The sequence below is a fragment of the Sinorhizobium arboris LMG 14919 genome (assembly GCF_000427465.1).
GTDB classification, from domain to species: domain Bacteria; phylum Pseudomonadota; class Alphaproteobacteria; order Rhizobiales; family Rhizobiaceae; genus Sinorhizobium; species Sinorhizobium arboris.
Genome location: NZ_ATYB01000014.1, coordinates 2065059 through 2122612, shown reverse-complemented (window position 1 = coordinate 2122612; position 57554 = coordinate 2065059). Strand labels below are relative to the sequence as shown.

The following is a 57554-nucleotide window of genomic DNA, read 5'->3' as shown; positions in this document are numbered from 1 at the left end:
GTTGGGCATTCTGCACGACTCGGACAGCCGGCTCGCGGAGCGCATGCTTGCCGCCGCAGCGATCGGGGAGGCGGGATACGACGTGCGCCGCAACGAGCCTTACGGACCGGCTGACGGTGTGACGCACAGCCTGATCGAATACGGCATCCGCCTTGGCGTGCCCAACGTCATGATCGAGATCCGCAACGACCTCATCCGCGATAAAATCGGCCAAAGGGTCATGGCCGATTATCTGGCGGGGCTGCTCGCAAAGAGCGTGGCGGCCCTTCCAGCACAATAAAAGACCCGGGGAGCGGCAAGGCCGCGGTGATGACATTGAACAGGAGAAATGCAGCCCATGATCGGATCGGCAGCTATGGGAGAGGAGCTTCCTCGGCCTGACGGCGCGCGCGGGGCAGGACGCCGCGATGCCTGAATACTTGAAAACCTATGTGCGCGCGGTCGACGGATTCAACCGATGCGTCGGCCGAGCGACCATGTATCTGATCTTCGCGATGATGGGCATTCTGCTCTATTCGTCCGTATCGAAGGCCTGGCTGCTGCCGTCGCTCTGGACGCTCGAAATGGCCCAGTTCGTGATGGCGGCGTACTACCTGCTGGGCGGGGCCTATTCGCTCCAGCTGGACAGCCATGTGCGTATGGACCTGGTCTATGGACGCTGGACGGCGCGCACGCGTGCTGCGGTCGATGCGATTACCATCCTCATGCTCTTCGTCTATCTGGGCTTCCTGTTCTATGGGGGCGTTTCCAGCACCGCCTATGCGCTGAAATACGGCGAGACCAGCTATTCGAGCTGGTCGCCCTACATGGCGCCGATCAAGATCGTCATGACGATCGGCGTCGCGCTCACCTTCCTGCAGGCGACGTCCATCTTCATCAAGGACCTCGCCCGGGCGATGGGGAGGCCGATCGCATGAGCTACGAAATGATCGCCTTCATGATGTTCTCGTCCATGATGATGACGATGCTGACCGGGCAGAGGGTCTTCGCGGCGATCGGCGTCGTCGGCGCAGTCTCGGCTGCCTTCCTCTGGGGCAATGGCGGCTTCGAAATGGCCTTCGCCGCCTCGATGAAGCTGATGAAATGGTATCCGCTGCTCACTTTGCCGCTCTTCATTTTCATGGGCTACATGCTTTCGGAGTCCGGAATCGCCGAGGATCTCTACAAGATGTTCCACGTCTGGATGGGCGGCTTGCGCGGCGGGCTTGCGCTCGGCACCATCGGGCTGATGGTCATCATTTCCGCGATGAACGGGCTCAGCGTCGCGGGGATGGCGATCGGCGCGACCATTGCGCTCCCCGAGCTCCTGCGCCGCGGCTATGACAAGACGATGGTTACCGGTGTCATCCAGGCGGGCAGTTCGCTCGGCATCCTGGTGCCGCCGAGCGTGGTGCTGGTGCTCTACGGCATGATCGCGCGTCAGCCGGTAGGCCAGCTCTGGCTGGCAGGTGTGTTTCCGGGGTTGCTGCTGGCACTGCTGTTTTCGATCTATGTGATCGTCCGCTGCAAGATCCAGCCGCATCTGGGGCCGGCGCTTCCGAAGGAGGAGCGCGACATCCCGCTTGCCGAAAAGCTCAAGCTGCTGCGGGCCGGCATCCTGCCCTTCATGATCTTCTTCCTGATGATGGGTCTTTTCGTGATGGGCGTCACAAGCCTCGTCGAGAGCTCGGCCGTGGGGGCGCTTTCCGCGCTCGCTGCGGCCTGGTGGAAGGGACGCCTGACATGGACCGTCTTCGACAAGACGATCGAACAGACGCTCGGAATTTCCTGCATGTTCATGTGGATCATCCTGGCGGCGCTCTGCTTCGGCGCGGTATTCGACGGTCTCGGGGCGGTCAAGGCAATCGAGTACCTGTTCTTGGAGAAGTGGGGGCTTGGCCCTTGGGAAGTGCTGATCCTGATGCAGATTTCCTATCTGATCATGGGCACATTCCTCGACGATACGGCTATGCTGGTCATCGTCGCGCCGCTCTACATACCGCTCGTCGGCAGCCTCGGCTTCGATCTGATCTGGTACGGCGTGCTCTACACGATCACCTGCCAGATCGCCTACATGACCCCGCCCTTCGGCTACAATCTGTTCCTGATGCGTGCGATGGCTCCTCCGGAGATATCGCTGACGGATATCTACAAATCGGTGCTCCCCTTCGTCCTGGTGATGATCGTGGGGCTGGCGATCGTCACGGCGTTCCCGGAGATCGCACTGTGGCTGCCGCATCATGTCTATGTAAGGGGCTGACGGGAGCCGGCGCTTTCGCGCCGCAAGAGGGTACCCCTCCGATGGGGGGCTCCAGAGAAGAAGTACACGTTGAACGAAAACAGAGGGAAACGAACGATGACCAACAGACGCGACTTTCTGAAGAAGGCCGGGCTCGCCGCCGCGGCCGGAACCACTGCGCTTGCTGCCCCGGCAGTACGTGCGCAATCGGGCAAGATCACCTGGCGCCTGCAGACCTATGCCGGCCCGGCGCTCGCCGAGCATGTCATCAAGCCGGCGATCGACGCTTTCAACAAAGCCGCCAACGGCGAGATGCAGATCGACCTTTACACGGCCGACCAGCTCGTGCCGACCGGCGAACTGTTCCGCGCCATGCAGGCCGGCACGATCGACGCAGTCCAGAGCGATGACGACTCGATGGCATCGCCGGTCGACATCAAGGTGTTCGGCGGCTATTTCCCCTTCGCCTCACGCTATAGTCTCGACGTGCCGACGCTGTTCCATCAGTACGGCCTCAACGAGATCTGGGCCGAGGCCTATGGCGAAGTCGAAGGGGTCACGTGGCTCTCGGCCGGATCCTGGGATCCCTGCAACTTCGCAACGGTGAAGCCGATCAAGACGCTTGCGGACCTCAAGGGCCTGCGCATCTTCACCTTCCCGACCGCCGGCAAGTTCCTGACGCGTTTCGGCATCGTCCCGGTCACTCTGCCCTGGGAGGATGTGCAGGTCGCCATGCAGACGGGCGAACTCGACGGCCTCGCCTGGTCGGGGATCACAGAGGACTACACCGTAGGCTGGGCGGACGTCACCAAATACTTCCTGACGAACAATATCTCCGGCGCCTGGTGCGGGTCGTTTTTCGCGAACTCCGCACGGTGGAAGGAGGTGCCCGAGCATCTGCAGACGCTGTTCCGCCTCTGCATCGACTCCTCCCATTACTATCGTCAGCACTGGTATTGGGGAGGTGAGGCAAAGTTGCGCGCCGAGGGCACCAAGCTGGAACTGACGACCATTCCGGACGAGGAATGGAAGACGGTAGAAGCGGAGGCCCTGAAATTCTGGGACGAAATTGCCGCCACGAGCCCGCGCGCGGCGAAGGTCGTAGAGATTTTGAAGAAGTACCGCGAGACGATGGAGAAGGCCGGGCCGCCCTATCGTTACAGCTGATCATTGCCCTGCAACTCACATCCGGGGCTGCAATGCGGCCCCGGATGCGGACGGAACAATTTCTACCGGTACGAGACCGGAACCAGGACCTTCCCATGAGCGCGAACTATACATTCGATGATTTGAAGAGAGACGTGGCTGAGGGCCGGATCGACACGGTGCTCGCCTGCCAGGTCGACATGCAGGGCCGCCTGATGGGCAAGCGCTTTCATGCGGAGTACTTCGTCGAAAGCGCATGGAAGGAAACGCATAGCTGCAACTATCTGCTTGCGACAGACATGGAGATGGAGACCGTTCCCGGCTACAAGGCGACAGGCTGGGAGAAAGGCTACGGCGACTATACGATGAAGCCGGACCTTTCCACGCTCCGGCGCATCCCGTGGCTGGAAGGCACGGCGCTGGTTCTCTGCGACATGCTGGACCACCACACGCATGCGGAAGTGCCGCATTCGCCGCGCGCCATCCTGAAGAAGCAGGTGGCGCGCCTCGAAGCCATGGGCATCAAGGCCCTTATGGCCAGCGAGCTCGAATTCTTCCTCTTCGATCAGTCCTATGACGATGCGAGGCTTTCGGGATATCGCGACCTGCAGCTGGTCAGCGGCTACAACGAGGATTACCACATCTTCCAGACGACCAAGGAAGAGGACGTGATGCGGGCGATCCGCAACGGCCTGCAGGGCGCCGGGATCCCGGTCGAAAATTCCAAGGGGGAGGCGTCCGCCGGCCAGGAGGAGATCAACGTCCGTTATGCCGACGCCGTCACGATGGCGGACCGGCATGCGATCATCAAAAACGGCTGCAAGGAAATCGCCTGGCAGCGCGGCAAGGCGATCACCTTCCTTGCCAAGTGGAACTACTCGGCCGCCGGCTCCTCGTCGCACATCCACCAGTCGCTCTGGAGCAAGGACGGCGAAACGCCGCTGTTCTTCGACAAGAACGGGCAATATGGAATGTCCGATCTCATGCGCCACTATGTGGCGGGCCAGCTCGCCCATGCAAGCGAGGTCACCTATTTCCTGGCGCCCTATATCAACTCCTACAAACGCTTCATGGCCGGTACCTTTGCACCGACCAAGGCGATCTGGAGCAAGGACAACCGCACCGCCGGCTATCGGCTCTGCGGCGAAGGCAGCAAGGCGATCCGGATCGAATGCCGCGTCGGCGGCTCCGATTTGAACCCCTACCTCGCCTTTGCCGCCCTGATCGCGGCGGGCCTCTCGGGCATAGAGAACCAGATGGAACTCGAGGCGCCTTTCGTGGGCGATGCCTATCAGGGCAAGGAAGTGCGCGAGATTCCGCATACGCTGAGAGAGGCGACCCAGGCGCTGTCCGGTTCGAAGATGCTGCGCGCCGCCTTCGGCGAGGAGGTTGTCGATCACTATGTGCACGCCGCGGAATGGGAGCAGCAGGAATACGACCGGCGGGTGACCGACTGGGAGGTGGCGCGCGGTTTCGAACGGGCGTAAACACCCGTCCCCAACCCCTCCCCACAAGGGAAGGGGCTACGTTGCGGCACGCTCCTACCGAAAGCCGATGCCTCCACAAGTGGCATGGCCCAACTGGTGTGCGGAGCGGTGCCGCAGGTTAAGCCCTTCCCCATTTCGGGGAGGAGGTTGGGGAGGGGAATTCATTCTGAATTGAGAACAGGAAGACGATCATGACGATGATCAAATGTATATCGCCGGTCAATGGCGAGGTTTATGCCGAACGCCCGGCAATGCCGCTGGAGTTGGCCAGGCAGGCCGTGGCACATGCGCGCCTCGCGCAGAAGGCCTGGGCCAAGCGCCCGCTCGAGGAGCGCGTGAAGCTGGTGCTTGCCGGCGTCGCTCGCCTTAACGAGATGGTTGACGAGGTCGTGCCGGAACTTGCCTGGCAGATGGGTCGGCCGGTGCGCTATGGCGGCGAATTCAAGGGCTTCAACGAGCGCTCCAATTATGTCGCCTCGATCGCCGCCGATGCGCTGAAGCCGCTCGTCGTGGAGGAGAGTGACCGCTTCGAACGGCGCATCGAGCGCGAGCCGCATGGCGTCGTCTTCGTTATCGCTCCGTGGAACTATCCCTATATGACCGCGATCAACACGGTCGCGCCGGCGCTGATGGCCGGCAATACCGTGATCCTCAAACACGCCAGCCAGACGATCCTCGTCGGCGAGCGCATGGTGCGCGCCTTCATCGAGGCGGGCGTTCCGGCGGACGTTTTCCAGAATCTTTTTCTGGATCACGACACGACGGCGGCGCTGATTGCCGCCAAGAGCTTCGACTTCATCAACTTCACCGGATCGGTCGAAGGCGGCCGGTCGATCGAGCGGGCGGCGGCCGGGACTTTCACCGGCCACGGACTCGAACTCGGCGGCAAGGATCCGGGCTATGTGATGGAGGATGCCGATCTCGACGCGGCCGTCGACACCCTCATGGATGGCGCGACCTACAATTCCGGCCAGTGCTGCTGTGGCATCGAGCGCATCTATGTGCATGAGTCGCTCTATGACGCCTTTGTCGAGAAATCGGTCGCCTGGGTTTCGAATTACAGACTTGGCAACCCCCTCGATCCCGATACGACGCTCGGACCGATGGCAAACAAGCGCTTTGCGGCAACCGTGCGCAATCAGATCGCCGATGCGATCTCCAGGGGTGCCAAGGCGCTGATCGACCCGAAGCTCTTCCCGCAGGACGACGGCGGTGCCTACCTGGCGCCGCAGGTTCTTGTCGATGTCGATCATTCCATGGAGTTCATGCGCGAGGAAACTTTCGGGCCGGCCGTGGGCATCATGAAGGTGAAGAGCGACGCCGAGGCGATCGAGTTGATGAACGACAGCCAGTACGGTCTCACCGTGTCGCTCTGGACGAAGGATGCGGAGCGCGCCGCACAGATCGGTCGTGAGCTCGAAACCGGCACGGTTTTCATGAATCGTGCTGACTATCTCGACCCGGCGCTGTGCTGGACCGGAGTCAAGGAGACCGGCCGGGGCGGCTCGCTCTCGGTGCTCGGCTTCCACAACCTTACCCGCCCGAAATCCTACCACCTGAAGAAAGTGACCGCATGACCATCACCGCCAACTGGAGCTATCCGACCGCCGTCAAGTTCGGCGCCGGCCGGATCAAGGAGCTTGCCGACCACTGCAAGGCGCTCGGCATGAAGAAGCCGATGCTCATCACGGATCGCGGCCTTGCCCCGATGGCGATCACGCAGCAGGCGCTCGATATTCTTGAAGCGGGTGGCCTCGGACGCGCGATCTTCGCGGACGTCGATCCGAACCCGACCGACAGGAACCTCGAAGCCGGCGTGAAAGCGTTCCGTGACGGCGGCCATGACGGCGTCGTCGCCTTCGGTGGCGGCTCGGGCCTCGACCTGGGCAAGTGCGTCGCCTTCATGGCCGGCCAGACGCGGCCGGTCTGGGACTTCGAGGATATCGGCGACTGGTGGACCCGCGCGAGCGTCGACGGCATCGCGCCGATCGTCGCCGTTCCGACAACCGCCGGTACCGGATCCGAAGTGGGGCGCGCCAGCGTCATCACCAATTCGGCAAGCCATGTGAAGAAAGTGATCTTCCATCCGAAGTTTCTGCCTGGCGTCACCATCTGCGATCCGGAACTGACGGTAGGCATGCCTGACGTGATCACCGCCGGCACGGGCATGGATGCCTTTGCCCATTGCCTCGAAGCCTATTCGTCTCCCTTCTATCACCCGATGTCGGCGGGTATCGCGCTCGAAGGCATGCGGCTCGTCAAGGAATACCTGCCGCGTGCATACCGGGACGGAGCGGATCTCGAAGCCCGTGCCCATATGATGAGCGCGGCGGCCATGGGGGCGGTCGCTTTCCAAAAGGGCCTCGGCGCGATCCACTCGCTGTCGCATCCCGTCGGTGCGATCTACAACACCCATCACGGCATGACCAACGCCGTGGTGATGCCCCCGGTCCTGCGATTCAACCGCTCCGCGATCGAGGAGAAGATCGGTCGCGCCGCCGCCTATCTCGGCATTGCGGGCGGCTTCGACGGTTTCTATGACTATGTGCTGCAGCTCCGGGAGGAACTCGGGGTGCCGGACAAGCTTTCCGCACTCGGCGTCGGCACGGACCGTATCGGCGAGATGGCCGAGATGGCGATCGTCGATCCGACGGCCGGCGGCAATCCCGTCGAACTGACGCTCGATGCTGCTAAGAAGCTCTTCGCCGAATGCATTTGACGGGAGCCGTCGTTAATTTTTTCAAGCCCGGAAAACTCATGTTTTCCGGGCTTTTTTACTGCGCCTAAGCAATCAACAGCTAATCCGGTTAACTTTTGGGGGCCAAAAGTTTCCATTTCGTTAACCATGTTCTGCAAGGTTCTATTAAGAAAATCGCGCGCCGGGGATAGCCGGGCGGACCGGAAACGAGCAAGGACGAGGTGAGAGAAATGGCGGTCATCACATTCGCCAATGCAAAGGGCGGTGCGGGAAAGACGACCGCGGCGCTGATCCTGTCGACGGAGCTGGCCAGGCAAGGCAACCGCGTCGTGGTACTCGATGCCGATCCGCAACGCTGGATCACGAGCTGGTCCGAGGCATCGGGCCATGTCGCCAACCTCGAGGTGATATCGCACGTCACACCGGCTTCGCTCCCCTGTCAGATCCGCGAGCTCAAGGGTGAAGCCGATTTCATCGTCATCGATCTCGCCGGCGCCAAGGATGCGATCGTTGCACTGGCACTGGGCCTTTCCGATCACGTGCTGATACCGGTCCAGGGCTGCGCCATGGATGCGCGGGGCGCCGTACAGATACTGGAACTCATCCGCCAGATCGGAGAGAAGGCGAGGGTACGCATCAACCACTCGGTCGTGCTGACCCGCGTCAATTCGCTGGTGACGACGCGGGCGCTGCAGACGATCAAGGCGCTGCTCGCCTCTCGCGGCGTTTCGGTCCTCGATACGCCCATCGTCGAGCGCGTCGCCTATCGCGAAATCTTCGAATGCGGGGGCACCTTGCAGATGATGGACCCGAACCGGGTCAGCAATCTCGACAAGGCGCGCGAAAACGCATACGCGCTTGCCGCCGAGGTGCAAAACCTGCTCCCGGTGACCGCACGCCGCGCCCTGATGTCTCGCCTGCGCTCGGCTCTGCCGCGGGCGGCATGACGTTCGGCGGTTCCTGCGGGGGCCAAATTGGCCTATGCGCAATGTGTCGCAGGACTGCCTCTCGTAAAGCTTCCTTTACCATGGCCCGCTACGCCGAGCGCGGAAAGTAATCAGGCGTCAACCCGTATGTCGAGTTGACGCATGGCCACGATGAATGTGGCTCAAGCTCTCCGGGCAACTTTCATTGCACCGGCTGCGAAACTTCCATGATCCAATCGGGCATATTACGCAGGGAAGTTCGCGGATGAAAACCGAACACGCAGCTCTCGGTGACGAGGATATTGTCGGCCGCCTCAACTTCATGGGTCTGGATGAGCGCGCCAAGGCGAAGCTCCGGGCGCTGAAGCCGATCTTGCAGAGGGAACTCGGGCCGGCGCTTGACCAACTTTACTCCAAGATAAGGCAGACGCCGGAAACCAACGCCTTCTTTCCTTCCGAGGGACAAATGAGCCGGGCGAGGGCCGCCCAGCTCGGTCATTGGGAAAACATCGCTGACGCCGACTTCAACGCCGATTACGGAGCGAAGGTCAGGACGATAGGCCAGGTCCATGCGAAGATCGGCCTCGACCCCCGCTGGTATATCGGTGGTTACGCACTGATCGCCGAACACCTGATCGGCCGGATCGTGCAGGCGCATTGGCCGAAGAGCGCCCTCGCACGCCGGAAGACTTCGGCAGACGAGTTGAGCGCCATGCTTGCGAGCCTCGTCAAGGGCATCTTCCTCGACATGGACCTTTCGATCTCGGTTTATGTGAATGCCTCCGACGTGGCGAAGCAGCGCGCGGTGCAGGAGGAGGTGCTTGCCGGAGAACGCTCCTTGGTCGCCCGTACGTTCGGCGTCGCGCTGGAGAGGATTTCGGCGGGCGATCTCACCGCGCGCATCACCTGCGAACTGCCTGAAGCCTATAACGACCTAGCCGGGAACTTCAATCACGCGATCGCCGAACTCGCGCGTGTGATCGGCGGCATCGGTGCCGGGGCGAACCAGATTCACTTCAGCGCCAAGGAAATCGCCGCCGCCGTGGACGACCTTGCCAAACGCACCGAGCGTCAGGCCGCCAACCTCGAAGAGACGGCAGCTGCGGTGGAGCAAGTGACACGTACCGTGCGCCAGACGGCTGAAGGCGCCGATCAGGCGAATTCCACGGTGACTGCGGCGCGTGCCAACGCGGAACGGAGCGGCCACGTCGTCGAACATGCCATCTCTGTCATGCAGGAGATTCAAGCATCCTCGGCAAACATCGCCCGCATCGTCGACGTGATCGACGAGATCGCCTTTCAGACCAATCTTCTGGCGCTCAATGCCGGCATCGAGGCAGCGCGCGCCGGTGAGGCGGGCAGGGGCTTCGCGGTCGTCGCATCCGAGGTCCGCGCGCTTGCCCAGCGTTGCGCCGATGCGGCCAAGGACATCCAGGCACTGATCGCAAAATCGCGCGGTCAGGTCGATGACGGTGTTGCTTCGGTCAACCAGGTGGCGCAATCGTTGCAGCAGATCGTAGCGCAGGTGATCGAGGTGAGTTCCGTTTTCGGCGTGATACGATCGAGTACCGCCGAGCAAGCGACGGGCCTGAACGAGGTCAATAGGGCAATCAGCCAAATGGATACGATCACGCAGCAGAACGCTGCGATGGTGGAACAGGCCAATGCCTCCAGCCAGGCATTGAATGCGGAAGCTGAACAGATCGCACAGCGCCTCAGCGCTTTCGTAACGGCGGGTCGTGCGCAGGCAAATGCGGCCTCTGGCTATGAAGCCGCGGCTTGACCTGCGCAGCGACTGGAGCGGGATGGGAAACCGTGTGCGGTCTTCCGCCCGCATCCCACTCTAACACTTTGAAACCACGCACTTCCGCCCGGAAAACCGCGACACCCTTCCCGGAAGGGCCCTAGAATCGGTTGTCGATGAAGTGCTTCGCCTGGGCGCCGGCGTGGTAGAAGACGGATTTCAGAGTCCGCCACGGATCCGGAATGATCGGCGTCTCCGCAAGCGGGATCGCGGACGTGTCGCCGGTCACGTGACGGGCAAGAGCGCGGCCGAAGACGGTGCCCGGGGCGATGCCACGGCCGTTGTAGCCGCTTACAGAGACTACGTTGGGAGCGAGCACATGCATGGCCGGCAGGTTGTTGGTCGTCATGCCGATGCGGCCGTCCCACCAGTGTTCGAAGCGGAAGTCCCCGATATAAGGAAAGAGCTTACGCACCGACCGGACGGCGAAGGCCCGGTGTGTGCCTGCGGCGATCGCATCGAGCCTGCCGATCGATCCGAAAATCAGCCGGTTCTGCTTGTCCATGCGGAAGGAGGTCATCACCAGCCCCGTGTCCCAGGCGCCCTGGCGTTCGGGCAATATCCGCGCGGCCACGTTGTCGGGCAGCGGATTGGTCGCGAACTGGAAATAGGGAAGGATCGTGAGTTCCTGCCGGTACTCTTTCCATGGGACATCGCCGACAAGGCCGCCATAGGCATTGGTGGCGAGAATGACGTGACGGGCGGTGACCGTGCCCCGCCCGGTCTTCAGTTTCCAGAGATCGCCTTGGCGGCTGGCTGCAAGGAGGGGGGTGTCGGTGAAGATTTCGGCGCCGGCGGCAATCGCTGCGCCAGCCAGTCCTCGCGCATAGGCGAGCGGCTGTATCGTCCCGGCGCGGCGGTCGAGCAGCGCGCCGGTGAAGCCCTCGGCCCCCGAAAGCGCGTGCGCCTTTTCTGCCGAATGCACTTCAACAGGAGCACCGCGCCTTTTCCATTGCGCCTCGCGCTCTCGGATTTCCTTCAGGCCCCCCGCACCGACAGACATATGCAGCGTGCCGTTCCGCACGGCTTCGCACCGGATTCCATACTTGGCGACAAGATCGTAGACGAGCGACGGGCCGCTGCCGAGCTCGTCGAGGAGCCGGTTGCCCGCTTCTGCTCCAAGCGTTGCGATCAGGTCGTCCGGCTGTACCCACATGCCCGCATTGACGAGGCCGACATTGCGGCCCGAACCGCCGAAGCCGATCATCCGCGCTTCCATGACCGCTGTCCGGACTCCCGTTTCGGCCAGGTGAAGCGCAGCCGAAAGGCCCGTAAAGCCACCGCCGACAATCGCCACCTCGACCGTCAGGTCGCCTGCAAGCGGAGCGGTGTGCGGAGCGGCCGGTGCCGTCGCATGCCAGAGATTGGGGAGAGCACGCTCCGTTGCCATCGCGGACAGTTCCTTCGACCAGGGGTTATTCCGCCTGTGATAAGGCCAATGCAGAAGAGATTTTCATGACAATGTCTCATGACGTGATGAGGCGGCAGGGGCCGCCGCGTCCGGCCCCTGCCGCAGCGGGGGCCAGGCCTTTCAAAGCCTCGTCAGTCGACGAATTCGACCGTGACGCCGGTGCTCACCATCTTGCCGAGTTCGGTCGCATCCCAATTGGTCAGGCGGATACAGCCATGGCTCTGGGTCTTGCCGATCTTCGACGGCTCCGGTGTCCCGTGGATGCCGTAGGTCGGCTTCGACAGCGCGATCCAGACAGTGCCCACCGGACCGTTGGGACCCGGCTGCAACTGGAGGATCCTATCGTTCGCGCCCTGCTGGAAGTTGATCTTTGGGTTGTAGGTGTAACCCGGATCGAAGGCGATACGCTCGACCGTCACCGTACCGGAAGGTGACGGCGTGTCGGCCGACCCGATAGTGGACGGATAGGCGGCGATCAGTTTTCCAGCCTCGTCATAGGCGAGCACCTGCTTGCGGCCCTTGTCCGCGACGATGCGCGACACCTTGCCCTTCTTGTTCGGACCCGGATTGATGACCTTGATGGTGGTGCCGGGAATGGAAAAGTCGACGCCCGGATTGAGCTCCCGCAGATACGCCTCGTCCATGTGGAACTTTTCGCCGAGCATCTCCGTCACGGACGTGAAGGATAGATGCGGAAGCTGCGCCTTGTGGGCGTAATCTTCCGGGATGGAGGCGACGAAGGGGCCGGCGGCGTCCGCGGCGGTGATCGTGTAGGTCGTAATCGGCAAGCCGCCGTTGAAGCGCAGCCGCTCGAGGATGTCCTCGGTATTGTTCGGGTCGAGCGTTTCGCCCGTTGCCTGCTGCCAGGCTTCGATTGCCTTGGTGACGTTGGAGCCCATCTTGCCGTCGATCACGCCGGGCGAAAAGCCCTCGCGGTCGAGGAAGACCTGCAGGGCGGCGATCTCCGCGCTCGACTTTCCCTTCACCGTCATGGCCGGCGGCATCGGCTGCGCCAGCGGGTCGTCGTATTGCGGGTCGTAGGCAGCCTCCTCGCGGTTGGAGAGTGAGGGAAGGCTGTTCGGCAGTTCCTCGCGCTCGACCGGAGCGGGCGCAATATCGCGATAGTCGGGGACGGCGCCTGTGAACTCGCCGGGTTCGGAATAGCCGTAGCCGCGATCGCGGGGATCGGGATAGCCGTCGCGGCCGTATTCGCGGTACCGGTTCCGGCGCCCATAGCCGTCATTCGGCACGACGGTGGCGATGACATTGCCCCAAGGGTCCACGAGCACCGTGCGTCCGCGGCGATCACGCATGGCGTGCGCCTCGGCCTCTCCGGGAATATAGTCGAGAATATCGCCTTCGGGGGTGACGAGCATCACGTCGCCGCCGCCCCAATAGCCACCATAGGCGTCCTGTGCGTTGGCGGGCGCAAGCTCCACGGCAATGAGGGTGAGTGCTGCGAAGAGCGAAAGGCCGGTGCGGGTCGCGGGCGTCACGAGGGAACCTGTCTTCATGGCGGTTGCTTTGCGGCGGTACATACCGATTTGGACGTTAATGTGAAAAAAGTGAATTCATCATGAACAGCCGGTTAAATTAGTTAGGCCAACATACTGCCCATTGCAACGCTCGCCGAAATGGCCCGGTTCCGGGGCTTCGACTATCATCGATTCTCTGCCTGATTCCGGGCTTCTTCTCTGGAGGTGAAATGCGGACGACCTTGAACGCCGCCGGTGACGCGCCGGGCCACCTTCTGTTCGACCCGTCCTCGGCACTCGACGTCGCAGCCTTCGTCGTCGCCGGCGTCGATCTGTCGCCCGGCGCGGCGATCCCCTCGGACGGCGATCCGCGCATCGACCGCGCGCTCGCGGGCTTCCTGTTCACCTGCGGTCCCGAGCACATTCGTCATCCCGAGCCTCTGGAAGGCCGCGCGGGCGAATACTATCCCCTGCATGGTTCTCTCGCCGGCACGCCTGTCAGCAGGACCGAGATGTGCGGTGCAGGCGATCGTTGCGCTGCCGTCACCGAAGTCGATCTCGCCTGCGGCGGCCGGGCGGCTATCGAGCGGCTCTGGCAAGTCGATGCGACAGCGCGCGCCGTGACGCTTTCGGACCGGGTCGTCAACATCGGTTCGTCGGCGTTCGCGCCGATGATGATGTATCACATGAACATCGCGGGCCGGCTGCTCGGCGGGCAAACGCGGATCGAAAGCCCATCGGTCGACGGCGGATCGCTTGCCTGGCGCTTCGGCGAGGGGGAAAGTGCACATTTCTGCCGCCCGGCAGTCGGCCGCGACGGGTGGTCGGAGGTGGCGCTGACCGCGATGCCCTTTCTTCAGGGACGCGCACTTCGCGTGCGGTTCCGGACCGACACACTGCCGTTCCTGCAGATGTGGCGCTGCCAGCGCGGCGGCGCCGATGTCGTCAGCATCGAACCGGCCTCGCATCGCCTGGCGAAGCGGCCGCAGCTTGCCGCAAACGGGGAACTCCCTGCTCTTCAACCCGGCCAGTCGCGCGATTATCGGCTGGCTTTCGCGGTCTCTTGACGGCGCCTTCTCGATTGACGCCGCCCGGTGCCGGGCCTAAATCAAGGCAATGCTTTTCTTGAGGAACGCCACATGGACATTCGCCAGATCAACGATGAGTACTCGGTTTCGGGCCAGATCACCGTCGACGACCTCGACGAGATCAAGGCACTGGGCTTCAAGTCCATCGTCTGTCATCGCCCGGATTTCGAGGCGCCTGATCAGCCGACCTTCGATGCCATCGCCGCGCGTGCCCAGGAACTCGGGCTGGAGATCACCCATATTCCGATCGGTCCGATGGGCGTGACTGCGGATGCGGTGAAGAGCATGGTCGACGCTCTCGACGAATTCCGGCGCCCGATGCTCGGCTATTGCCGCTCCGGCGCGCGCTCCACTGCGGTCTATCAGCAGACATTGCACATTCGGGGCTGAGGCGGGGCCCGGCTGCAGCCGGGCCACCAAATGCACTTACCCCTTACCCCTTCCGGATTTCGCTGAGCGTCCGCGTCGGCGTGATCGCTTCGGGATCGAGCTTGATCTCGATGATGGCCGGCTTGCCGCTCTCACGCGCCCGCAGGAAGGCTTCTGCGAATTCTTCCGTCCGGGCTACTGTCTCACCGTGGCCGCCATAGGCGCGGGCGAGCGCTGCAAAATCCGGGTTCGTCAGATCCGTGGCGCTGACGCGACCGGGATATTCGCGCTCCTGATGCATGCGGATCGTGCCGTAGATACCGTTGTTGACGACGAGGACGATGATGGGAAGTTCGTGGCGGACGGCGGTTGCGAATTCCTGGCCGTGCATCAGGAAACAGCCGTCGCCGGCAAAGCAGATCACCTCGCGATCGGGATGAAGATGTTTGGCCGCGACCGCGGCCGGCAGGCCGTAGCCCATCGAGCCGGAAGCGGGAGCAGCCTGCGTTCCATAACGGCGGAAACGGTGGAAGCGATGGAGCCAGGTGGCGTAGTTTCCGGCGCCGTTGGTGAAGATCGTCTCCGGCCCCGTGTTCGCCTCCAGCCAGTTCACGATGGGGCCCATCTGCACATCGCCTGGCCCCTTTTCCGGCGGCGTCGACCATCTGAGATAGGCCGCATGCATTTCCCTCGTGCGGGCGGACCAGGTGGGCTCGGCCGCAGGCGCAAGGTTCGAGAGCGCCGCGACGAAGTCGCGCGGGCTTGCGGCAATTGCGAGGTCCGGACGGTAGACCCGGCCCAGCTCGCCCGGATCCGGATGGACATGTACCAGGGTCTGCCTGGGGTAGGGCACGTCGATCAGCGTGTAGCCGGAGGAAGGCATCTCCGAGAACCGTCCGCCGACGAGGAGGACGAGGTCAGCCTCCCTGATCTCGCCTGCCAGCGCCGGATTGATGCCGATGCCGACATCGCCCGCGTAGCTCGGATGCAGGTGATCGAAAAGCATCTGACGGCGGAAGGAGCAGCCGACCGGGAGCTGCCAGCGCTCGGCGAAGCCCTGGAACGTGGCCACGGATTCGGCGGACCAGCGCGTACCGCCGAGAATGGCGACCGGCCTTTTTGCGCCAGAGAGAAGCTCTGCGAGGTGAGCGATCTGCCCTGGGCCCGGGTGGCTCTCGACCGGCCGATAGGCGCGGGCGGCCGGGGCCTCGGTGCTCTGCGTCAGCATGTCTTCCGGTAAGGTCAGGACCACCGGGCCGGGGCGGCCGGACGTCGCGACGGCAAAGGCACGCGTGACGAATTCCGGGATGCGTGCAGGGTCGTCTATTTCGCCGACCCATTTTGCCATTTCCGTGAAGGCCCGGCGATACTCGATCTCCTGGAAAGCCTCCCGCTCCCGGGCGTCGCGCTGCACCTGGCCGATGAAGAGGATCATCGGGACAGAATCCTGCCGGGCCACGTGGAGGCCGGCGGAGGCATTGGTTGCGCCGGGGCCGCGGGTGACCATGCAGATGCCGGGTTCGCCCGTCAGCCGGCCCCAGGCATCCGCCATCATTGCCGCCCCGCCCTCCTGCCGGCAGACGACGACCTCGATGTCGGCATCGCAAAGCGCATCGAGCACCGCCAGATAGCTTTCGCCCGGAACGCACGAGATGCGCTTCACTCCGTTTGCGACAAGCGCCTCCACCACCAGTTGTCCGCCCGTTTTCATATATGCACCTCCCAATGCTGTCCTGTTTCGCCGATGTCAGATAGCCGGCGACACCGGCGCGATACCCGCTGTCTTCTGCATCTGCCGCTCGCGCCAGATGATATAGAGTCCTGAACCGATGATAATCGCGATGCCCAGCCATTTCAGCGCGTCGGGCAGGTCGCCGAAGACGAGCCAGCCGAAAATCGTCGCCGACACGATCTCGAGATATTGCAGCGGCGCGAGCACCGATGCGGGCGCCGCCCGATACGCATAGACGCCAAGCACGCCGGAGATCGTCGCGGTGACGCCGACCCCGGCCAGATAATACCAGGCGCGTCCTTCCGGCCAGACCGGATCGAAGACGCTCGATCCGCTGCCCTCGCCGAACCAAAGCAGCGCGAGACAGAAGAGACCGCCCCAGATGCCGGCATGGAATTGCATCGACCAGGGATCCTCGTTCTGCGCGACCATCCGTGTCACGAGCAGGAAAAAGGCGAGGCCGAAGGCGGCGACGATCGGCAGAAGCGCAATCGGGCCGACCTGCTGCATGCTCGGCTGGATGACGAGCAGCGCACCGAGGAAGCCGACGGCGCAGGCCGTATAGCGGCGCCAGCCGATCGTCTCCTTCAGGAATATGCTGCCGAGAATGGTGAGGATGATCGGTTCCACGAAGAAAATGGCGATCGCATCGGCCACCTCCATGACCTTCAGCGTGGTGATGAAGGAAAGCATGGTCACCACGAGAAGGCCGCCGCGCAGCGCATGCAGCGCACTCTTGCGCCATGTGAGATCGAAAAGCGTGCCGCGCAGAAGGACGATCGGCAGGATGAAGACGATCTGCAGGAGGAAGCGGGCCGCCGTGATCTCGGCCGAGGGCACCGTCGCGATGGCGAGCTTCGAGAAGATGTCGATCAGCGGCGAAAGCAACACCGAAAGGACCATCAGCGTCAGACCGTAGGAGATACGGTTGTGGTCGATCGCCGCCTTGGAAAGGGAGAATTCGCTCATGAAGCCTGACGCTTCCCCCGGACTGCCTTGAGGCACCAGGCGGCGAATTCCTCTGTCGCCTTTTCCCGGCCGATCTCGTTGAGCGTTTCGTGGCGCATGCCCTCTTGAATCGCGATCGTGACATCCGTCATGCCCCGCGCTTTCAGGCGGTTCCCCAGCCAGCGAACGGCTTCGCCGTTGAAGGTGGATGGGTCGGCGCTGCCGCCGACGAGGTGGACCGGCAGGCCCGGCGGCAGCCGCGACAGCCGGTCGCGGCGGGCGCCCGCAAAGGCGAAGGCAAAGACGTCGAGCCACAGCGATACGGTCGGGTCGAAGCCGCAGAGCGGATCGGAGATATATCTGGCGACCTCGCCTTCATCGCGCGACAGCCAGTCGAAATCGGTCTTCCGGTCGGTGACACTCGTGCTCCAGGCGCCGAAGGTGAGTCTGGTTACGAGCGGGCTCGGCACGTCCGATCCCTTCAGCATCTTCTCGACCGCCAGCAGCAGCTGGCCCCCCCGTCCGGCAAGACCCGGCCGGAAATTGGAGTTCCAGACAGCAAGCGCGTCGTAGAGTTCCGGATCGGTCTCGGCGGCGTTCAGCGCGATCAGGCCGCCCATCGAATGGCCGAACAGTACGACCGGCAGGCCGGGATGGCCGGCGACCGCCATATGACGGAGCGCGCGGAGGTCCGCGACGACCTTCGCCGCACCTTCGCGCTGCGCAAACGTGGCGAGAGGCGCGTCGGGAGCGCGGCTCGTGCCATGGCCGCGGTGGTCATGAGCGTACACATGGAAACCGTGGGCGGCCATGCTTTCGGCAAAGCGGGCATAGCGGCCGGAATGCTCGGCAAGGCCGTGGCTGATGACGAGAATGCCTTGCGGTTCGCCGGCGGCGCCGACATGGCGCCAGCCGAGCGTCGCGCCGGTCGGGCTTTGATGCGTCCTCACCTGCCCGAACATGCCATGCGCTCTCCCCACTTGCGGATGCCGTGCGGATATCAAATCGATTTGGGTGGGAAAGGCAATCGCAGCTTGTTGCTCGTTGCGCATGAGATCACAACGAATCTGCGGATGCCGATTCAGGGTTGCAGTTTTCCCGTATATGGTGTTATTTGTTCCTGTTTTGTTTCCTTTGGAGGGTTTGGGGCAATGCAGACAAGCGCGATAGTACATCTGATGAGGTTGGCGGCGCTGGCGTTGGGCTTGGCCAGCGCGCCCCTCGCCGTGGCTCAGGAGAGCTCGGCGGGCGAGGCCGAGACGGGCGCGGGAAAGACGGAATATGTCCTCGCTGTCAGCTGGCAGCCGGGATTCTGCGAGACGCGGCCTGATCGCAAGGAGTGTGTCGACCAGACGGCGGAGCGCTTCGACGCGACCAATTTCTCGCTTCACGGCCTGTGGCCGCTCAAGAAAAGCTATTGCGGCGTGGAAGCGGATCTCAAGGCGCGCGACCGCAAGGGCGAATGGCTGGAACTGCCGGAGGTCGCCGTGGGTGACGAGACGGCCAAGCGCCTGCTCGTCGCCATGCCGGGCGTCAAGTCCGGCCTGGACCGTCACCAATGGCTGCGCAACGGGACGTGCCAGACGGCAGACGCCGAGGACTACTTCACGCTGCAGCTCCGGCTTCTGGAGGAGCTCAACCGCTCGGCCGTACGCGCGCTTTTCGCCGATCGGATCGGCGAGGAACTCGACGAAAAGCAGATCAAGCAGGCCTTCGACCGGAGCTTCGGGGCAGGGGCCGGCGACCGGGTGCGCATGCGTTGCCAGTCGGTGAACGGCCGCGACGTGATCACCGGGCTTACGGTCGGGCTTTCGGGCGACCTGTCGGGCAAGGTCGAACTGCGGGATCTGATCCAGGCGGCAGGACCGACGGAGTTCAAATGCGCAAAGGGGATCGCTGACGCTGCCGGCCGGGGCTGATCGGGCACGCGCATTCGGGAGCGGCGGGGAGCGTCGAGGAAAGGGCCTTTGGCGTTGCCCCGCCATCATAATTCGCCTACATAGCGGGCAAAATTCCCTTCCGATGCGGAGCAATCCTTTATGGCACGTCAATTCATCTATCACATGGCCGGGCTCAACAAGGCCTATGGCAGCAAGAAGGTCCTCGAGAACATCCATCTCTCCTTCTATCCGGACGCGAAGATCGGCATTCTCGGCCCGAACGGCGCCGGGAAGTCGACCGTCCTCCGCATCATGGCGGGTCTTGATACCGAATATACCGGCGAAGCCTGGGTCGCCGAAGGTGCGAGGGTCGGCTATCTCGCACAGGAACCGCAGCTCGACCCCCAGAAGAACGTGCTCGACAACGTGATGGAAGGGGTGGCTGCCAAGAAGGCCATCCTCGATCGCTATAACGAGCTGATGATGAACTATTCCGACGAGACGGCGGAAGAAGGCGCCAAGCTCCAGGACGTCATCGACAGCCAGAACCTCTGGGACCTCGACAGCCAGGTGGAAATGGCGATGGAAGCGTTGCGTTGTCCGCCGGGCGATGCCGAGGTCACCAATCTCTCCGGCGGCGAGAAGCGGCGCGTGGCGCTGTGCAAGCTCCTGTTGTCGCAGCCCGAGCTGCTTCTGCTCGACGAGCCGACCAACCATCTCGACGCGGAAACGATCGCCTGGCTCGAGAAGCACCTGCGCGAGTATCCGGGCGCAGTGCTGATGGTCACGCACGATCGCTACTTCCTCGACAACGTCACCGGCTGGATTCTCGAGCTCGACCGCGGCCGGGGCATTCCCTATGAGGGCAACTATTCCGCCTATCTGCAGTCCAAGGCCAAGCGCATGGCGCAGGAAGGACGCGAGGAAGCTGCCCGCCAGAAGGCGATCAGCCGCGAGCAGGAGTGGATCTCCTCGAGCCCGAAGGCTCGCCAGGCGAAGTCAAAGGCCCGTGTCCGCGCCTATGACGAGTTGGTCAAGGCGGCCGCGGACCGGCGCCCGGGCGACGCGCAGATCATCATTCCCGTCGGGGAGCGCCTGGGGCAGGTCGTCATCGAAGCGGAGAATCTTTCCAAGGGCTATGAAGATCAGCTGCTGATCGAAGGCTTGAGCTTCAAGCTGCCGCCGGGCGGCATCGTCGGCGTCATCGGCCCGAACGGCGCCGGCAAGACGACGCTTTTCCGCATGATCACCGGCCAGGAGCAGCCGGACGAGGGTTCTATCCGCATCGGCGACAGCGTGCAGCTCGCCTATGTGGACCAGAGCCGCGATGCGCTCGACGCGAACAAGACGGTCTGGGAGGAAATCTCGGGCGGCAACGATGTCATCAGGCTCGGCAAGCATGAGGTCAATTCGCGAGCCTATTGCTCGGCCTTCAACTTCAAGGGCGGCGATCAGCAGCAGAAGGTCGGCACGCTTTCCGGCGGCCAGCGCAACCGTGTGCACCTCGCCAAGATGCTGAAGTCCGGCGGCAACGTCGTCCTGCTCGACGAACCGACCAACGACCTCGACACCGAGACGCTGGCGGCGCTCGAAGATGCGCTGGAGAACTTCGCGGGCTGCGCGGTCATCATCAGCCACGACCGCATGTTCCTCGACCGCCTTGCCACGCATATCCTCGCCTTCGAGGGCGACAGCCATGTCGAATGGTTCGAAGGCAATTTCGAAGATTATGAAAAGGACAAGATCCGCCGCCTCGGCCCGGACTCGGTCAACCCGAAGCGGGTAACCTACAAACGTCTGACGCGTTAATCGTCATACGATTGCGGCGGCGCATCGCTGAAGGCGTTCTTTGAGTCTGCATATCTGGCGAAGGCGGCTTCTCCGGTCACCATCGCCAGGCTTCACCGCCGTCATCCTCGGGCTTGACCGCAGTCATCCTCGGGCTTGACCCCGGGGGCAAGGCCGAGGAGGTCGACGGGGAGAGCCGACTGGCGAGGCGTTCTGAAATCTCCACAGCCATTTGTCTGCCGGGCGGGCCGCAAGGCCCGCCCGTCTCATATCCTTCAAGCGCCATTCTGTTGCCTTTCTGCGCAAATCTCTTGCGCAGCCGCCGCAAATCACATAAACATATCTTTATGTGTTGATGGGGAAGGCTATGGCTGATCGGGAAACGCTTGGTTTGGATGCGCTGGTCGACGTGCTGAAGGCGGCGGGCGAGCCGACGCGCCTGCGTCTGCTGGCACTGCTCTCGGCCGGCGACCTGACGGTCACCGATCTTACCGAAATCCTCGGACAGTCGCAGCCGCGCATTTCCCGCCATCTGAAATTGCTGGCTGAGGTCGCGCTCATCGATCGCTATCAGGAAGGCGCCTGGGCCTATTTCCGCTTGCGGCAGGAGGGACGTCGCGTTGCTCTGGTCCGCGAGCTTCTCGCGTCGGCCGCAGCCGACGATGCAATTCTGGCCAGGGATGCAATCCGCCTTGCCACATTGAAAAGAACCCGCGCGGAGAAGGCGCAGGCCTATTTCAGCCGGAACGCGGCCGAGTGGGACAAGCTCAGGCGTCTGCATATCGCCGAAGGCGACGTCGAGGCCGCGCTCAAGGCGATGGTCGGCGACGAGCCGGTCGACAGCCTGCTCGACCTTGGCACAGGTACAGGACGTATCCTGCAGCTCTTCGAGGGTATCTACCGGCGCGGCATCGGCGTGGATGCCAGCCGCGACATGCTGGCAGTGGCGCGGTCCAACCTGGACAGGGCCGGCATCACCAAGGCGTCGATCCGCCACGGCGACATCTTCAACCTGCCGCTCGACGGGCAATCCTTCGATCTCGTCACGATCCATCAGGTGCTGCATTATCTGGAGGAGCCGGAAGCGGCGATTGCCGAGGCCGCACGCATGCTCGTACCGGGCGGCCGGCTCGTGATCATCGACTTCGCGCCGCACGGGCTTGAAAATCTGCGTGACGAGCACGCTCATGCGCGCCTCGGCTTCTCGCATCAGACGATGGGCGAGTGGCTGCAGAAGGCGAATCTTTCGCTCGAGAAAACGGCCGATCTTGCGCCGGAAGGCGGGCAGGAGGGGAAACTCACCGTCACCATCTGGCTGGCGCGCGATCAGCGCGCGGTCGAAACTGTTGCCGACAGGCCGCGCCAGCGTCTTCATGCAGGGGGAGTTTGAGAATGAACGGACGGACGCTTAATCCGGTGGACTGTAGCGCGCTTAGATTTTCCTTCGAGTATTTCCCTCCGAAGAACGACGAGATGGAGGTGCAGCTTTTCCAGACGGTCACGGCTCTCTCCGTCTTTGCGCCTGCCTTCGTCACCGTGACCTACGGAGCCGGCGGGTCGACCAAGGCGCGCTCCCTGACGGCAGTCAAGCGGATGATCGGGGAGATGGAGATCAGGAATACGGCTGCGCATCTCACCTGCGTCGGCGCGACGAAGGCGGAGGTGGATGCGGTCATCGAGGAGTTCCTGGCCTGCGGCGTCAGGCATTTCGTGGCGTTGAGGGGAGATCCGCAAGGCGGTATCGGCAGCGTCTACGAGCCCTTTCCGGGCGGTTACGAGAATGCGGCCGCCCTCGTCAAGGCCCTGCGGGCGCGCGGCGATTTCGAGATCTCCGTCTCAGCCTATCCGGAAAAGCATCCGGAAAGCCCCGACGTCGCTGCAGACATAGACATGTTGAAGCGCAAGGTCGACAATGGCGCAACGCGCGCGCTCACGCAGTTCTTCTTCGACAATGACGACTTCGAGCGCTATCTCGAACGCGTGCGGCGCGCCGGCATCGGAATACCGATCGTGCCGGGAATACTTCCGATCAACAATCTCACACAGGCTCAGAAGTTCGCCGGTCTTTGCGGCGCCAGAGTTCCGGAGTCGCTCATTTCGCGGCTTAGCCCTCTTGACGATCAGCCGGAGGAGCGCTTCAGGGAGGCAGCACATATCGCGGCCGAGCAGATCGTCGACCTCGTCCGCCGCGGCGTCAGCGACGTTCATCTCTACACGATGAACCGCCCGCAGCTCATCACCGCCGTTTGCGAGTTGATAGGCTATGGTCCTGAACTCGCGCCGACTCGCTCGGTCGACACGGGCCGCTCCGTTCGGGCGGTCGTGAGTGCGTGACGCTCGAAAGCCCATGAACGCCGCTGCATTCATGGGCTTTCGGAATGTTGCAGCCTGTCTAATTGCGCCCGAGCGGCCTGTCAGACATCCTTTGCTGCAAAATGGATTTTCCGGAAATTAAAGTCCCGTTTCGGCTGGACTGTCGCTGGCCCTGGCTCACACGAAAAGCATTACGGCCACGAATGCGAACGCTGCACTGATCATAAGGACGTTCAACGAGTGTGTAAGTCCCATAAGCTGATCCTCCCTGCGTTGACGGGTAAAACATAGGGCGAAAAAGCGGCGTACGAAAGCGAAACTTGTGCTGCACTGCGAAACTGCAGACGCCGAATTTTCTGATGGAAGCATCTAAATTGCTGAAAGTACCCGGTAATTTCGAATGCCACATTTTATTCACAATTCCTGCCGGGACGTTAATGTAAACATCTGTAATGCTGCGTGAGGGCGTGAAAGACGATGAATCAGTGCATCGGCGCCCACTGTGCGGGGGCGCGCAGCGCCTGCGGAGCGGTTACCTTCCGGCGGAATATCCGAGCTTCAGGATACGTCCATCCAGGATCGCCAGGCCGGCTGCGATGAGAAGCATGCCGCCGACGTCGGCCGCCTGCAGCGTTTCTCCCAGGAAGAGATAACCGAGCAGGATCGCGCTTGGCGGGACCAACAGCGTTACCAGCGACGTGTTGGTAGCGCCCGCTTCGGCCATGATTCGGAAGAACAGGATATAGCCATAGGCGGTGGACACCAGCGCCAGTCCGAGGATCGCGAGCACGGTCGTGAGCGGCGGCACCGGCATGGTCCATGGCATGTCGACAAGGATCGCGACCGGCAGCATGACGAGCGTCGATGCGGTCAATTGTCCCGCGGCGGTCACCGGCGGCGCGAGACTGCGGAAGCGCTTGCCATAGGTTGCGGACAAGCCGTAGCTGATCGCTGCCAGGACCGGCAGGACGAGCGCCCAGAGCGGCACGTCGCGGGCGGCGCCGAAGAGACCGGCGAGTGCACTCGGCCCTATGAGCACGATGGTACCGGCAAGGCCGAGCAGACAGCCGCTGAACTTCGCGGTGCTCAGCTTTTCATCCTCGGTCGCGACATTGGCGATGAGTACTGTCCAGACCGGCGTTGTGGCGTTGAGGATGGCAGCGAGACCGGCGCCGATATGCGTCTGGCCGAGAAAGATGAAAGCATGCGGAATGGCGTTGTTGATGAGTCCCATCAGCAGAAATTCGCGCCAGCGTCTTGCGAGCGCAGGATAGATGCCGTGGCGGCCGCGCAGATACAGATGCAGTGCAAGAGCGGCGAGGCCGAGGCGCAAAAGCACGAGTGTAAAAGGCGGCACATGGGCAACGGCCACCCGGGCGAAGAAGAAGGAGCCGCCCCAGATGAGGCCGAGCAGCCCGAGCATCGCCCAAAGGCGCATGGTCATGTGGGTGCTGATGGAATTTGCGGTTGAAACCATATCTTGCCTGCGCAGCAGCTTAGCCGGGATAGAGGGCCCGACAATTCAGAATTGTGCAAGCAATATCGCAAGACGCGGGTGTTGCCACCCGCTTCTTGCGTCGCTCCGCGGAGGAGAGAGATTCGGGCGCCTGACTCCGGACGGAACCGCTTCGCAGGGAAATCGCGCTCAGAGCGCCTCCAGCAGACCCGGCGTCGCCCAGCCGTCGGCGGGAAGCCCGAGCTTCAGCTGCTCCTTCTGCAGCGCTGCCCGCGTACCCGAGCCGAGAATGCCGTCGATCTTGCCGACGTCATGACCGAGCGCCTGCAATCTGGTCTGCAGGGCCTTCATCTCGGCGTCGCCGAGCCCCGGTTCCGGGTTGCCCTGCTGATAGGGCGGCGCACCGGCGAGCCGGGTCGCGAAATAGGCGGCCGACGTCGTGTAGATGAAGGACTGATTCCACTCGAGATAGATCTTGAAGTTCGGATAGGTCAGGAAGGCAGCGCCTTTGCGGCCCTGGGGGAGCACCAGCGAGGTTTCGAGCCCACTGTTGGCGGTGTTGCCGTCACGCGGCGTGACGCCGAGGGCGAACCAGTCGCCAGCCGTCATGCCGGACTGCAGGCCCGTCTTTTCCCACGGCAGCTGGTCCGGAACGCTGACCTCCTGAATCCACGGTTCGCCGGCTTTGAAACCCAGGCTCTGGATGAATTTCGCCGCCGTCATGATGGCGTCGGGAGAACTCTTCTTGAGATTGACGTGGCCGTCGCCGTCGCCATCGACGCCATAGGCGATGATGTCTTCCGGCAGCATCTGGACCTGGCCGATCTCGCCAGCCCATGCGCCGGTCGTCGTCGCGGGATCGAGATCACCGTGCTGCACCATCTCTATCGCGGCGAGCAGTTGCGGCCGGAACATTTCCGGCCGGCGGCAGTCGTGCGCCAGCGTCACCAGCGCGTTGCGGGTGTTGAAGTCGCCCTGCACTGCGCCGAAGTCGGTCTCCATCGCCCAGAATGCCGTGATCACGGGCGCCGGAACGCCGAATTCCTGCTCGGCCCGGGCGAAGACATCGGCATATTCCCGCATCTTCTGCGTACCGATGTCGAGGCGCGACTTGCTGACGGTCCGTTTCGAGAACTCGGTGAAGGTCTGCTTGAACACGCCCTGCGTGCGGTCGCGGCTGAGCACCTTCTGATCGATTGCGGTACCTGCAAGAGCCCGGTCGGCGACCTCTGCGGGAATGCCCTTTGCGACCGCTTCGGCCCTGACGCCTTCGAGGAAAGCGCCGAGCTCGCCGCCGCACGCAGCGGCCGGATTCTCTGGCTGAGCCGGGGCTTGCGCCAGAGCCGGCGCGCCCGCAATCGCGAGTAATCCAAAGGAGAGAAGGGCTTTGCGGGCTGTGCCTGTCATTACAATTCCTTTCCATGGCCGGCCGAACAGGAATGCCGCCGGGCCTGAAGCCTGTCGAAGACGAAATCTATCGATGCTCTCTCAAAGCATTATGACCGAATGAAGAAAATGCGGACCATGCCGCGCGGTCGTCTGGTCTACCTTGTCTGCGAAACGGTCGCGACCCACTTCTGCCAGTTCCTTGAGGAACCGGCGAAGGCGTTGATATCGGTGCTGCCCTGGATGCCGGGGATCACGCCGGTGCTGGTATATTGCCAGAAGGCCCAGCGGCGATCGACGTAGATGTCCTTCGGGTGCTTGGCGACCGAGCGCACCCAGAAATGATAGTCGTTGAAGGCGCCGACCAGATTGTCGCGGTGGAAGTCGACGGACGTGTAGATGATCGGCCGTTTGCCGTAGTGGGCCTCGAGCCGGTCCATGAACCGCTTCATTTCGGACCGCACGGTTTCGGGCGAGGGCCGGTGGCGGCAGGTCTTGGATTCGCCATTCCATTCGACGTCCAGGACGGGCGGCAGATGGACGGCGCTCTTCGGTACGTTGGCAATGAACCAGTCGGCCTGGGCGTCGGCGGTGGAGCAGAAATAAAAGAAATGATAGGGCGCATAGGCGAGACCGACGGCACGCGCCTGCTGCCAGTATTCGTGGAAGCGCGTGTCGAGCCGGTCCTTGCCCTCGGTCGCCTTGATGAATGCGAAGGATACGCCGGAACTCTTCACCTTGCGCCAATCGATGTCGCCATTCCACTTGGAGACGTCGATCCCGTGGACACTGTGATGGTGCGGCGTGCGGTCGCCGAAGTCCTGCGGATCGGTATCGTGGAAGCGCGGCTGTATGGAAGCCGTCTTGACGAGGTCGTAATCGGTGGAGGTGCAGGAGGAGAGAATGGTGGCGATGGGCAACAAAGCCAGGAGAAGCCGGCGCATGGGGGTTCCGTTTGGAGACGAACGACGATCCTGCCTCACGCGATGGTTTCCATGATTGATGATGTCCCCCAGGGAGGCGTGACCTCCTTTTCACCATATCATCGTAAAAATTGCGTTAGCTCAAGTGTGAATTGCACCGGACGCTCTCCTCCGTCGCCCCTAAAGCGCTGCGCTGCGATAGACTGCGAGCCAGGCATAACCACGTCCCAGCGATCTGACCTCGAGCGCAGCTCCATTTCTCTCGGCCTTTTCGTGCATCACGTCGAAGAGCGATTCGCGCGGGGTGACGTGGAAACGTCCGAGCCAAGTCTGGAGGAGGCGGCGGAAGCCGGCCGGCCAACCTTCCTGCTGGCCGAAGTCGGCAACATGCAGCGAGCCGCCCGGCGTAAGAGCGGCGATCGCTGCATCGATCGCTTTTTCCCATTCGGGAACCATCGACAGGGCGTAGGAGATGACGATCCGGTCGAACCCATCCTGGTCGAAGGATGCGGCCGTGAAGTTGGTCGCGTCCGCGACGCGCAATACGGCGTCCGTCCGGCCCTGCCTCCGGAGCTTGGTCCTGGCGGTCGCCAGCATCTCGGCCGAGATATCGAGGCCGAAGAGGCGTGCACCGGGGTAGAGATTCCCGATCATGGCGAGATTGCGGCCCGTGCCGCAGCCGACTTCAAGCACGGATGCACCCGGCGGCGGGCTCAATTCACGGATCAGCGTGTCGCGGCCGAAGAGATAGTATTTGCGCGTGATATCATAGATGTATCGCTGGTAGCGATACATGCGATCCATGAGGTGGGCGTGGCCTTCATCCGCGGTCTGCACGGCGTTCAGGCCTTCTTCCGGTAAATGTGGAAGCCGCCATAAATTGCCGAACGGTCCTCAGCACCGAGCCGGGCAGAAGACTCGGCATCATAGTGCCACTGATCGAGCAGGGCGGTGGAGAGGCGCCCTGGCAGGATGCTCGCCTCTGCCGCCGTGCGGAAGATCACGGCGGCTCCGGCGTCGGCGGTGCGGGTGATCTCGGTCCAGAGGTCGTTCAATTGTTGATCGCTCATCCAGTCCTGCGCGTCGAGAAGCACGTAGCGGTCGACGGAGGCGGCGGGCTTGCCGGCGAGAAGCTCGGTGAAGCTTGCATGGTGGACCTCGACGCGCTCCGCGTTGCTGCGAATTGCTTCGTATCGCGAAGCCTGAAGATAGGGCGGCAAGTCGCCCTCGTCCGGCCGCGGATAACGCCGCGCGAAGGCTTGCCAGGCGAAATAGTTTTCGCGCAAGGGAAAATGACAGGTCAGCTTTTCCAGCCGGTGGCGCAGCACCGCGGCGACGGATTTCTCCCGGCTCAGGCTCGCGAGTTCGTCGAATTGCTGCGGCGGGATGCCGAGGCCGAAGAGCGAGCTCTTCCGGCAAGTGATCCAGCGGATCACCGGCCGCTCGAAGAGCGGAGCGAGCTTATCGTCGAAGAACTGCCGCTGTTCGCGCATGGAGCGCGCTTTTACGAAGTCTTCCGGGTTGATTCCATGCAGCCGTGCGAGAAGATGGCTTGCGGCAATGAACCGGCCGAGCAGGCCGGTGCGGTAGATGTTGCGCGTGAAGACGCCGATGCGCCGGCGGCCGGCGAGATCGCGGCCGTTCCAGTAGGCGCGGGTTGCCGGATCGAGCTTCGGCGCCAAGAACACGTCGTAGGCCTGGCTGTTCGAGCGCGTTCCTTCGACGGCGAGGAACCGCACCACGTCCTTGTGGCTCGGCAGGTGGCGAAAGGCCGCGAGCTTCAGCCGGTTCAGCGCAATATGATGGGGATTGAGATCGACCACGTCGATCCGGGCCGGCCCGGCGGAGAGATAGGTCAGCACGTTGCAGCCGCCGGAACCGATTGTCACGATGCGATGTCCAGGACGGATCCGCATCGCCTCCATGTCGACGATCGGGTCTTCCCAAATCTGCGGATAGACGAGCCCGGAAAAGAGCAGTCCGAACAGGCGTTCGGAGAGACCGGCGAGGGAGAGAGCTTTATGCTGCAGGAGCGCGCTCTTCAGTTTCGGGTTCTTCTTGCCGAAGCCGGCATCTGGGGCGAAGTCGGTCATCTTGCCTGTCGTCCAGTTGAAACTGAGCCGCTTCTAAGGTGACTCCGCTACACTTTGATGACGAGGTTTCGCACAGGCTGCGCACGTTTCGACCGCCCCCCATCGGCCGCGCCGCATCCATTGGGGGCTTTTTCTTTCGATCGAATTCTGTTTCCTTCTACAGACCCGGGCGTTGTCGGTTGTGGGGTGGCAGGGCTTCTCATGCCATCGTTATCGCTACGACGGGCACGGGAACGAGAGTGGAAAAAGCGTGCGCCAGATCCAATATGCAATTGTCTTGTGCAGCGGTCGCGCGAAGCTGCTGTAGCACTTCGATCGGCTGCATGTTTCGTCGCAGGGACACGCAATCGGAAGCAGGAGGGCGGGAATGAAGGGTCTGCTGAAGACGCTCGGCGGCTTGGCGGTTGCGGCAGTTGCTGGCTTCGTCGGCTGGCTGGCGCTGTTTCCGCCCGAACTCCTCAAGGTGGGCGACGGCTACGCCGCCAAAATTGTCTGCTCCAATGTATTCCTTGCGCGGCGGGATCCGCAGGAGGTTCTGGCGGAAGATGTCCAGGCGCCCGGGCATCCGCTGCTCAAGCTCGTGCGCGTTTCCGTCGACCGCGAAGGGCAGAGCGTTACCGCGCGTATGCTGGGCTTTGCCGCACCCGCTCGGGCCGTCTACCGTCCCGGCCGGGGATGCGCCAATGTGAGCGGAGGCAGCGCCGAGGCGATCGCGGGAACGCGCGGGACGGGGGCTGCAACGGCGCCTCTCGCCGTCGATCCGAACGTCAACTGGCCGGACGGGGGCAAGTCTCAGATCGATCCGAGCATCCAAATGCTGATCGAAGACCCGGCCCTGGCGGGGCCGGGTCTGCGCGCGATCGCAGTCGTCAGGGACGGCAGGCTGGTCGCCGAAACCTATGCGCCAGGATTCGACCGGAACACACCCTTGCTCGGCTGGTCGATGACGAAGTCCGTGACGGCGGCCATCATCGGCCTGCGCATTGCCGATGGGCGGATGGATCTGGCCCGGACCAATCTGATGGCCGAATGGAGCGGCGACGCGCGGGCCCGCATCAAGCTTGCCGATCTTCTCGCGATGCAGAGCGGCCTCGCATTCAACGAGGATTATGGCGACGTCACGGACGTGACGCGCATGCTCTATCTGGAAAGCGACATGGCCGGCTTCGTCGCCTCGAAGTCGCTGGCAGCGCCTCCGGGCACAAAATTCGCCTATTCGAGCGGCACGAGCAATCTTCTGTCCCGCCTCTGGATGCAGACATTCGACGATCCGGCCGAGGCGCTCTCCTACCCGCGCGAGGCGCTCTTCGCCCCGCTTGGGATGACGAGCGCCGTGATGGAGACGGATGCGAGCGGTACCTTCGTGGGCTCCTCCTACATGTATGCGTCGGCGCAGGATTGGGCGCGATTTGCCGAATTTCTGCTGCAGGACGGGAGCTGGAAGGGGAGGCGGCTCCTGCCGGAAGGTTACGTGTCCTTTATGCGCACGCCCTCGTCGGCTTCCGGCGGCGACTACGGCTCCGGCCAGGTCTGGCTCCAGGAAAATGGTACTCGCGCCGGAACGGCAAACTTTCCGCCCGACACGTTCTGGATGCTTGGGCATGACGGGCAGGCGATCATGCTCGTCCCCTCGCTTCGTCTGGCGGTCGTACGCCTGGGGCTGACACCGTCGCGCCTCGGCTACGACGTGCAGAAGCTGAATGCGAGGATAATCGATGCGCTCGACTGAGTGAGGTCATGGACCCACCGCTCTTTGCGCTCACCTCATATTCAGCTCGTCCAGCATCCCCTTGCGTTTGGCATGGTAATAGTAGCCGCTGGCATAGAGCTTCACCGCGCCGTCGTGATGGTTGTCGGCAACCATCCACGCGCCGCGCAGGTATTTGGTCGCGTATTTCAGGTTGGTTTCCGCATCGAAGAGGCCTTCGGCCGGCCCGTCGTAGCCGAGGCCTCTGGCGGTGTTGTAGCGAATCTGCATCAACCCGTAATTGCCTTTGCTATAGGCGCGCGGATTGTAATTGCTCTCGCGCTTGACCACCCGATGTACGAGCTCCAGGGGAAGACCGTTCAGATCTGCATAATATTTGATCAGCCGGTCCAGCTCGGGCCGCGAGCTCGTCGGTGTTTTTGACGGCTTCAGCGAATCGGGGATGACGCTTGCGACGGCGCCGACTGCCGTGCCGATCATACCTGTCTTCGGGCGCTCCGTCGGAACGATCATGCGCTTGGCGACAAGCGTCTCGAGACCGACCGGCTCGCCGGTGTCGAAATCCGACTCCCAAGAGGCGGCGACCCCGATGACGGGGGCGGCCTGTTCGGCAGCCGTCTCAGGAGCTGGCGACGCGGCTGCCCGGGAGAGATCTGCCGAGGCGGGTGCCGCCATGGCCACGTCGAAGGCCTGGGCGGGCTTGGCCGCCGGTACGGCTACCGACTGGGGTGCGGCGAAGGCAAGGGTCGTGTCTGTCGCCGGTGTCACCGCTTGGGAATTCGACGCTGCGGCGGCACCTGCCGGCACCGCCGACGCACTCTGCGCCGCCAGCGCAGCCGACGTGCTTTCCGTTGCACCGATCGGTGCGGGCAGCGCATAGGCCGTCGTTTCCGTTCCGGGCTTCGGCAGGGGCGTGACCGTCTGCACGGCCGTTAACTCCGCAAGCGAGGTATGCTCGACCGTAGAACATCCGGAAGCAACGGCCAGGGACATAAGGGACACGGCGGCAAGTGCCCGCTTCGAAAGGGGAGTACGGAAATTCGCCATGCTGTCACTTTCGTGCTTCTGGGCCCCGTAGCCCCTGCAAATCAGCGGTTGCCACCCGCTGCGCTTGAATCTCCATTAACCTATGCCGCCGGTTGCGGCAAGCGCGCGAGCGGCATTTCAGGAAGGGTGTTTCACGAAGCGGCGCGCTTGAGTCCGGCCGTCAGCAGGCCGGCACCGATGAGCAGCGATCCCCCGGTACGGTTGACGATGCGCCGTATCTTCGGCTTGCGGATCGTGCTTCCGGCAGCGGCGGCGAGCCAGGCATAGAGTGTCGCGTTGATGGTTGCGAGTATCAGAAACGTTGCCTCGAAGATCGCCATCTGCGCGAAAAGCGGCCGCGAGAGGTCGAGGAATTGCGGCAGGAAGGCCACGAAGAAGAGAATGCTTTTCGGGTTGAGTGCGGTCACCGCATAAGTGTGGATGAAGATCCGCAGCGGTCTTTCTGCCGGGCTCGTTTCAAGGGTGCTCCCGCTGTCGCTGCCGACGGGCGCCTTCCAGAGCTTGATGCCGAGCCAGACGAGATAGGCGGCGCCGATCCACTTCAGCACGGTGAAGATCGCCGCCGAGGTCGCGAGCAGGGCGCCGAGGCCGAGCATCGACGCGGTCATTGCGGTGAAATCGCCAAGAGCGACACCGGCTACGGTCGCGCCTGCGATCCTGCGCCCGTGGCCGAGCGCGTAGGAGATGACGAGAAGGATCGTGGGTCCGGGAATCGCAAGCAGCACCGCCGACGCGGCGGCGAAGGCGAACCAATGTTCGAAGGACATGAGGGCTCCGCGGTTGAATGGCTTCTGAAGAGGAGGGAGCCACGGCGGAGCGCGGCCGTCAACTGCTGTCGAGGCCGAAGCAACGGGGAACGGTCCGCCGTTTCAGGAAACTGCGAACCGTCCCACGTGATTCGTCAGTCGGCGGTCTGCCATTTCTGGCCGACGACTTCCATGACCTCGCCGAACCACTTCACGGACGTGTCGAAATGCTTTCCACCCTTGATGCGCGGGAACTCGATCGTGCGCAGCCGCCCGCCCTGGTCCTCGTCGTGACCTGTCACGCCGGAGGTCTTGCTGAGCGCGCTCTCGACCGCCAGGTCGACCATGCTCTGGATGAGACGCAGATCGTCGGCATTGGCGGGTGCGGAGCGGGCATAGTAGCCGGACTTCTGCACCATGGAGCGCTCGGCGCCGAGGAGTGCCGCAAACTGCTTGGAGAACCAGTTGCCGACGTTGATCGTATCGATCTTCACGTGTCCGAACGCGTCGCGCTTGACCGTTTCGCCGGCGGCCTCCCGTTCGGCGACGATAGCGTCGAGGCACGCGCCTTCGCTGACGAACAGTGTGACGAAGCCGGCGCGATCCATCACTTCGCGCAGACGCTCGGCTTCAGCCTCGAGATCGAACTTCATCTCGGGGAGGTAGAGGCCGTCGATGTTCTTCAGCTGTGCGTTCATCATGAAGCCGTCGACATATTCCTTGTTGCCGGCCAGCTGGATATAGGCGCGCGCGGTTGCCGCAGTCAGCCAGCCGCAGTGGCGGCCCATGACCTCGTGAACCACAAGGGTGCGCGGCGCGGCGCTCTGCTCATTGCTGACATGGTCGAAGAAGCGCGCGCCGTATTCGGCCGCCGTCCAGGCGCCGAGCGTCTGGCGTATGGGCACCACGTCATTATCGACCGTCTTCGGCAGGCCGACGACCGTCAGGTCGTAGCCGTTGGCGCCGAGATAGGCCGCGAGATCGGCCGCGGTGGTGTTGGTATCGTCGCCGCCGATCGTGTGCAGGATGCTGATGCCGTCGGCCGCGAGCCTCTCGGCCGCGACGCGCAGCGGATTCTCGCCTTCCTTGACCAGGCCGCGCTTCACGCAATCGGCGGTGTTGGTGAGCTTCACGCGGCTGTTGCCGATCGGCGATCCGCCGTGGCGGTGGAGCACATGCGCCTTTTCGCGCATGGCCGGGGTGATTTCGATCCGGTCGGCGAGAAGCAGGCCTTGATAGCCGGAACGATAGGCCACGAGCTCATAATCCGGCGCGATGTCCGTGTAGCGTTCGATCAGGCCGCCGACAGCGGATGAAAGGCACGGCGCGAGCCCGCCCGCCGTCAGCATTGCGACTTTCTTCTTGGCCATGGGTCCTCCTCGGGATTTTCGGCACGACGCGATCGTCTTGGGAACAATCGCGTTCTAAAATCCTTGCCTTAGATCAAAGATAACCGTGGTCTAACGCAATTCCGATGGAAATTAAATGACACGCCTGTGGATGGCCAAAAAGTCGCAAGCCGCTTGCGGCAGCTGGAATGCGCAGGCATAGCTGCGAAGGTCATATAGCCTCCTCCAGGAATTCGATTGAGATTTGCGGCGATATGAATTATTGAGGGGCCATCACAAATTCGTCATCCATGACGATTGATGCGGCTCTGCCGCTTGCAAATCGCCACCACATAAGATCATGCTCGCGTGGTGGACAGGGAACAATCGCACTCATGTCATTTTGGGACAGCCTTCTCAAAATCGTCACGACCACGGGTAATGCGCTTACAGGAGTGGTCGAGGCGGTCCGGACGCTCTTCGAAGGAGATCCGGAAACCCGGCGAAAAGTCGCCTTTTCGGTCGCCATGATCGCCCTTTCGGCGAAAATGGCGAAGGCCGACGGCATCGTCAATGAGGCCGAGGTGAGCGCCTTTCGCGACATCTTCAAGTTTCCGGCGGACCAGGCGAGGAACGTCGCCCGTCTCTACAATCTCGCCCGCCAGGATGTGGCGGGATACGAGGCCTATGCGGAGAAAATGGCTTCGCTCTGCTCCTCCTGCGAACGAAATTGCCCGATTCTCGAAGATATCGTCGACGGGCTCTTCCATATCGCCAAGTCCGACGGGGCCGTGCACGAGAAGGAACTTGCATTCCTGCGGCGGGTGGCCGAGATCTTCAGGATGGACGACGAACATTTCGGGCGCATCATGGCGCGCCACGTTCACGACGACGATCGCGATCCGTACCAGGTCCTCGGCGTCTCGCCCAAAGATGACTTTTCCGCGATCCGCAGGCGCTATCGCGTTCTCGTTTCCGAGAATCATCCCGATATGCTGGTGGCGCGGGGCGTGCCGGAGGAGTTCCACGCGATCGCCAACGACCGCATGGCCGTGCTCAACGCCGCCTATGAGGCCATCGAAAGGGAACGCCGCGCGGCATGACGTCGAAGACCTGCGATTTTCCCGGCGCTCGGTTCGTGCCTTCGCCCAATCACGGCGAGCGTGCCGGCGGGCGCGGGCCGGACATGATCATCCTTCATTATACCGGTATGCAGACTGCGGCTTCCGCGCTCGACTGGCTTTGCCGCGAGGAAAGCCAGGTCTCCTGCCATTATTTCGTCGACGAAGAGGGGCGCATCGCCCAGCTGGTGCCGGAAGAACGGCGGGCCTGGCACGCGGGCAAAGGTGTCTGGAAAGGCGAGACGGATGTCAATTCCAGCTCTATCGGGATCGAGATTGCCAATCCCGGTCATCCGGGCGGCCTTCCGGACTTCCCTGACGCGCAGATCGACGCGGTCGCCGAATTGTGTCTCAATTGTGGCGAACGCTGGCAAATCGCCCCCGAAAGGGTGCTTGCCCACAGCGATATTGCGCCGATTCGCAAGGTTGATCCTGGAGAAAATTTTCCTTGGGATGTGCTTTTTCGTCGCGGGGTCGGGCACTGGGTGGAGCCGGCGCCCGTAAGGGGCGGCCGCTTCTTTCAGCGCGGTGACCGCGGCCAGCCCGTGGAAGCACTCCAGTCCATGCTTTTTCTTTATGGTTATGGAATTGAAATAACAGGCGATTTCTGCCCCAGGACGGAAGGGGTGGTTGCCGCATTTCAGCGTCATTTCCGACAATCGCGAGTGGACGGCATCGCCGACGCTTCTACTATCGATACGCTGCACCGTCTGCTCTCAGCGCTGCCAAATCTCAACGCCTGAACGGCGATTTTTCTCCGCCCTAAATTAGCGCCCGGTTGTTTTTTGCGCACGATTTTGTCGCCCTGCCACATGTTTACCATGATGCGCCGGTCATTTCCGCAGCATCAACTGCAGGAGATGTGGCCTCGAGCGCGGCACTCTTGTCAATGAAAACGATCGGGAAATTCGATCGTCGCGGTGGGGTGCGCCGCGCGATCGGTTCCCCAGACCGGAGACTTCAAACTAAATGAGAATAGCGTCTGTTGCTGCGGTGGCGGCATGCCTTGGCATGTTCTTCGCCGGGATGGGTACGTCGTATGCGGGGGGCATCGACAAAACCGTCAAGACTTCTGCGATTCCGTCGGTGACCAGAACGACGGGCTATCCGAAACCGGACCTCAAATTGCCGCGCGGCTCCCAATTCACGATCCTCATCCAGTCCTATGCCAAGCAATACGGCGTTCCGGTCGATCTGGCCCACGCCATCGTCGAAGTCGAGAGCAACTTCGATGCCAAGGCGCGCGGCAGTGCCGGCGAAGTCGGCCTGATGCAGATCAAACCGGCCACGGCCCGGATGATGGGCTATTCCGGCTCGATCAAAGACCTCTACGATCCTGAGACCAATATCAAATTCGGCATGAAATACCTGGCGAAGGCGCAGGAGCTTTCCGACGGCACCACCTGCGGCACCATCCTCAAATACAATGCCGGCCATGGCGCCAAGCGAATGAATCCCGTTTCGAAGCGCTATTGCGGCAAAGTCAAGAACATCCTGGATTGGTTGTAATCCAGAAAGTGTGCCGGATGGGTCTCGCGTTCCGGCATATTGTTGATTATTGAAAGGAATTCGGTGCGGCAGCCAAAACGGCATGCTATTCCGGTTGCAATGCGAACGACCGGAGATAGTTATGTCGGAAAGCGTTGACGTCGTCATCGTTGGCAAGGGCATGATGGGCGCGGCGGCGGCTCGTCACCTTGCAAGGGCAGGCGCCGATGTCGCTCTCATCGGCCCCGATGAACCGGAGGACTGGGCGAACCACGGCGGCGTTTTCGCGAGCCATTACGACAATGCCCGAATCACCCGCACCATCGACGACGATCCGTGTTGGGCGCGTCTGGCTCGTCGCTCGATCGATCGCTATCCGGAAATTGCACAGGAGAGCGGCATCGAGTTCCATTTCCCCGTCGGCTGCCTGATCGCGGCTCCCGTTCCGGGCGGCACGTTCGATTATCTCGAGAATGTCGAGCGTGCCCGGAACAGGCTCGGCGTCGAGGCGCCTCTGCTCCTTGGCGAGGAACTTGCCGGGCGGTTTCCCTGGTTCTGCTTCCCGCAAGGCTATGCCGGGATCCACGAGGCAGGCGGCGCAGGCTACATAAATGCACGTTTGCTCGTCCGGGCGCAGACGATCGCCGCCGAGAAATCCGGTGCGAGGGTGATCCGCTCGGAGGTGGTCTCGGTCGAAGACGGTTCCGATCACGTCGTGGTGAGGACGATCGACGGGCACCTGGTTCGGGCCGGTCGCGCCCTGGTGGCCGCGGGCGGCTTCTCGCTTTCGCAGGCGCTTCTCCCACGGCCGATCGATCTCACAGTGAAGGCGCGCACCGTGCTTTTTGCCGAAGTCGGCGCGGACGATCTCCCCTCCTATGCGGGCATGCCGTCGCTGATCGGCGCCGCGCCGGAGCAGGAGAGAAGCTATTATCTGTTGCCGCCGGTTGCCTATGCCGATGGCAAACACTACATAAAGATCGGCGGCGATCCGATCGACCGGATCCTTGCCAGCGAGCCGGCGATCAGGGACTGGTTCCGAAGCAGCGCCAACGCCGAAGCAGCCGAGCACTTGCGCGCACTGCTCGCCGAGACGATACCGGAGCTGAAACCCGTTTCGATGCATTATTCGCCTTGCGTCACGGCGTTTACGCGGCACGGCTATCCTTACATAGGCTTCGCAAGCGACCGCATCGCCGTGCTCACCGGCGGCAATGGCCAGGCTGCCAAGAGCTCCGACGAGATCGGCAGGCTCGGCGCTGTGCTGGTGGCGGGCGGTCGGCTCGAGGCGGACGAGTACGAAACGGACTTCGCGGTCGCGTATCGCTAAGTAACCGCAGGACCGTGCGGCAGCGCCGATTTCTCTGGCGCTTGCTGCCCCGGTCGTTTAATGAGCCTCTGCCAGTTGGCCGGGCAGCCGCGCCTCGCAAGTGCCGAAAGGCCGCGGGGGGAGGAAAGTCCGGGCTCCACGGAAACACGGTGCCGGATAACGTCCGGCGGGGGTGACCCCAGGGAAAGTGCCACAGAAAGCAGACCGCTCCGCTTGCGGAGTAAGGGTGAAAGGGTGGGGTAAGAGCCCACCGCGGCCATGGCAACATGGACGGCACGGCAAACCCCACCGGGAGCAAGACCGAATAGGGACGACACGGGTGCGCAAGCGCCCAGCCGGTTTCCAGGCGCGTCGTCCGGGTGGGTTGCACGAGGCTGCGCGCAAGCGCAGTCCCAGATGAATGGCTGCCACGTTTCGTCTCCTCGGAGGCGAAGCCATACAGAACCCGGCTTACAGGCCAACTGGCTCTTTTCTTTGCCGCTTTCGTCACTTCGGCGGAGCACATCTCCTGAATCCCTCCGCTCCTGCGAATCATTCGCCGAGGCTGGCCGGCCCTTGCCGGCGCGGCTCGTTTTCGCGCGCGATTCCAAGGCATTAGGGTTCGGATCGTAACCCTTTGTTAAACTTAACAACCTATCAATATTTGATCATCCGCAAGGCTGCTGACGAGCTTCTCCCATTGACGCCCATTTGGTCCCATGTTATCCCATAATGGTACTGCGCAAGGGCCATGCAATGGCCCGCCATCGCGAAATTCGAGGCTTCCGTCGATGGAAGGATCAGGCGGACACGCATGTGTCCGGCGGGGGATCCGTGCGCGGTGCGAGTGTATGTACGGGCCGATGATGATGGTCCGTCAGTCGGGGGCGGCCGTTTCGCGTCATGAACCGCTTCTTGTCAAATGTTACGAACCGGATCGATGCCAAGGGGCGGGTCTCCGTCCCTTCGGCCTTTCGTGCCGCGCTTTCGGAGGCGGGGGTGCGGGAGTTATACTGTTTTCAGGACTTCGTCTTTCCGGCGATCAGCGTCGGCGGGCCGGAGCTTCTGGACCGGTTCGAGAAGCAGATGGCCGCCGAGGATCCGTTTTCGGATGCGGCCAACGAGATGTCGCTCCTCGTGCACGGCGGCGGCGTCTATGTGAAGCTCGACCCGGAGGGCCGGCTGATGGTGACGGATTTCATCCGCGACTACACCGGCATCTCGAACGACGTGACCTTCGTCGGGCGGGGCGATCATTTTCAGCTCTGGGAGCCGCAGGCGTTTGCAAGGGCGCAGGCGGAGGCCAGGGAGGGGCGCAAGCGACGGGGGCTGCGTTCGCAATAGAGTGGAGAGGCGGAATGGTGACGGATCAAGGCGGCGGAACTTCTGAAGCCGACGGCGGACCGGTTCGTCACATTCCCGTCCTCTTGACGGAAGTTCTCGCAGCGCTCGATCCGGCTCCCGGAAAGATCATTCTTGACGGTACCTTCGGGGCGGGCGGTTACACATCCGCCATTCTCGACGCAGGTGCCGACGTCATCGCGCTCGACCGCGATCCGACGGCGATCGCCGCGGGGCAACCCATGGCGAGTGCCAGCGGCGGGAGGCTCAGGCTCGTTCATTCCCGTTTTTCCGAGCTGGCCGAGCAAGCTCCTGCAGAAGGACTGGACGGCGTCGTGCTCGACATCGGCGTCTCTTCGATGCAGATTGACGAGGCGGAGCGTGGCTTTTCCTTCCAGAAGAAGGGGCCGCTCGACATGCGCATGTCGGCCACCGGGGTCTCCGCCGCCGATGTCATCAATCGCGCGAAGGTTTCGGACCTCATTCGCATCTTCGGCTTTCTCGGGGAGGAGAAGCAGGCCGGGCGTATCGCGCGCGCCATCGAGAAGCGCCGGGCCGAGGCTCCTTTCGAGACCACGCGCGATCTCGCCAATCTCATCGAGACGGTGACGCCGCGCAAGGCCAAGGACAAGATTCACCCCGCAACGCGCGTCTTCCAGGCGCTGCGCATCTTCGTCAATGACGAACTGACCGAGCTCGCCAATGCGCTTTTTGCGGCCGAACGGACCCTGAAGCCTGGTGGCCGGCTTGTCGTCGTCACCTTTCATTCGCTCGAGGACCGGATCGTAAAGACGTTTTTCCAGGACCGCTCCGGCAAGGCGGGCGGTTCCCGGCATCTGCCGCTGGTGACGGCGCGCGCCGCAACCTTCACGCCAGCCGGCAAGCCTATGGTCGCTGCGAGCGAGGAAGAGGCGTCCCGCAATCCTCGGGCCCGGTCCGCGAAGCTGAGAGCCGGCATCCGTACCGAGGCTCCCGCGCCGGGCGCCGACCTTTCGATTTTCAATCTGCCGGAACTGGCGAGTCTTGCAAGGCTGGGGGGCTAGGAGACGATGCTCAGAACGCTCGATATTGTCCTGATCGTCATCATGACGGCGGCCGCGACCGTCACCTACACGATCAAGCATAAGGCAGAGAACAAGCTCGAAGAGGTGCGCAGGCTCGACGCGGCGATAAAGCTCGAAGAGGACACCATCGATCTGCTCAAGGCCGACTGGGCGCTTCTGACGCAGCCGAACCGGCTGGAGAGGCTTGTGACTGTCTTTGCCGCCGACCTGCAGCTTGCGCCGACCCCATCGACGCAGCTTGCGCGACCGGAGGAGCTGCCGATGCTGAAGGCCGATCTGCCTCCGTCGGAAGAGGATAAGAAGGCCAAGGACAAGAAGGCGGTCGACAATATCGCTGCGGTCATCGAGGCCGATAAAATCGCAACAGGTTCGGTGGCGCGCTGATGTCGTTTCTTTCTCGTATCATGGTGCTGAAGAGCAAGGCGCATTTCTCGGCCGGCGGCAATAATCGCCCCGCCGATAGCGGGCTCAACGTCACTTTCGAAGGAACGCGCAAGAAGAGCGCGAGCCGGGCGAAGAGCCGGGTCGCGATCATCATCGCCAGTTTCGGCGTCGTTTATGCGGTCATCGGAGGACGCCTCGTCCAATACGGTCTCGCGCAGCCGGAAACGGTTTCCTCGATCGGCCGCGCCGATAGTCTCATGGCGTCGCGCCCGGATATTCTCGACCGCAACGGCGAAGTTCTCGCGACCGATATTCGGACCGTCTCGCTCTACGCGGAGCCCCACAAGATCGTCGATGCCGACGAGGCGGTGGAGCGATTGGCAACGGTGCTCCCCGATCTCAACGCGCGCGAAATCTACAACAAGCTCAAGTCGAATTCGCGCTTTCAATGGCTGCGCCGTCAGCTGACTCCGAAGCAGCAGAGCGACATCCTCGCGCTCGGCATTCCCGGCATCGGCTTCCGCCCGGAGAAGCGGCGCTTTTACCCGGGCGGGCCGACCGCCGCCCACATTCTCGGTCACGTCAATATCGACAACCGCGGCGTCGCCGGCATGGAACGCTATATCGACGATCAGGGGCTCGCCGACCTTGCCGCCATCGGCATGACCAGCGATGCCAAGCTGGAGCCGGTCAGGCTTTCGATCGACGTGCGCGTGCAGAACATTGTGCGCGACGTCATCGACGCGGGCATGAAGAACTACCAGGCGATCGCCGCCGGCGCCGTCGTGCTCGACGTCCATACCGGCGAAGTTCTGGCGATGGCCTCCGTCCCGGACTACGATCCGAACAGACCTGCGGAAGGCGCCGAAGAGGGCTGGATGAACCGCATGTCGAACGGCACGTTCGAGATGGGCTCCACCTTCAAGACCTTTACAATCGCCATGGGCCTCGATTCCGGAAAGGTGACGCTCAACGACAGTTTCGATGCGACCGCGCCGATCCGCATCGGCGGCTTCACCATCAAGGACTTCCACGGCAAGCGCCGCGTGCTGACGGTGCCGGAAATCTTTCAGTACTCCTCGAATATCGGCACCGCCAAGATCGCCGACCTGATCGGCATTCCGGGCCACAAGGAATTCCTCACCCGAATAGGCCTGCTGACGCGGCTTCCGACCGAGCTGCCGGAAGTCAAGGCGCCAAGCCAGCCGCGCGAGTGGAAGAAGATCAACTCGATCACGATCTCCTTCGGCCACGGCGTCTCGACCACGCCGCTGCAGACGGCGGTGGCAGGCGCTGCGCTGGTCAATGGCGGCAAACTCATCCCTCCCACCTTCCTGCCGCGCAGCGAGGAGGAGGCGAGCGAACTCGCAAGCGCGGTGGTCAAGAAAAGCACCAGCGACGACATGCGCTATCTGCTTCGCTGGAACGGCATCGCCGGTTCGGGCAAGCGGGCGCTCGTTCCGGGCTTCAATGTCGGCGGCAAGACCGGCACGGCCGACAAGGTCGTCAATGGCCGCTATGCCAGCGACTTGAACTTCAATGCCTTCCTTGCGGCGTTCCCGATCGACGATCCCAAATACATGGTCCTCACCTTTATCGATGCGCCGAAAACCGGCGAGGGTGGGGGGCGCACCGCCGGCTCGAATGCCGCTCCGATGGTCCGCGACATCATCAGCCGCTCCGCTCCGCTGCTCGGCGTCGAGCCAAAATTCGGAGAAGACGGTTCTGCCTTGCTTGTGTCTTATTGACCGTGAAATGAAAGTGCGGACGATTCGCGATTCCGCTGCATGGCTCCCTGAACCGGAGTGGATACAAGGACGAGACCATGCTGCATTCAATTTGTTGCAGCGACCTTTATGCGTCTGAAAAGACGCGCGGCGCTGTTAGATCATATCGATGTGAGACGTGCAGTTCATGAAAATCACGGACCTGGCGGGATCGAATTTCCCAGAACTTTCGGCGCAGCTGAAGGGCGGTGCCGCGACTATCGAGATCGGCGGCATTACGGCCGATAGCCGGCAGGTCAAGCCCGGCGATCTCTTCGTCGCGGTCGCCGGATCGAAGACGGACGGGGCTGCTTACATAGCAGACGCGCTGTCTCGCGGCGCTTCGGCGGTCGTCGCCGGGGCCGGCGTCCAGGCAGAGGCGGGTACGCCTGTCTTTTCGATTTCCGAGCCGCGCCGGTTTCTGGCAAAGGCGGCGTCCAGCTTTTACGGACGCCAGCCGGAGACGATGGTGGCGGTCACGGGTACGGCGGGAAAGACATCCGTCGCCTCCTTCACCCGGCAGATATGGGCGCATAGCGGCTTCTCGGCGGCGATGATCGGCACGACGGGCGTGGTGGCGCCCGGCCGCACCGAATACGGCTCGCTGACGACCCCTGACCCGGTTTCCCTGCATAAGCTGCTGGCCGACCTCGCCGACGAAGGCGTGACCCATGCGGCAATGGAGGCTTCGAGCCACGGCCTGGACCAGAGGCGGCTGGACGGGGTCAAGCTCGCCGCCGCCGCCTTTACCAATCTCGGCCGCGACCACATGGATTACCATCCGACCGTCGACCATTACATGGCCTCGAAAATGCGCCTTTTCGGAGCGCTCCTGCCGAAGGGTTCGCCGGCGGTGATCTTCGCGGACGACCAGTGGTCCGCCGAAGCGGTCGCCGCCGCTCGCAGGGCGGGCCACGATGTGCGCACCGTCGGGCGCAACGGCGATTTCATCTCCCTGAAACGTGTCGAGCATTTCCGCCACAAGCAGTCGGCGGAAGTTCATGTCGGCGACGACATCTACGAAGTTCACGTGCCGCTGGCCGGTGATTTCCAGATCGCCAACGCGCTTGTTGCCGCCGGGCTCGCAATGTCCACCGGGATCACCGCGAAGGCGGCTTTCTCGGCCCTGGAGAGGCTGCAGGGGGCCTCCGGCCGGCTCGAACTCGTGGGACAGACGAAGGATGGCGCGCTTGCCTATGTGGATTACGCCCACAAACCGGACGCACTCGCAAACGTGCTGGAATCGGTGCGTCCCTTTACCACCGGCCGTGTCGTGGTGGTTTTCGGATGCGGCGGCGACCGGGACAAGGGCAAGCGCCCGATCATGGGCGAGATCGCCAGCCGCCTTGCGGATGTCGTCATCGTCACCGACGATAACCCGCGCTCGGAAGTGCCGGAAGTGATCCGTGCCGAAATCATGGCAGCGGCCAAGGGGGCCACGGAAATCGGGGATCGCGCCGAGGCGATCCGCGCGGCCGTTGGCATGCTGAAGACCGGCGATACGCTGATCGTCGCCGGAAAGGGGCATGAAGAGGGGCAGACGATCGGATCCGTGACGCTGCCTTTCTCCGACCACGCGGAGGTCCGCAAGGCACTGGGAGGTCTTTGATTTGAACTGGCTCTGGACAAGCAGCGACCTTCTGGCCGCGATGAACGGCCGCCCGGTCGGGAACCTGCCGGAAGGTATCACCGGCATTTCGATCGACAGCCGGACGATCGGCGATGGTGAGGCCTTTTTTGCGATCAGGGGCGATCGCGTCGACGGTCACGATTATGCCGGCATCGCGCTTGCAAACGGAGCCGCGCTCCTTGTCGTCAGCGAAGCGAAGCTGCCGGCGCTCGGGCGGCTGATCGCCCCGATGATCGTCGTCGACGACGTGCTGGAGGCGATGATCCGGCTCGGTTGCGCGGCACGCGATCGCAGCGCGGCGAAAATCATTGCCGTCACGGGTTCGGTGGGCAAGACCACCACGAAAGAGATGCTGAGGCACGTGCTGTCGCCGCTCGGCCGGGTCCACGCCTCCGTCGCGTCCTTCAACAATCACTGGGGCGTTCCGCTGACGCTTGCGCGCATGCCGGAGACGACGGACTACGGGGTCTTTGAGATCGGTATGAACCATGCGGGCGAAATTCGGCCGCTGACACGCATGGTTCGTCCGCATGTGGCGGTTGTGACCAGCATTGCCGCCGCCCACCTCGGCAACTTCTCGAGCCTGGACGAGATCGCGGCGGCCAAGGCCGAAATTTTCGAGGGAGTCGTCAGCGGCGGCCATGCGGTCATCAATCGAGACAGTGCGCAGTACGAACTCCTCGAAAAGGCGGCTGCGGCGGCAGGGGTCAGCCATGTTCATTCCTTCGGCGCAAATCCGAGATCGGAATTCCGCCTGGCGGAGTTCGCCGGTGGAGCGGAAGGCTCGGTGCTCTGGGCCGGCGTCGGAGGCAGGACCCTTGAAATCGCGATTGGGGCACCCGGGCGCCACATTGCCGAGAACGCTTTGGCGGCGATAGCCGCGGCGACGCTGGCAGGCGCGGATACCGATCGCGTGATCGCGTCATTTGCGACCATGCGGCCGGAAAAGGGCCGGGGGCTGCGGCATCGACTCGGGATCGGCGGCGGGCACCTGACGCTGATCGACGAGAGCTATAACGCCAATCCCGCCTCGATGCGGGCGGCGATCTCCCTTCTCCGCGATGCCGAGCCGTCGCGCGGCGGGCGCCGCATCGCCGTTCTCGGCGACATGCTGGAGATGGGCGAACATTCGGCCGCGGTACATGCGGCGCTGGCGAGGCCCATTGTCGAGGCGGGTATTGCCGATGTCTGGCTGGCGGGACCCGAAATGGCGCATTTGCGCGAAGCTCTGCCGCCGGAGGTATCCGTCGTCCATCGAGACCGGGTGGACGATCTCACGGCCTACGCCGTTGGCGCGGTTGCGCCCGGCGACGTCGTGATGGTCAAGTCTTCGAAAAGCACCGGCTGCGCAAAGATCGTCCAGGCGCTGCTCGACGCTTATCCGCAGGAGACGGCCGGAGCGGGGGAAGTATAGGGGCGTCGCCACCGCTGCAGTTGCCCTGAACCGGAACCGATTTGGGGAAGACCGTGCGGCAACGGAAAGTGCAGCGGCCGCTTTTGTGCGCGCGAAAGGGCGCAAAGCGCGGCAGTGCCGGTGGATACGGCCTTCGGCCAGGGGAAATGGCCTAACATAGTCGAACGCAAGCGGGTATCTTCTGGCAGATGATTCTGTTGGACGACGTCCTGTTATAAACTTCTGGGGGAAAGGTCCCTTATGCTGATCTGGCTTGTGGAACTGGCGGACCACTTTCAATTCTTCAACCTCTTTCGCTACATCACCTTCCGCACGGGTGCGGCTCTCTTCACCTCTGCCTTGATCGTGTTCCTGTTCGGCCCCGCCATGATCGCCTCGTTGCGCATCCGCCAGGGCAAGGGTCAGCCGATACGCGCCGACGGCCCCCAGACGCACTTCAAGAAGGCCGGGACGCCGACCATGGGCGGGTTGATGATCCTGACCGGCATCGTGGTGTCGTCGCTGCTCTGGGCGGATCTATCCAGCATCTATGTCGTATCGACGCTTCTGGTGACGCTCGGTTTCGGCGCCATCGGCTTCTACGACGACTATCTCAAGGTGACGAAACAGTCGGACAAGGGCTTCTCCGGCAAGGCACGGCTCGGCATAGAGTTCGTGATCGCCGCCGTCGCCGTCTTCTTCATGATGCGGGCGGCGCTTTCCGCAGGGGCGGCCGGCTCCACCTTCGGCTCGTCGGTGACCTTTCCCTTCTTCAAGGACCTGATGCTCAATCTTGGCTATTTCTTCGTGCTGTTCGGCGGTTTCGTCATCGTCGGCGCAGGAAATTCCGTAAACCTGACCGACGGTCTCGACGGGCTCGCGATCGTGCCTGTCATGATCGCCTCGGCCGCCTTCGGCCTGATCTCCTATCTCGCGGGCAATGCGGTCTTCGCCAACTACCTGCAGATCCATTTCGTGCCCGGCACCGGCGAACTCGCGGTGATTCTCGGCGCCGTGATCGGCGCGGGGCTCGGCTTTCTCTGGTTCAATGCACCGCCCGCCGCAATTTTCATGGGCGATACGGGTTCGCTTGCGCTCGGCGGTCTGATCGGCACCGTAGCCGTCGCGACCAAGCACGAGATCGTGATGGTCATCATCGGCGGGCTCTTCGTCATCGAAACGCTGTCGGTCATCATCCAGGTCTTCTGGTTCAAGCGCACCGGGCATCGCGTGTTCCTGATGGCGCCGATCCACCATCACTTCGAGAAGAAGGGCTGGACGGAAAGCCAGGTGGTGATCCGTTTCTGGATCATCGCAGTCATCCTTGCGATGGTCGGCCTCTCCACGCTGAAGCTGCGGTGAGCCGCGATGATCCCGGTCACCTCATTCAAGGGCAGGAAGGTCGCACTCTTCGGGCTTGGCGGTTCGGGACTCGCGACGGCTCAGGCGCTCGTTTCGGGCGGAGCCGATGTCGTGGCGTGGGACGACAACCCTGACAGCATCGCCAAGGCTGCCGCGGCCGGAATAGCCACCGCTGATTTGCGCGGCGTGGACTGGCATGCCTTTGGCGCCTTCGTGCTTTCCCCCGGTGTCCCGCTGACGCATCCGAAGCCGCACTGGAGCGTCGATCTCGCGCATCAGGCCGGCGTCGAGATCATCGGTGACGTGGAGCTCTTCGTGCGTGAGCGGCGCAAACACGCGCCCGATTGCCCCTTCATCGCCATCACCGGCACCAACGGCAAGTCGACGACGACGGCGCTGATCGCCCATATCCTCAGGACAAGCGGGCGGGACACGCAGCTCGGCGGCAATATCGGCACCGCGGTGCTGACGCTGGACCCGCCGCAAGCGGGGCGCTTCTATGTCGTCGAATGCTCATCCTACCAGATCGACCTTGCGCCCACGCTCGACCCGACGGCCGGGATACTGCTCAACCTGACGCCGGACCACCTGGATCGCCACGGCACGATGCAGCACTATGCGGACATCAAGGAGCGCCTGGTGGCGGGGAGCGGAACGGCGGTGGTTGGCGTCGACGACAGCCTATCGAGCCTGATCGCGGATCGGGTGGAGCGGGCGGGAACAAAGGTCGTGCGTATCTCGCGCCGCCACCCGCTTGCCGAAGGCATCTATGCCGAAGGATCGGTGCTGATGCGTGCGGAAGACGGGGCATCGTCGCTGTTTACCGATCTCGCGGGCATCCAGACGCTGCGCGGCGGGCACAATGCCCAGAATGCCGCGGCTGCGATCGCCGCCTGCCTGGCGGTCGGCATTTCCGAGAAAGATATCGTGGACGGGCTCCGAAGCTTTCCGGGGCTCAAGCACCGGATGCAGCCGATCGCGAAGAAAGGCGAGGTCGTCTTCGTCAACGACAGCAAGGCGACCAATGCCGAGGCCGCAGGCCCGGCGCTTTCGAGCTACGACCGCATCTACTGGATCGCCGGCGGCTTGCCGAAGGAGGGCGGCATCGCGTCGCTGGCGCCGTTCTTCCCGAAGATCGTCAAGGCTTACCTGATCGGAGAGGCGGCGCCCTCCTTCGCGGCGACGCTCGGCGAGGCGGTGCCTTACGAAATCTCCGGTACTTTGGAAAAGGCGGTTGCGCACGCGGCAGCGGATGCGGCGCGGGACTTGCAGGGTCCTGCGGCCGTGATGCTTTCCCCGGCTTGCGCAAGCTTCGACCAGTACAAGAACTTCGAGGTGCGCGGAGATGCCTTCGTCGGCCATGTGGCGGCCCTCGAGGGCGTGAGCATGCTCATCTGACGGCTTCGACCGGGTAGTGGACGTTGGCGCGGTACGCGCCGGGAAAGGGGACAGACTGATGGTAAGCCGAGCCGAACGTGGCCCCGTGGCCGACTGGTTCTGGACGATCGACAGGTTTTTTCTCGCCGCCTTCATCCTGCTGATGGGCGTCGGCTTCATGCTGTCCTTCGCCGCAAGCCCGCCGGTCGCCGAGCGGCTCGGGCTCGACAGCTTCCATTTCGTCAAGCGCCATGCACTCTTCCTCCTGCCGTCGCTGGTGGTGATGGTCGGCATCTCCTTTCTTTCGCCGCGGCAGGTGCGGCGTACGGCGATCATCCTGCTCGTCATCTCGGTCGGGATGATGGTGCTCGCCCTGTTCTTCGGCCAGGAGGTCAAGGGTTCACGGCGCTGGCTGTCGCTCGCCGGCATTTCGATCCAGCCCTCGGAATTCATGAAGCCGGCCTTTGTCGTGGTCTGTGCCTGGCTTTTCGCCGAACATGCACGGCAGCCGGAAATTCCCGGCAATCTGCTTTCGATCCTCCTCTTTGGCATCGTCGGGGCGCTCCTCGTTGCCCAGCCCGACCTCGGCCAGACGATCCTTACGACCGTGGTCTGGGGCGGCATGTTCTTCATGGCGGGCATGCCATGGCTCTGGATCATCGTGCTCGCGTCGGTGGCCGTAGGCGGGTTCTTCGCCGCCTATTCCGTCCTGCCCCACGTCGCAGGCCGCATCGACCGGTTCCTGACCGGCGAGGGCGATACGTTCCAGGTGGACACAGCCCGCGAGGCGATCATTCGAGGCGACTGGTTCGGCCGCGGCCCGGGTGAGGGCGTGGTGAAGCGCATCATTCCGGACAGCCATACGGACTTCATCTTCTCCGTCGCCGCGGAGGAGTTCGGCATCGTCTTCTGCATGGTCATCGTCGTGATCTTCGCCTTCGTGGTGATGCGCGGCCTCAATCATGCCTTCCGCGAGCGCAATGACTTCAACCGGTTCGCCGTTGCCGGGCTCGTTCTGCAGATCGGTATCCAGTCGATGATCAATATCGGCGTGAATCTCGAACTGCTTCCGGCGAAAGGCATGACGCTGCCGCTGATTTCCTATGGCGGTTCGTCGATGGTGGCGATCTGCGTGACGGCGGGTTTCATTCTGGCACTGACGCGTCATCGGCCGGAGAAACGGGCCGTCGAGCGCAGCCTCTTTCGTTCGGGTGTCGGGGTGCCGGCGGAGTAAGACATGGATAAAGGCATCATTCTTCTTGCCGCCGGAGGCACCGGCGGGCACCTCTTTCCAGCCGAGGCGCTGGCCCATGAGCTGAAAGCGTCGGGCTATTCCGTTCATCTGGTGACGGACAGCCGTGCCGAACGCTTCGCGGGCAAGTTTCCCGCCGACGAGATACATGTGGTGCCGTCGGCGACGATCGGTTCGAAGAATCCGGTGAAACTCGCCCGGTCGATGTGGAAGCTATGGACGGGCCTGAGAGCGGCCCGGCGGCTGATTGCAGGGCTTAAGCCCAGAGCCGTCGTCGGCTTCGGCGGCTATCCGACGGTGCCGCCTCTGCTCGCCGCGACGGGCATGGGCGTTCCGTCGATCATCCACGAACAGAACGCAGTCATGGGCCGTGCCAACAAAATGCTTGCGTCGCGCGTTCAGGCCGTAGCCGGCGGTTTTCTTCCGGAAGGCGCCGGAGCCTTCGCTGCAAAGACCGTGGCGACCGGAAACCCCGTGCGTCCCGCGGTGTTGGAAGCGGCCGGGCTTCCCTATGCGCCGGCCGCCGCCGATGCGCCCTTTCACCTCGTGGTCTTCGGCGGCAGTCAGGGCGCGCAATTTTTCTCGAAAACGGTGCCGCAGGCGGTCTGCAGGCTGGACGACGCGCTGCGTCAGCGGCTGAAGGTGACGCAGCAGGCCCGGCCCGAGGACCGGGAAGGCGTCATCGCGACCTACGAGAAGCTCGGCGTTCCCGCGGAGGTATCCCCCTTCTTCACCGATATGGCGGGGCGGATCGCTTCGGCGCAGCTCGTCATCTGCCGCTCGGGCGCTTCCACCGTTTCGGAAATCGCGGTCATCGGCCGGCCGGCGATCCTGGTTCCGTATCCCTACGCTCTCGACCACGATCAGGCAGCCAATGCGGCGGCACTCGCCGCAAGGGGCGGGGCGCGCGTGATCGCCCAGGCGGAGCTCGGCGCCGAGCGCCTCGCAGGCATCCTTGCGGATGCGATGAGCAATCCGGATGCACTGACGCAGATGGCGGCCGGTGCCCGCCAGACCGGCAAGCCGGATGCCGCGCGCTTGCTTGCCTTGCTGGTAGAGGCTATTGCCAGCGGCTCCACAGTCGCCAAGTTCAAGGAAACACGCTCATGAAGATGCCGAAGACGATCGGGCTCGTACATTTCATTGGTATCGGCGGCATCGGCATGAGCGGTATTGCCGAGGTACTGCACAATCTCGGCCATCGCGTGCAGGGTTCCGATCAGGCCGACAGCGCCAATGTGCAGCGCCTGCGGGAAAAGGGCATCAGCGTCTTCGTCGGGCACAAAGCGGAGAATCTCGGCGACGCCGAGGTGGTCGTCGTCTCGACGGCGATCAAGAAGGACAATCCCGAGCTCATCGCCGCGCGCGAGAAATTCCTGCCGGTCGTGCGCCGGGCCGAGATGCTTGCCGAGCTCATGCGTTTCCGCAATGCGATCGCGATCGGCGGCACTCATGGCAAGACGACGACGACCTCGATGGTCGCCGCCCTGCTCGATGCCGGCGGCCTCGACCCGACTGTCATCAACGGCGGCATCATCAACGCTTACGGTACCAATGCGCGCATGGGTGCGGGCGAATGGATGGTGGTCGAGGCGGACGAATCCGACGGAACGTTCCTGAAGCTGCCGGCCGACATCGCGGTCGTCACCAATATCGATCCCGAACATCTTGACCATTACGGCAGTTTCGACGCGGTGCGCTCGGCTTTCCGGCAGTTCGTCGAGAACGTGCCCTTTTACGGTTTTGGCGTGCTGTGTCTCGATCATCCGGAAGTCCAGTCCATGGTCGGCAAGATCGAGGACAGGAAAGTCGTCACCTACGGCGAAAACCCGCAGGCGGACGTGCGCTTTCACAATATCCGCATGGACGGTGCGACCTCCGTCTTCGATATCGAGATCCGCCGCCGCCGGACGGGCCAGGTGATCGAGATCAGGGATCTCAGGCTGCCGATGCCCGGTCGCCACAACGTCTCGAATGCCACGGCCGCCGTGGCGGTCGCGCAGCGTCTCGGCATTAAGCCCGAGGACATTGCGAGGGGCCTTGCCTCGTTCGGCGGCGTCAAACGCCGTTTCACACTGACGGGCGAATGGAACGGCGCGCGCATCTTCGACGATTACGGTCATCATCCGGTCGAGATCAAGGCGGTCCTGAGGGCGGCGCGGGAGGCTTGCCAGGGGCGGATCGTCGCGGTCCACCAGCCGCATCGCTACTCGCGCCTGTCGAGCCTCTTCGAGGACTTCACTTCCTGCTTCAACGACGCCGATACGATCCTGCTTGCCCCGGTCTATGCGGCCGGCGAGGAAGCGATAGAGGGCGTCAATTCCGAAGCGCTTGTCGACCGCATCAAGGCCGCCGGCCATCGCGATGCGCGCCATGTCCCGGGACAGGAGGCACTTGCGCCCGTTATCGCCAAGATTGCACAGCCGGGCGATTTTGTGGTTCTCTTGGGAGCTGGCAGCATCACCTATTGGGCCGCGGCCTTGCCCGAGCAGCTCGCGGAAATTTCAGGAAGTCGAGCATGAAACAGGTCAATGGTCTAAAACTTCTCGATTCGCTCGGAGACGGCGTCGGGGCAATCCGCGGCCGTATCACGCCCGATGCTCCGATGGATCGCGTCACCTGGTTTCGTGCGGGCGGTCTCGCCGAGCTCATGTTCCAGCCGCACGATACCGACGATCTCGTCGCCTTCCTGAAGCTCGTGCCCGAAGAGGTGCCGGTTATGGTCGTCGGCGTGGGCTCCAACCTGCTCGTACGCGACGGCGGTATTCCCGGCGTCGTCATCCGGCTTTCGGCAAAGGGCTTCGGCGATCTCGAACTCGCCGGTGAAAACCGCATCAAGGCGGGCGCGATCTGCCCGGACAAGAATATCGCCGCCATGGCGCTCGACCACGGCATAGGCGGTTTCTATTTCTACTACGGCATTCCCGGTTCGATCGGCGGCGCACTCCGCATGAATGCCGGCGCCAACAGCGGCGAAACCAGCGAGCGCGTCGTCGAAGTCCATGCCGTCGACCGCAAGGGCAACAGGCATGTCCTCAGCAAAGCGGAAATGGGCTATGGCTATCGCCACTCCGACGCGGCAAAGGATCTGATTTTCACGCATGCGATCTTCGAGGGCTACGCGGAAGACAAGACCAAGATCCGCAACGATATGGATGCCGTGCGCCAGCATCGCGAAACGGTGCAGCCGATCCGGGAGAAGACCGGCGGCTCCACTTTCAAGAACCCCGAGGGCCATTCCGCCTGGAAACTGATCGACGAGGCCGGCTGCCGCGGGATGATGATCGGCAATGCCCAGATGTCGCCGCTTCACTGCAATTTCATGATCAATACCGGACAGGCGACGGGTTACGAGCTCGAATATCTCGGCGAGACCGTGCGCCAGCGGGTGATGGAGCATTCCGGTGTCAAGCTGGAATGGGAGATCAAGCGGGTCGGCAATTTCATGCCGGGCTACGAGATCAAGGATTTCCTCGGCCGGGCCGCGGCCTGAGCCGAAAACGAGGATCAAAAGGAAGGCCGCGGCGGAAGACCGTCGCGGCCTTTTTCAGTATCCTGCCTGCTCAGGCCGAGACTTCTTCTTCGCTCGAAAGCAAGAGGCAGGCGAGCGTTATCAGCGCCGCCGCAAGCAGGTAGTAGCCGACATGGCCGAGGCTGTAATTGGTCGCGAGCCAGGTGGCGATATAGGGCGCCAGTGACGCACCGAAGATGCCGGCGAGATTGAAGGTCATCGAGGCGCCGGTATAGCGCACTGCCGTCGGGAAGGGCGCTGCCAGTGCCGCGCCGATCGGCCCGTAGGTGAGGCCCATCAGCCCCAGGCCGACGATGGAGAACACGAAGGCTCCGCCGAGACCGGACGACAGGAGCGGCGCCATGAAGAGACCGAAAACGCCGATGCCGATCGTCGTCAGCACGAGGACGAGCCGGCGGCCGAAGCGGTCCGAGAGGATGCCGGAAACCGGAATCATCAGGCCGAAGAAAACGACGCCAGTCATCTGCACGACCAGAAACTGTTCGCGCGAGTAGCCGAGCTTCGTGGTACCCCAGGAGAGCGAGAAGACCGTCATCAGATAGAACAGGACGAAGGTCGCGAGCGCAACGAAGGTGCCGAGCACGAGGCTTCGCTTGTGCGAGCGGAAGATCGCCGCTACCGGCACCTCAACCCGCTCGTGCTTGTCGATCGCCTTCTGGAATTCCGGCGTTTCGGCGATCTTCAGGCGGACATAGAGACCGACGATCACGAGCAGCACGCTGGCGATGAAGGGAACGCGCCAGCCCCAGGCGAGGAAGGCTTCTTCGCTCATGACCTCGCCGAGGATGAGGAAGGTTCCGGCCGACAGGATGAAGCCGATCGGCGCGCCGAGTTGCGGGAACATGGCATACCAGCTCCGCTTGCCCTCCGGCGCATTCTCGGTAGCAAGCAACACCGCGCCGCCCCATTCGCCGCCGAGGCCGAGGCCCTGGCCGAAGCGGCAGAGAGCAAGGAGCAGCGGTGCCACGACGCCGATCGTCGAATAGGTGGGCAGCAGGCCGATGACGACCGTCGAAATGCCCATGGTCATCAGCGCGGCGACGAGCGTCGCCTTCCGGCCGATCCTGTCGCCGAAATGGCCGAAGATCACGGCGCCGAGGGGGCGGGCGAAGAAGGCGATCGAGAAGGTGGCGAGGGACTGCAGCATTGCCGAGGTCGGATCGGCTGCCGGGAAGAAGAGGTGCGGAAAGATGATTACCGCTGCGGTCGCATAGACATAGAAGTCGAAGAATTCGATCGTCGTGCCGACGAGGCTGGCGAACAGCACCCGGGCAGGGGAGTTCACGGCCTGCCGATGCAACGCACCATCCTGCGGCGACAGCGAGGTTGTCGCGTCTGTCATTGGTTCGTTCCTGGAGCAATTCCCGGGAAAGCGGGTCCCCCGTCCGGAATTGCGTAGTTTCAGAGGGTTAGATCAGTTCGCTGTCCCATGGACATGAGGAAACGATCTGGCGGTTATGCCGTCTTGGGAGGAGGGCGGCCGGTTCTTAGCGCAAGTTTTCACATCGAGAAAGACCGATTTCGTAAGAAATGCGAACTAAATAGGTTCGTACGAGAAGCAATATTCCACCGGCGTGTCGCTTCCTGTTCGTTCGGGCGGCCGGCACTCCGCTTACGCGGATTTTTTGTGCTTCCCGTATTGCGGGCATCGCCCGCAAATACATCTCCTGCTTGACGAGAATCGAATACTGTCGAACTCTCACCCGCGAAGCGTTTTGCTTCGGTTTTGGGGGAAGTTCATGTCCAAGAAGCTTTTTGTGGAATTTCTCGGCACTTTCTGGCTCGTCCTGGGAGGGTGCGGCAGCGCTGTGCTTGCCGCCGCCTTTCCGGAGGTCGGCATCGGTCTGCTTGGCGTCTCCTTTGCCTTCGGTCTTACCGTCCTGACGATGGCCTATGCCGTCGGTGGCATTTCGGGCGGGCATTTCAATCCGGCGGTGTCCCTCGGGCTTGCAGTCGCAGGCCGATTTCCGGCGGCGAGCCTGCTCGGTTACGTCATCGTCCAGGTCGTGGGGGCGATCGCGGCGGCTGCGGTGCTCTATCTCGTCGCCAGCGGCAAAGCCGATTTCCAGCTCGGCGGCTTTGCCGCCAATGGTTACGGCGAGCACTCGCCGGGCGGCTACTCCTTGACGGCGGCGCTCGTCACCGAAGTCGTCATGACTGCCTTTTTCCTGCTTATCATTCTTGGATCCACGCATGGCCGCGTGCCTGTGGGCTTCGCGCCCATCGCCATCGGTCTGGCGCTGACCTTGATTCACCTCGTCTCGATCCCGGTAACCAACACTTCCGTCAATCCGGCTCGATCGACCGGGCAGGCGCTGTTCGTCGGCGATTGGGCGATTTCTCAGCTCTGGCTCTTCTGGGTCGCACCGCTGATCGGTGCAGCCATCGCCGGAATCGTATGGAAGATCGTCGGCGACGAAGCATAAATCACGAGCGGGTCGTCCACGCAGTTTTTCATCCGGCGCCACCCGAAAGGGGCTGGAGCGCCTGCTCATAATCATACAGAGCCCGCCTGCGCGCGCAGGCGGGCTCGATCTTTCTTGAGATTATTTCCCTTGCAAGCCACAGAAAGCTCTGATTCAGCTAGGAAATCTTGTCTTTGTTTGATTCTTGGCGGGTGTCGCCAAAGCGCGTTTCGCGGCGAGAGTTAACCAAAGTAAACACTTCATTAACCATAATGTCGTTGTAGTGGTTCTACGCGGCGGTCTCGCGAATCGAGGCTTCGAAATCAGCCAGGTGCAAGCAAGCTTCGCGATAGTGGCGTATTGTTTGGGGGTTTGAATGAGCAGCAAGCATGTTGCTGTCCTGTTGGGCGGATTTTCCTCGGAGAGGCCGGTGAGCCTGTCTTCGGGGACGGCTTGCGCGGATGCCCTGGAGGCCGAAGGCTATCGCGTCACGCGCCTCGATGTCGGCCGCGACGTCGCAGCGGTTCTTCAGGATTTGCGCCCCGATGTCGTCTTCAACGCGCTTCACGGACCATTCGGCGAGGACGGGACGATCCAGGGCATTCTCGAGTATCTCGAGATTCCCTATACCCATTCGGGCGTTCTGGCCTCGGCCCTGGCGATGGACAAGGCGCTGGCAAAGCATGTCGCCGAGGCTGCCGGCATTCCGGTTGCCGAGGCGGTGGTCATGGACCGGCGCAGCTTCGGCAATCAGCATCCGATGAAGCCGCCTTACGTGGTGAAGCCGGTCCGTGAGGGATCGAGCTTCGGCGTGGTGATCGTCAAGGAGGACCAGCCCCATCCGCCTCAGGTGATCACCTCCAGCGAATGGCGCTACGGCGATCGCGTCATGGTCGAGCGTTATGTTGCCGGCCGCGAATTCACCTGCGGTGTCATGGGCGATGTCGCCCTCGGTGTCACCGAGATCATTCCGCAGGGGCATGCCTTCTACGATTACGACTCGAAATACGTAAAAGGCGGTTCGAAACACGTCATTCCGGCACAGGTTTCACCAAATATTTACCAAAGAATACAAACACTCGCGTTGAAGGCGCATCAGGCGATCGGTTGCCGCGGCGTCAGCCGGTCCGACTTTCGTTTCGACGATCGCGGAAATGGTGAGGGCGAGTTGATCTGGCTCGAGATCAACACCCAGCCCGGCATGACCCCAACATCCCTGGTGCCCGAAATGGCGCAGCATGCGGGCCTTCAGTTCGGTGAATTTCTCAGGTGGATGGTGGAGGACGCGTCGTGCTTGCGTTGAGGGGCAGAAGGGGCAAGAGGGTTCGTTACCCGGCCGGCGGTGTCGCCGAGGCGGATGAAGCGTTCGTCCTGCCGCGGCCGCTGCGCAAGGGCGTACGATTTCTCGTCAGCCTGGGCGCCGGTCGAATCCGCTTTCCGAATCATACCGGAACGGTGTCCGCTGCAGCCTTTCTGCTGGCGACGGGTCTTTACGGAATGTCGCTCGGCGGCCACACCCAGAGCTTCGCGCAAGTCTCGACGACTGCCGCCGGATTCGCAATCGAGGACGTCCGCGTCTCCGGCAATGCGCAGACCTCCGAGATCGACATCCTCCAGCAGCTCGGTCTGGACGGCACGACGTCTTTGGTGGCGCTCGACATCGAGGAAGCGCGCCGGCTGATAGGCGAGCTGCCCTGGGTCGAGACCGTCACGGTGCGCAAGATTTATCCGGGCACGATCGAGGTCGTTCTCAAGGAGCGCGAAGCCTTCGGCATCTGGCAGCATGGATCGGATCTCTCCCTCATAGAGCGCAGCGGCAGCGTCATCGCGCCGCTCAGGGACAACAAGTTCGCCAGCCTGCCGCTTTTCGTCGGCCGGGACGCCGAGACGGCTGCGGCCGCATTTTACGATGAATTTTCCCGCTGGCCGGAGTTTCGCTCCCGCGTCAAGGCCTTCTTGCGCGTGGCTGGGCGCCGCTGGGACCTGCGCCTCCACAACGGCGTCGTCGTGAAGCTTCCGGAAAAGAATGTCGCTCGCGCGATGAGCGTGCTTGCCGGCATGGAAGATGCGCATCAGTTGCTCGAGCGCGATATTGCTGCTGTCGATCTCAGGCTCGAAGACCGCACGACCGTACAGCTGACCCCGGACGCGGTGAAGCGC

The 57554-nt window shown here is 62.9% G+C and carries 49 protein-coding genes and 1 other RNA gene (2 of these 50 cut by a window edge); 36 read left to right on the top strand and 14 right to left on the bottom strand.

Translation table 11 applies throughout. The features are described 5' to 3' along the window. From SINAR_RS0121610 to SINAR_RS01000000133755, 9 genes are all read left to right on the top strand, one after another. On the top strand, positions 1–280 hold the 3' end of the coding sequence (locus SINAR_RS0121610) for an N-formylglutamate amidohydrolase (RefSeq protein ID WP_028001005.1). Its footprint begins 494 nt before the window's first position; 280 of the gene's 774 nt are visible here — the last part of the coding sequence; its start codon lies off the left edge, out of view; its stop codon occupies positions 278–280. A gap of 127 nt (positions 281–407) precedes the next feature. Beyond that, positions 408–917: a TRAP transporter small permease subunit gene (locus SINAR_RS0121605; RefSeq protein ID WP_028001004.1), complete on the top strand. Its 510-nt coding sequence runs from the start codon at positions 408–410 to the stop codon at positions 915–917. Beyond that, positions 914–2239: a TRAP transporter large permease gene (locus SINAR_RS0121600; RefSeq protein ID WP_028001003.1), complete on the top strand. Its 1326-nt coding sequence runs from the start codon at positions 914–916 to the stop codon at positions 2237–2239. Before SINAR_RS0121605 ends, SINAR_RS0121600 begins: the two co-directional genes overlap by 4 nt. A 96-nt stretch (positions 2240–2335) precedes the next feature. Further along, on the top strand, positions 2336–3385 hold the full coding sequence (locus SINAR_RS0121595) for a TRAP transporter substrate-binding protein (RefSeq protein WP_028001002.1): 1050 nt from the start codon (positions 2336–2338) through the stop codon (positions 3383–3385). Between the two features lie 95 nt (positions 3386–3480). Further along, positions 3481–4851 (top strand): glutamine synthetase family protein, encoded by a 1371-nt coding sequence (locus tag SINAR_RS0121590; RefSeq protein WP_028001001.1) that lies wholly within the window; start codon positions 3481–3483, stop codon positions 4849–4851. A gap of 191 nt (positions 4852–5042) precedes the next feature. After that, positions 5043–6428, top strand: a complete 1386-nt coding sequence (locus tag SINAR_RS0121585; RefSeq protein ID WP_028001000.1) for an aldehyde dehydrogenase family protein — start codon at positions 5043–5045, stop codon at positions 6426–6428. Then, positions 6425–7570, top strand: a complete 1146-nt coding sequence (locus SINAR_RS0121580) for an iron-containing alcohol dehydrogenase (RefSeq protein ID WP_028000999.1) — start codon at positions 6425–6427, stop codon at positions 7568–7570. The genes SINAR_RS0121585 and SINAR_RS0121580 overlap by 4 nt, the downstream gene beginning before the upstream one ends. Positions 7571–7779: 209 nt before the next feature. Continuing rightward, positions 7780–8496 carry an AAA family ATPase gene (locus SINAR_RS0121575; RefSeq protein WP_028000998.1) on the top strand — a complete coding sequence of 239 codons (717 nt, stop codon included), beginning with the start codon at positions 7780–7782 and terminating at the stop codon, positions 8494–8496. Between the two features lie 244 nt (positions 8497–8740). Continuing rightward, the gene (locus tag SINAR_RS01000000133755; RefSeq protein WP_050577531.1) at positions 8741–10258 is read left to right on the top strand and encodes a globin-coupled sensor protein; all 1518 of its coding nucleotides are present in this window, start codon (positions 8741–8743) and stop codon (positions 10256–10258) included. A 121-nt stretch (positions 10259–10379) separates the two neighbouring features. On the opposite strand, the gene SINAR_RS0121565 is transcribed toward SINAR_RS01000000133755, so the two are convergent. Together SINAR_RS0121565 and SINAR_RS0121560 are read right to left on the bottom strand one after the other, a co-directional pair. Further along, positions 10380–11669, bottom strand: coding sequence for an NAD(P)/FAD-dependent oxidoreductase (locus tag SINAR_RS0121565; protein ID WP_028000997.1), 1290 nt, complete (start codon positions 11667–11669; stop codon positions 10380–10382). 152 nt (positions 11670–11821) lie between these two features. Beyond that, a complete protein-coding gene (locus SINAR_RS0121560) occupies positions 11822–13228 on the bottom strand; it encodes a L,D-transpeptidase family protein (RefSeq protein WP_028000996.1) in 1407 nt (468 codons plus the stop codon). Positions 13229–13395: 167 nt separating this feature from the next. Here SINAR_RS0121560 and SINAR_RS0121555 point away from each other — a divergent pair, with 167 nt between their 5' ends. Together SINAR_RS0121555 and SINAR_RS0121550 are read left to right on the top strand one after the other, a co-directional pair. Beyond that, positions 13396–14232, top strand: a complete 837-nt coding sequence (locus SINAR_RS0121555; RefSeq protein WP_028000995.1) for a DUF4432 family protein — start codon at positions 13396–13398, stop codon at positions 14230–14232. A gap of 72 nt (positions 14233–14304) precedes the next feature. Next, the gene (locus SINAR_RS0121550; RefSeq protein ID WP_028000994.1) at positions 14305–14643 is read left to right on the top strand and encodes a protein tyrosine phosphatase family protein; all 339 of its coding nucleotides are present in this window, start codon (positions 14305–14307) and stop codon (positions 14641–14643) included. Positions 14644–14686: 43 nt separating this feature from the next. On the opposite strand, the gene SINAR_RS0121545 is transcribed toward SINAR_RS0121550, so the two are convergent. The 3 genes from SINAR_RS0121545 to SINAR_RS0121535 are packed head-to-tail and all read right to left on the bottom strand — an operon-like array spanning position 14687 to position 18264. Then, positions 14687–16333 (bottom strand): thiamine pyrophosphate-binding protein, encoded by a 1647-nt coding sequence (locus SINAR_RS0121545; RefSeq protein ID WP_028000993.1) that lies wholly within the window; start codon positions 16331–16333, stop codon positions 14687–14689. A 36-nt stretch (positions 16334–16369) separates the two neighbouring features. Further along, positions 16370–17323, bottom strand: a complete 954-nt coding sequence (locus SINAR_RS0121540) for a DMT family transporter (RefSeq protein ID WP_028000992.1) — start codon at positions 17321–17323, stop codon at positions 16370–16372. Then, positions 17320–18264, bottom strand: a complete 945-nt coding sequence (locus tag SINAR_RS0121535) for an alpha/beta fold hydrolase (RefSeq protein ID WP_028000991.1) — start codon at positions 18262–18264, stop codon at positions 17320–17322. The genes SINAR_RS0121540 and SINAR_RS0121535 overlap by 4 nt, the downstream gene beginning before the upstream one ends. A gap of 189 nt (positions 18265–18453) precedes the next feature. Between SINAR_RS0121535 and SINAR_RS0121530 the strand changes: the two genes are divergently transcribed. The 4 genes from SINAR_RS0121530 (at position 18454) to metF (ending at position 23304) form a co-directional block, all read left to right on the top strand. Then, positions 18454–19221 (top strand): ribonuclease T2, encoded by a 768-nt coding sequence (locus tag SINAR_RS0121530; RefSeq protein ID WP_028000990.1) that lies wholly within the window; start codon positions 18454–18456, stop codon positions 19219–19221. 120 nt (positions 19222–19341) lie between these two features. After that, the gene (gene ettA / locus SINAR_RS0121525; protein WP_028000989.1) at positions 19342–20991 is read left to right on the top strand and encodes an energy-dependent translational throttle protein EttA; all 1650 of its coding nucleotides are present in this window, start codon (positions 19342–19344) and stop codon (positions 20989–20991) included. A gap of 346 nt (positions 20992–21337) precedes the next feature. Further along, entirely contained in the window at positions 21338–22360 is a 1023-nt protein-coding gene (locus SINAR_RS0121515) for an ArsR/SmtB family transcription factor (RefSeq protein ID WP_028000988.1), read from the top strand. Positions 22361–22362: 2 nt separating this feature from the next. Further along, on the top strand, positions 22363–23304 hold the full coding sequence (gene metF / locus SINAR_RS0121510) for a methylenetetrahydrofolate reductase [NAD(P)H] (RefSeq protein ID WP_028000987.1): 942 nt from the start codon (positions 22363–22365) through the stop codon (positions 23302–23304). Between the two features lie 511 nt (positions 23305–23815). Here metF and SINAR_RS0121505 read toward each other — a convergent pair. From SINAR_RS0121505 to SINAR_RS0121485, 5 genes are all read right to left on the bottom strand, one after another. Beyond that, positions 23816–24760: a DMT family transporter gene (locus tag SINAR_RS0121505; protein ID WP_028000986.1), complete on the bottom strand. Its 945-nt coding sequence runs from the start codon at positions 24758–24760 to the stop codon at positions 23816–23818. Between the two features lie 168 nt (positions 24761–24928). Beyond that, positions 24929–26146 (bottom strand): lytic murein transglycosylase, encoded by a 1218-nt coding sequence (locus SINAR_RS0121500; protein WP_028000985.1) that lies wholly within the window; start codon positions 26144–26146, stop codon positions 24929–24931. Between the two features lie 137 nt (positions 26147–26283). Next, entirely contained in the window at positions 26284–27069 is a 786-nt protein-coding gene (locus SINAR_RS0121495; protein ID WP_028000984.1) for a glycoside hydrolase family 25 protein, read from the bottom strand. A 159-nt stretch (positions 27070–27228) separates the two neighbouring features. Continuing rightward, positions 27229–27894 (bottom strand): class I SAM-dependent methyltransferase, encoded by a 666-nt coding sequence (locus tag SINAR_RS0121490; protein WP_028000983.1) that lies wholly within the window; start codon positions 27892–27894, stop codon positions 27229–27231. Further along, positions 27891–29141, bottom strand: coding sequence for a BtaA family protein (locus SINAR_RS0121485; RefSeq protein ID WP_028000982.1), 1251 nt, complete (start codon positions 29139–29141; stop codon positions 27891–27893). The genes SINAR_RS0121490 and SINAR_RS0121485 overlap by 4 nt, the downstream gene beginning before the upstream one ends. A gap of 367 nt (positions 29142–29508) precedes the next feature. Here SINAR_RS0121485 and SINAR_RS0121480 point away from each other — a divergent pair, with 367 nt between their 5' ends. Continuing rightward, entirely contained in the window at positions 29509–30870 is a 1362-nt protein-coding gene (locus tag SINAR_RS0121480) for a serine hydrolase domain-containing protein (RefSeq protein WP_028000981.1), read from the top strand. A gap of 30 nt (positions 30871–30900) precedes the next feature. On the opposite strand, the gene SINAR_RS0121475 is transcribed toward SINAR_RS0121480, so the two are convergent. From SINAR_RS0121475 to SINAR_RS0121465, 3 genes are all read right to left on the bottom strand, one after another. After that, positions 30901–31896 carry a lytic transglycosylase domain-containing protein gene (locus SINAR_RS0121475; protein ID WP_028000980.1) on the bottom strand — a complete coding sequence of 332 codons (996 nt, stop codon included), beginning with the start codon at positions 31894–31896 and terminating at the stop codon, positions 30901–30903. Between the two features lie 131 nt (positions 31897–32027). Next, positions 32028–32663, bottom strand: a complete 636-nt coding sequence (locus tag SINAR_RS0121470; protein ID WP_028000979.1) for a LysE family translocator — start codon at positions 32661–32663, stop codon at positions 32028–32030. Positions 32664–32797: 134 nt separating this feature from the next. Beyond that, complete coding sequence (locus tag SINAR_RS0121465; protein WP_028000978.1) at positions 32798–34012, bottom strand: pyrophosphate--fructose-6-phosphate 1-phosphotransferase; 1215 nt, start codon at positions 34010–34012, stop codon at positions 32798–32800. Between the two features lie 353 nt (positions 34013–34365). Between SINAR_RS0121465 and SINAR_RS0121460 the strand changes: the two genes are divergently transcribed. The 17 genes from SINAR_RS0121460 (at position 34366) to murB (ending at position 52950) form a co-directional block, all read left to right on the top strand. Further along, positions 34366–35073 (top strand): J domain-containing protein, encoded by a 708-nt coding sequence (locus tag SINAR_RS0121460; protein WP_028000977.1) that lies wholly within the window; start codon positions 34366–34368, stop codon positions 35071–35073. After that, a complete protein-coding gene (locus SINAR_RS0121455; RefSeq protein WP_028000976.1) occupies positions 35070–35834 on the top strand; it encodes a peptidoglycan recognition protein family protein in 765 nt (254 codons plus the stop codon). Before SINAR_RS0121460 ends, SINAR_RS0121455 begins: the two co-directional genes overlap by 4 nt. A gap of 226 nt (positions 35835–36060) precedes the next feature. Further along, positions 36061–36600: a lytic transglycosylase domain-containing protein gene (locus tag SINAR_RS0121450; protein WP_028000975.1), complete on the top strand. Its 540-nt coding sequence runs from the start codon at positions 36061–36063 to the stop codon at positions 36598–36600. A gap of 121 nt (positions 36601–36721) precedes the next feature. Next, complete coding sequence (locus SINAR_RS0121445) at positions 36722–37909, top strand: NAD(P)/FAD-dependent oxidoreductase (protein ID WP_028000974.1); 1188 nt, start codon at positions 36722–36724, stop codon at positions 37907–37909. A gap of 71 nt (positions 37910–37980) precedes the next feature. Continuing rightward, an RNA gene (rnpB, locus tag SINAR_RS1000000134750) (RNase P RNA component class A) lies at positions 37981–38378 on the top strand. Positions 38379–38791: 413 nt separating this feature from the next. Further along, a complete protein-coding gene (gene mraZ, locus SINAR_RS0121440) occupies positions 38792–39232 on the top strand; it encodes a division/cell wall cluster transcriptional repressor MraZ (protein ID WP_028000973.1) in 441 nt (146 codons plus the stop codon). Positions 39233–39246: 14 nt separating this feature from the next. Continuing rightward, on the top strand, positions 39247–40272 hold the full coding sequence (gene rsmH, locus SINAR_RS0121435; RefSeq protein ID WP_028000972.1) for a 16S rRNA (cytosine(1402)-N(4))-methyltransferase RsmH: 1026 nt from the start codon (positions 39247–39249) through the stop codon (positions 40270–40272). 6 nt (positions 40273–40278) lie between these two features. Then, complete coding sequence (gene ftsL, locus SINAR_RS0121430) at positions 40279–40677, top strand: cell division protein FtsL (protein WP_028000971.1); 399 nt, start codon at positions 40279–40281, stop codon at positions 40675–40677. Continuing rightward, positions 40677–42425 carry a peptidoglycan D,D-transpeptidase FtsI family protein gene (locus tag SINAR_RS0121425; protein WP_028000970.1) on the top strand — a complete coding sequence of 583 codons (1749 nt, stop codon included), beginning with the start codon at positions 40677–40679 and terminating at the stop codon, positions 42423–42425. Before ftsL ends, SINAR_RS0121425 begins: the two co-directional genes overlap by 1 nt. Before the next feature lie 166 nt (positions 42426–42591). Then, complete coding sequence (locus SINAR_RS0121420; RefSeq protein ID WP_028000969.1) at positions 42592–44052, top strand: UDP-N-acetylmuramoyl-L-alanyl-D-glutamate--2,6-diaminopimelate ligase; 1461 nt, start codon at positions 42592–42594, stop codon at positions 44050–44052. A 1-nt stretch (position 44053) separates the two neighbouring features. Beyond that, positions 44054–45487 carry a UDP-N-acetylmuramoylalanyl-D-glutamyl-2,6-diaminopimelate--D-alanyl-D-alanine ligase gene (locus SINAR_RS0121415; protein ID WP_028000968.1) on the top strand — a complete coding sequence of 478 codons (1434 nt, stop codon included), beginning with the start codon at positions 44054–44056 and terminating at the stop codon, positions 45485–45487. 240 nt (positions 45488–45727) lie between these two features. After that, the gene (gene mraY, locus SINAR_RS0121410) at positions 45728–46828 is read left to right on the top strand and encodes a phospho-N-acetylmuramoyl-pentapeptide-transferase (RefSeq protein ID WP_028000967.1); all 1101 of its coding nucleotides are present in this window, start codon (positions 45728–45730) and stop codon (positions 46826–46828) included. A 6-nt stretch (positions 46829–46834) separates the two neighbouring features. Then, positions 46835–48226, top strand: a complete 1392-nt coding sequence (gene murD, locus SINAR_RS0121405; RefSeq protein ID WP_028000966.1) for a UDP-N-acetylmuramoyl-L-alanine--D-glutamate ligase — start codon at positions 46835–46837, stop codon at positions 48224–48226. A gap of 58 nt (positions 48227–48284) precedes the next feature. After that, positions 48285–49439 (top strand): putative lipid II flippase FtsW, encoded by a 1155-nt coding sequence (ftsW, locus tag SINAR_RS0121400; protein ID WP_028000965.1) that lies wholly within the window; start codon positions 48285–48287, stop codon positions 49437–49439. 3 nt (positions 49440–49442) lie between these two features. Next, positions 49443–50567, top strand: a complete 1125-nt coding sequence (gene murG, locus SINAR_RS0121395; protein WP_028000964.1) for an undecaprenyldiphospho-muramoylpentapeptide beta-N-acetylglucosaminyltransferase — start codon at positions 49443–49445, stop codon at positions 50565–50567. Continuing rightward, positions 50564–51979, top strand: coding sequence for a UDP-N-acetylmuramate--L-alanine ligase (murC, locus tag SINAR_RS0121390; protein ID WP_028000963.1), 1416 nt, complete (start codon positions 50564–50566; stop codon positions 51977–51979). The genes murG and murC overlap by 4 nt, the downstream gene beginning before the upstream one ends. Then, on the top strand, positions 51976–52950 hold the full coding sequence (gene murB / locus SINAR_RS0121385) for a UDP-N-acetylmuramate dehydrogenase (protein ID WP_028000962.1): 975 nt from the start codon (positions 51976–51978) through the stop codon (positions 52948–52950). The genes murC and murB overlap by 4 nt, the downstream gene beginning before the upstream one ends. Before the next feature lie 70 nt (positions 52951–53020). Here murB and SINAR_RS0121380 read toward each other — a convergent pair whose 3' ends face one another. Beyond that, positions 53021–54331, bottom strand: a complete 1311-nt coding sequence (locus SINAR_RS0121380) for an MFS transporter (protein WP_028000961.1) — start codon at positions 54329–54331, stop codon at positions 53021–53023. Positions 54332–54728: 397 nt separating this feature from the next. On the opposite strand from SINAR_RS0121380, the gene aqpZ reads away from it, so the two are divergent. From aqpZ to ftsQ, 3 genes are all read left to right on the top strand, one after another. Further along, a complete protein-coding gene (gene aqpZ, locus SINAR_RS0121375) occupies positions 54729–55415 on the top strand; it encodes an aquaporin Z (RefSeq protein ID WP_028000960.1) in 687 nt (228 codons plus the stop codon). A gap of 355 nt (positions 55416–55770) precedes the next feature. Continuing rightward, entirely contained in the window at positions 55771–56697 is a 927-nt protein-coding gene (locus SINAR_RS0121370; protein ID WP_028000959.1) for a D-alanine--D-alanine ligase, read from the top strand. After that, on the top strand, positions 56685–57554 hold the 5' portion of the coding sequence (gene ftsQ, locus SINAR_RS0121365; protein ID WP_028000958.1) for a cell division protein FtsQ. It continues 60 nt past the right edge of the window; 870 of the gene's 930 nt are visible here — the first part of the coding sequence; it begins with the start codon at positions 56685–56687; its stop codon lies off the right edge, out of view. The genes SINAR_RS0121370 and ftsQ overlap by 13 nt, the downstream gene beginning before the upstream one ends.

Excerpts from the sequence above, each read along its gene's own strand:
- SINAR_RS0121605 (WP_028001004.1), top strand. The coding sequence starts at position 408 with ATGCCTGAATACTTGAAAACCTATGTGCGCGCGGTCGACGGATTCAAC.
- SINAR_RS0121600 (WP_028001003.1), top strand. The coding sequence starts at position 914 with ATGAGCTACGAAATGATCGCCTTCATGATGTTCTCGTCCATGATGATG.
- SINAR_RS0121595 (WP_028001002.1), top strand. The coding sequence starts at position 2,336 with ATGACCAACAGACGCGACTTTCTGAAGAAGGCCGGGCTCGCCGCCGCG.
- SINAR_RS0121590 (WP_028001001.1), top strand. The coding sequence starts at position 3,481 with ATGAGCGCGAACTATACATTCGATGATTTGAAGAGAGACGTGGCTGAG.
- SINAR_RS0121585 (WP_028001000.1), top strand. The coding sequence starts at position 5,043 with ATGACGATGATCAAATGTATATCGCCGGTCAATGGCGAGGTTTATGCC.
- SINAR_RS0121580 (WP_028000999.1), top strand. The coding sequence starts at position 6,425 with ATGACCATCACCGCCAACTGGAGCTATCCGACCGCCGTCAAGTTCGGC.
- SINAR_RS0121575 (WP_028000998.1), top strand. The coding sequence starts at position 7,780 with ATGGCGGTCATCACATTCGCCAATGCAAAGGGCGGTGCGGGAAAGACG.
- SINAR_RS01000000133755 (WP_050577531.1), top strand. The coding sequence starts at position 8,741 with ATGAAAACCGAACACGCAGCTCTCGGTGACGAGGATATTGTCGGCCGC.
- SINAR_RS0121565 (WP_028000997.1), bottom strand. The coding sequence starts at position 11,669 with ATGGCAACGGAGCGTGCTCTCCCCAATCTCTGGCATGCGACGGCACCG.
- SINAR_RS0121560 (WP_028000996.1), bottom strand. The coding sequence starts at position 13,228 with ATGTACCGCCGCAAAGCAACCGCCATGAAGACAGGTTCCCTCGTGACG.
- SINAR_RS0121555 (WP_028000995.1), top strand. The coding sequence starts at position 13,396 with ATGCGGACGACCTTGAACGCCGCCGGTGACGCGCCGGGCCACCTTCTG.
- SINAR_RS0121550 (WP_028000994.1), top strand. The coding sequence starts at position 14,305 with ATGGACATTCGCCAGATCAACGATGAGTACTCGGTTTCGGGCCAGATC.
- SINAR_RS0121545 (WP_028000993.1), bottom strand. The coding sequence starts at position 16,333 with ATGAAAACGGGCGGACAACTGGTGGTGGAGGCGCTTGTCGCAAACGGA.
- SINAR_RS0121540 (WP_028000992.1), bottom strand. The coding sequence starts at position 17,323 with ATGAGCGAATTCTCCCTTTCCAAGGCGGCGATCGACCACAACCGTATC.
- SINAR_RS0121535 (WP_028000991.1), bottom strand. The coding sequence starts at position 18,264 with ATGTTCGGGCAGGTGAGGACGCATCAAAGCCCGACCGGCGCGACGCTC.
- SINAR_RS0121530 (WP_028000990.1), top strand. The coding sequence starts at position 18,454 with ATGCAGACAAGCGCGATAGTACATCTGATGAGGTTGGCGGCGCTGGCG.
- ettA (WP_028000989.1), top strand. The coding sequence starts at position 19,342 with ATGGCACGTCAATTCATCTATCACATGGCCGGGCTCAACAAGGCCTAT.
- SINAR_RS0121515 (WP_028000988.1), top strand. The coding sequence starts at position 21,338 with ATGGCTGATCGGGAAACGCTTGGTTTGGATGCGCTGGTCGACGTGCTG.
- metF (WP_028000987.1), top strand. The coding sequence starts at position 22,363 with ATGAACGGACGGACGCTTAATCCGGTGGACTGTAGCGCGCTTAGATTT.
- SINAR_RS0121505 (WP_028000986.1), bottom strand. The coding sequence starts at position 24,760 with ATGGTTTCAACCGCAAATTCCATCAGCACCCACATGACCATGCGCCTT.
- SINAR_RS0121500 (WP_028000985.1), bottom strand. The coding sequence starts at position 26,146 with ATGACAGGCACAGCCCGCAAAGCCCTTCTCTCCTTTGGATTACTCGCG.
- SINAR_RS0121495 (WP_028000984.1), bottom strand. The coding sequence starts at position 27,069 with ATGCGCCGGCTTCTCCTGGCTTTGTTGCCCATCGCCACCATTCTCTCC.
- SINAR_RS0121485 (WP_028000982.1), bottom strand. The coding sequence starts at position 29,141 with ATGACCGACTTCGCCCCAGATGCCGGCTTCGGCAAGAAGAACCCGAAA.
- SINAR_RS0121480 (WP_028000981.1), top strand. The coding sequence starts at position 29,509 with ATGAAGGGTCTGCTGAAGACGCTCGGCGGCTTGGCGGTTGCGGCAGTT.
- SINAR_RS0121475 (WP_028000980.1), bottom strand. The coding sequence starts at position 31,896 with ATGGCGAATTTCCGTACTCCCCTTTCGAAGCGGGCACTTGCCGCCGTG.
- SINAR_RS0121470 (WP_028000979.1), bottom strand. The coding sequence starts at position 32,663 with ATGTCCTTCGAACATTGGTTCGCCTTCGCCGCCGCGTCGGCGGTGCTG.
- SINAR_RS0121465 (WP_028000978.1), bottom strand. The coding sequence starts at position 34,012 with ATGGCCAAGAAGAAAGTCGCAATGCTGACGGCGGGCGGGCTCGCGCCG.
- SINAR_RS0121460 (WP_028000977.1), top strand. The coding sequence starts at position 34,366 with ATGTCATTTTGGGACAGCCTTCTCAAAATCGTCACGACCACGGGTAAT.
- SINAR_RS0121455 (WP_028000976.1), top strand. The coding sequence starts at position 35,070 with ATGACGTCGAAGACCTGCGATTTTCCCGGCGCTCGGTTCGTGCCTTCG.
- SINAR_RS0121450 (WP_028000975.1), top strand. The coding sequence starts at position 36,061 with ATGAGAATAGCGTCTGTTGCTGCGGTGGCGGCATGCCTTGGCATGTTC.
- SINAR_RS0121445 (WP_028000974.1), top strand. The coding sequence starts at position 36,722 with ATGTCGGAAAGCGTTGACGTCGTCATCGTTGGCAAGGGCATGATGGGC.
- mraZ (WP_028000973.1), top strand. The coding sequence starts at position 38,792 with ATGAACCGCTTCTTGTCAAATGTTACGAACCGGATCGATGCCAAGGGG.
- rsmH (WP_028000972.1), top strand. The coding sequence starts at position 39,247 with ATGGTGACGGATCAAGGCGGCGGAACTTCTGAAGCCGACGGCGGACCG.
- ftsL (WP_028000971.1), top strand. The coding sequence starts at position 40,279 with ATGCTCAGAACGCTCGATATTGTCCTGATCGTCATCATGACGGCGGCC.
- SINAR_RS0121425 (WP_028000970.1), top strand. The coding sequence starts at position 40,677 with ATGTCGTTTCTTTCTCGTATCATGGTGCTGAAGAGCAAGGCGCATTTC.
- SINAR_RS0121420 (WP_028000969.1), top strand. The coding sequence starts at position 42,592 with ATGAAAATCACGGACCTGGCGGGATCGAATTTCCCAGAACTTTCGGCG.
- mraY (WP_028000967.1), top strand. The coding sequence starts at position 45,728 with ATGCTGATCTGGCTTGTGGAACTGGCGGACCACTTTCAATTCTTCAAC.
- murD (WP_028000966.1), top strand. The coding sequence starts at position 46,835 with ATGATCCCGGTCACCTCATTCAAGGGCAGGAAGGTCGCACTCTTCGGG.
- ftsW (WP_028000965.1), top strand. The coding sequence starts at position 48,285 with ATGGTAAGCCGAGCCGAACGTGGCCCCGTGGCCGACTGGTTCTGGACG.
- murG (WP_028000964.1), top strand. The coding sequence starts at position 49,443 with ATGGATAAAGGCATCATTCTTCTTGCCGCCGGAGGCACCGGCGGGCAC.
- murC (WP_028000963.1), top strand. The coding sequence starts at position 50,564 with ATGAAGATGCCGAAGACGATCGGGCTCGTACATTTCATTGGTATCGGC.
- murB (WP_028000962.1), top strand. The coding sequence starts at position 51,976 with ATGAAACAGGTCAATGGTCTAAAACTTCTCGATTCGCTCGGAGACGGC.
- SINAR_RS0121380 (WP_028000961.1), bottom strand. The coding sequence starts at position 54,331 with ATGACAGACGCGACAACCTCGCTGTCGCCGCAGGATGGTGCGTTGCAT.
- aqpZ (WP_028000960.1), top strand. The coding sequence starts at position 54,729 with ATGTCCAAGAAGCTTTTTGTGGAATTTCTCGGCACTTTCTGGCTCGTC.
- SINAR_RS0121370 (WP_028000959.1), top strand. The coding sequence starts at position 55,771 with ATGAGCAGCAAGCATGTTGCTGTCCTGTTGGGCGGATTTTCCTCGGAG.